Below are 55,487 nucleotides of genomic sequence, written 5' to 3' on the forward strand. Positions count from 1 at the left end.
GTAGTAGGCGCCGATGCCCGCGCGCGCCTCCTCGACCACGGCCTCCGTGCCGAGCGCGACATTGACCTGGGCCAGCAGGCGCGGGCCGCCCACCCGGCCGTGGGCCGCCCAGGCGCGCTCCACGTCCCGGAAGAGCCGGTCCATCGACCGCGGGGGCAGCCCGGCGCCGATGAAGCCGTCACCCCAGCGGGCGACGCGCTCGGTCACGGCGGCGGCGAAGCCGCCGAAGAGCACTTCGGGACCGCCGGGTGTGGCCGGCGCGGGGCCGATCGGCCCGATGCCCGTGCTGTGGTCCTCGCCCGCCCAGGTGCGGCGCAGCGCCGCCATCTGCGCGTCGAGCCGGCGTCCGCGGCGCCGCGGGTCGGCACCGGCGGCGAGGTAGTCGTCCTCGCGGCCGCCGACCCCGATGCCCAGGGTGAACCGGCCGCCGGAGAGCCGGTCCAGCGTGGCCGTCTGCTTGGCCAGGAGTGCGGTGGTGTGCAGCGGCGCGATGAGGACCTCGGTCTGGAGCCGGATCCGGGTCGTCGCGCCGGCCAGCAGGGCGAGAGTGACCAGCGGTTCGGGATTGCCGTACACCAGGCGGTCCAGCAGGCCGAGCGTGGTGAAAGGACCCGCGTCGGCGCGCCGCGCCCAGGACAGCAGTCGGGAGGGGTCGTCGACGGGGAGGCCGAGGCCGATCTTCATGGTGCGGTTCTCCTTCGGGAGGGCAGGCGTCATCGCTGCCGCCCCTCCGAGGCCCCGCACCCGTGGTGCGTTCGTGCTCCCGCTCTGCGGCGTCGTTCCAGGGAGCATGCTGTGTGAAGTGCCCTTACCGTATCCGGGCGTGCCCGGGCCGGCCAACGGGATTTCCCCCTGGCCGGCCGGCGTGGCACCGTCAGGAACGGGCCTCCTTCCAGGGGGCGCTGGTCTCGAAGTAGGTGTCGTAGAGCTCCTGGACGTCCAGCAGGGACTCCGGCGGCACCTTGCCGTAGGCGATGCGCTCCAAGTGGCGGAAGTACTCGAAGCGTTCGACACCCGGGGTGATCACGATGAGGATGTCGGCGCTGTGGCCGGGGGCGGCGGCGAAGGCGTGGGCGAGGCCGGGCGGGACGATCACGAGGTCGCCGCGCTCGGCGGTCACGACCTGTTCGCCGGACAGGAGTTGGGCGGTACCGTCGAGCAGGTAGAAGAGCTCGGCGGAGTTGGCGTGGTGGTGCGGATTGGCCCCGTTGGCGCCGTCGGTGAGCGTGACGCGCTGAGTGGACAGCGCCCCGCCGGTGGCACTGCTGTCGGCCAACAGCCGGATGGTCGTGGGGGCGTGGCCGATGACCTCGGCATCGGCGGTGCGGACGACCACGGACTCGGTGAAGCCGGGAACGATCAAAGACACGGCCGGATCCTTTCGGCGCAGGTCGGTGGGACGACGGTCAGACGGCGAAGAGCAGGGCGGCGCTGATCAGTACGACCACGGCGGTCGCGAAGTGGATCCCGAACGCGACGGCCTTGGTGCCGCCGTTGCGGAGCACTATCAAGGTGTCACCGAGCGGCAGCAGGGCGACGACCAGCATGTACCACGCCTCGGCCTCGGCGCCCACGAAGGCCAGAAGTGCCAGGCCGAGCAGGCCGTAGGCGCCGTCGCGCAGGCCCTTGACGGTCAGGTAGGCGCCGCCGGCTCCCTCGGCCGGGACGCCGTAGCCGGCGGCCGCCGCGCGCGGGGCGAAGAGGAAGCGGCCCCCGATGAAGAGGACGAACAGGTTGAGCACGACGGCGAGCGAGTAGGCGACGGTGCTGAGCATGTTTCCCCCTGCGTTGGCTAGCGTTGCTAGGAACAAGAATGACGCTAGCAGAGCGTCGACATGAAATCTAGCGCTGCTAGAATCGAGGCCATGACCATCCGGACGCGCCGGGAGCGCGAACGTGCCGAGCGGGAAGCGCTGATCATCACGGCGGCCCGCGAACTCGCCGAGGACGAGGGCTGGGACGCGGTGACGACCCGGCGGCTCGCCGAGCGCGTCGAGTACAGCCAGCCGGTTCTGTACAGCCACTTCAAGGGCAAGGACGCCATCATGGCGGCGGTCGCGGTGGAGGGATTCGCCGACCTGGCCGAGGAGTTGCGCGCGGCCCGCGTCGCGGCGCCCGGGGCCCGCGGCGCGCTCGCCGGTGTGAGCGCGGCCTACACCGGCTTCGCCGAGCGGCGCCCGGCCCTGTACGACGCGATGTTCGGCCGGGCCGTGGACCTGCCGTTCGCCACGCCGCAGGCTCCGGCGGCCCTCCATGCCTGCTTCGGCGAACTCGCCGAGGCCGTCCGCCCGCATGCCGGACAGGACGATCCGGGCCTGCTGACGGAGACGTTCTGGGCCGCGCTGCACGGCCTGGTGACCCTCACCCGGGGCGGGCGCCTCCCCCGCGAAGGGCACGCCGACCGCCTCGCGCTCCTGCTGGCCCGGTTCACGAACTGACCGCCCCCCGTGCGCAACCGGCCGCTCCCCCGAAGGCGTCCTGCGCGGTGGGGAGCCGTGTGGGGGGCCGCATGCAGTTCATCCCGAGCTGGCGGGGGTGCGTTCCGCGGTCGTCCGCTTCCGCAGGCGCGGCAGTGGGCTGTCCTTCGTGCTCTTCCCGATGGTGCACCTGGGGGAACGTTCCTTCTACGACCAGGTCACCGCCCGCCTGCGCACCCTGTGCGACCTGGTGATCGCCGAGGGCATCAGGGGCGAGTCGCCCACCACGGAGGCGCTCACGCAGTCCTACCGGCGGCTGGACGGCGTCGAACGGCTCGGCCTGGTCGTGCAGGACATCGACTACGACGCGCTGGGCGTGCCGGTGGTGTGCCCGGACATGACCGGCGAGGAGTTCGAGAGCAGGTGGCGGCACGTCCCGTTCAGGGAGCGGGCCGCGGTGGCCGCCCTGGTGCCCGTCTACGCGGCGGGGATGCGGCTGCTCGGCACGCGGCGGTTCATGGCCCGGCACCTGCGCACCGAGGACCTGCTCACCGACGCCGAGGAGGCCGCCGCCGACGTCATGACGGGGATGGAGGACGTGATCCTGCACCGGCGGGACCGCCTCCTGCTGGACGCGGTGAAGGAGTTCCACCGCGCCCATGGCGGCCGCAAGGAACCGTTCACGGTCGGCATCGTCTACGGCGCCGAGCACATGCGGGCGGTGGCCCCGGCACTGGCCGACCTCGGCTACCGCACGGCCGAGTCCGAGTGGCTGACGGTGTTCGCCCTCGACCCGCCGCGCCGCCGGCCGTGACCGCCGGTCCGCCGACGCCCCGCGGCTCACGCGTCGCGTTCCCGGGCGATCAGCTCGGCCGCGCGTTCCCCGATCATCACGGACGGGGCGTACGTGTTGGCGTGCGTGATGGCGGGCATGACGGACGCGTCGGCGACGCGCAGCCCCGTGGTGCCGTGCACGCGCAGATCGGGTCCGACGACCGACTGCTCGCCGTCGCCGGCACGGCAGGTGCTCGCGGGGTGGTTGATGGAGACCGTGGACTCCCGGGCGGACCGCAGCAGTGACGCGTCGTCCGTCCCGGTGGGGAACGACGCGGGACCGATGAGCGCCCGCATGATGGGGCTCGCGCACATCTCCAGGGTCCTGCGCAGCCCTTCCACGACCACCTCGCGCTCCGCCGCCGCGGCGTAGTAGCGCGGGTCGACGAGCGGGGCGGCCGCCGGGTCCGCGGAGGCGAGCCGCACCGTGCCCCGGCTCCGCGGCGCCACGAGCGTGACCAGGCAGGAGAAGCCCGGTGTGCTGATGCCCAGCAGGTCCATGAGCATCGGGGTCAGCTCGATGTCCGGGGCCTGCGCGCCGTCCGCGTGCCGCGCCGGCGCGATGCGGGCCGGACCGTCGACCTCCCCCCGCTGTCGTCGGCGCCGCCCTTCCGCGCGCCGGACGACGAGTCTCCTTCGCTGGCGCTCCGGACGAGCCCTGCGCGGGCAGTAGTGGATCGCCGGTTCGACGTCCGGCCCGGACCGGCTCCTGGGAGCGCGGCCGGGCCTGGACGAACGGCCGGAGGTCGTCCACGTCGCCCAGGACCGGCCGGCGAGACTGCACCTCGTGGCCAGTGGCTGCGGGCTGACCACCCTGCCCTCTGCGGCGGGCCCCAGGAGCGCCAGCGCCTGCTGCCGGAACGGCTCGGCTCCCGCGGCCGCCGGCCGAACCCGCGGCCCTGGACCCCGGAGCGCTGCCGGAACCGTGAAGCCGGCTACACGGGCTCCGGCGCGCTCTGCTTCTCGTCGAACGTCATCTCCGGCGGCGGGGTGCGGAACCCCCGGGTCAGCCACGCCAGGTACACCACCCCGAGGAACAGCCAGATCGCGCCGAGGGTCAGTGCCTTGCCGTCGAGGTGGAACAGCAGCCACAGGTCGATCAGCGCGCCGGCGGCGGGCACGACGGCCCAGGCGAAGGGGCTGGGGGCCTGCCCGGCGCGGCGCTTGCGCAGGTACGTCGCGATCACGCTGAGGTTGACGAAAGTGAAGGCGGTGAACGCCCCGAAGTTGATGAAGGACGTCGAGGTGGCCACGTCCAGGCGGAGCGCGACGAGCCCGACGGCACCCGTGAGCAGGACGTTGAACGCGGGCGTGAGGTAGCGGGGGTGGACGTAGCCGAAGAGCTTGCGCGGCAGGACGTTGTCGCGGCCCATCGCGAACAGCAGGCGGGAGGTGCTGGCCTGGGCGGCGACACCCGAGGCGAACTGGGCGACGACGAGTCCGGCGAGGAAGACCGAGGAGAAGAGGTCGCCGCCAATGGTCCTGGCGATCTCGAAGGCCGCCGAACTGGGGTCGTCGAAGTGGCTGCCGGGGTGGGCGAGTTGGGTGGTGTACGCCAGGGCGATGAAGATGCCGCCGCCGATGAGCGCGGTCAGCATGATGGCGCGCGGCATCGTCCTGCGGGGCTCGATCGTCTCCTCGGTGAGCGTGGTGACGGCGTCGAAACCGAGGAAGGAGTACGCCGCGACGGCCGCACCGCCGGAGATGCCGGCCAGGGTGGTGGCGCCGTTGTGGAAGGGGGTGGTGCTGAACAGGCCGCCCGCGCCGCCTGTGTGGAAGACGTGGCGCAGCGAGAGCAGCGCGAAGATGACGATGACGAGGATCTGAAAGGCCATCAGCAGGGAGTTCGCGCGGTCGGCCGCCTTGATGCCGAGCAGGTTGAGCAGGGTCGTGACGGCGATGAAGGCGATGATCCACACCCACATCGGCACCCCCGGCCACTGCGCCTGGAGGTAGGCGCCGCCGATCAGCCAGATGACCATGGGCAGGAAGAAGTAGTCCAGCAGGGTCGCCCAGCCGACGAGGAATCCGGCCCGCCCGTCGATGGAGCGCCGGACATAGGTGTAGGCGGAGCCGGCGACGGGGTGCTCCGCGGCCATCTTGCCGTAGCTGTAGGCGGTGAACAGCATGGCGACCAGCGCGAGCGCGTACGCGGTGGGCACCGCGCCGCCGGTCTTGTCGGCGACGACGCCGAAGGTGCCCAGCACGATCAGCGGCGTCATGTAGGCCAGGCCGAAGGAGACGACGGCTCTGAGCGTGAGGGTGCGGGCCAGCGCGGGCGCGGCTTGCTGGGTCATGGGTGGGCTCCGGGGGGTCAGCCGCGGCGGGCGGGAGGCCAGCTGCGCGGGTCTATGCGGCCGTCGTAGAGGGGGAGTTCGATGGGCCGGTCGGTGTCGGAGAACTGCGACCACATGCGGTTGAGCCCGGCGGTGCCGTAGGTGCGCACGCGCGTCACCTCGTCCAGGTCGAGCACATCGGTGAGGACGGCCGCGGCGCTGTCGGGCGTCCCGGTGCGGACCCGGCCCTCGGGGTCGACGACGAGGCTGCGGCCGGTGCCGACGGGGCCGGCGGTGTTGACGCTCGCGACGAAGACCTGGTTGGTGATCGCGGTGGCGCGGGCGAGGACGAGTTCCTGGTCGCGGTCGGACGTCGTGGTCATCACGGGATTGACGATCATCTCGGCGCCCATCCACGCCAGATGGCGGGCGACTTCGGGGAACCAGGCGTCGTAGCAGATGGAGAAGCCCACCCGGCCGGCCTCGGGGATGTCGAAGACCACGAACCGGTCGCCCGGGGTGTAGGGCTCGCGGGGCCTCCAGGGGAAGATCTTGCGGTACTGCGCCACGAGCCGCCCCTCCGGGGAGAAGGCGAGCGCAGTGTTGAACAGCTCGCCCTCCGGGCCGCGTTCGCAGATGCTGCCGGGCAGCAGCCACACGCCGAGGTCACCGGCGAGCTCGCCCAGCTCCCGCACCAGCCGGCCGTCCAGCGGCTCCGCGGCATCCCGCAACTGCCGCTCGCTCTCCGCCCCGCCGCCGTCCACCCCGAACAGGTGCAGTTCGGGGAAGACGAGCAACCGGGTCTGCGGGAAGCGCTCCAGCAGGGCGCCCGCCTCCGCCGCGAAGCCGGGGACGGGTGCCCCGGCGGGACGGGGCGGGGCCTGGGAAAGAGCCACGGGCAGTGGTCGGGACATGGGCTCACCTGCTTCTTCCGAGTGCAGTGGAAATTAGAGCATTCTGATCAGATAAACAAGAGTGCTCAAGGTGAGATGTTTTCCGGTACTACAGTCGGTCCCATGCCCGACACGGAGAACGACACGGCGAACGCCGCGGCGCGCGGCGCACAGGGCGACGGCGGCGCCGGACCGGCACTCAGCACGCCCGCCCTCAGCGGCATCCGCCGGCTGTCCGCCCTGGACACCGTGCGGGCCCGGATAGCGATGGCCGTCGACCTCGGCCTGCTCGCGCCCGGTGAACGGCTGCCGCCCACCGCGGAGATCGCCGCCGCCCTGGACGTGGGTGAGATCACGGTCCGCCGCGCCCTGGTGGCCCTGTGCGACGACGGACTGCTGGAGCGCCGCCGCGGCCGCAACGGCGGCACCCTGGTCGCCGAGCACCCCGCCAGGGACGCGGTCGGCGCGGTCGGCACCTACCGCTCCGACACCGCCGCCGTCCGCCGGCTGATCGACCACCGGCTCGTCCTGGAGTGCGGCATCGCCCACCTCGCCGCCGGCCGCGCCGGCGAACCCGCGCTCCGCGAACTCGACGCCCTGGTCGACCGGATGGACCGTGCCACCGGCTGGGCGGAGTTCCACAGCTGCGACGAGCGCTTCCACCTCGCGGTGGCCGCCGCGACGGGCGTTGCCGCCGCCGTCGACCCGTACGCGGCCGTCGTCCGCGACCTCTACCGCTACTACCTGCCGTACCCGATGGCCGCCCTGCGTGCCTCCAACGAGGAGCACCGCGCACTGGTCCGCGCACTGCGCAAGGGCGACGCCGCCGCGGCGGCCGAGGTCGCCCGGCACCATGTGGAGTCCCTCCACCGGACCATGTTCATCGGCCTCGCACAGGCCGGAGACCCGGTCGCCGGGCCCTGAACGGCCGGCGTCAGCCCGCGGTGCCGTGCACGAAGCACCACCGCCACGTCTCACCCGGCTGGAACGAGCGGATCACCGGGTGCCCGGAGGCCGCGTAGTGCGCGCTGGCGTGCTTGCCGGGCGAGCTGTCGCAGCAGCCCACCCGCCCGCAGGCCAGGCACAGCCGCAGATGCACCCAGTCATGCCGGCCGTGCGCCAGGCATTCGGCGCAGCCGTCCGCCGGCGGCAGGGGCGCGATGTCCGCCGGCGCCTCGTCGAGTTCGGCACAGTCCATGCTTGCCACCCGCGTCTCACCAGGTAGACGGCCCGCCCCGGGCCCGGGGCGGGTGGCTTTCCAGGCTACGCGCACCCGCCCTGGCCCGCGGGGCGGGCGGCGTCCCGGGCGACCTCGACCACCACCCGGCCCGGGACACCACCCGCGCCCCGGGCCCGGCGGCACGCGGCCCGCGGTGTCCATCACCGCGTCCGCTCCCCCGGACACCGGCGCCCTGACGCGAACGGCCCGTCCGGGGCCGCGGGATGATCGCTTTGACAAGCATGCATACCCTGAAGGTATGGATCGACTGGAGACCCGTGAGCTGGTCTACTTCGTCGCCGTCGCCGAGGAGCTGCATTTCGGCCGTGCCGCCGAGCGGCTGGGCATCGCACAGCCGCCGCTGTCGCGCGCCATCGGCAGGCTGGAGCGGCGGGTCGGGGTGCGGCTGCTGGAACGCAGCAGCCGCCGCGTCGAGCTGACGGAAGCGGGCGCGGTGTTCCTGGAGGAGAGCCGCAGGTCGCTGGACGGCCTCGACGCACTGGTGCGCCGCACGCGGCGGGCCGCCGCACCGGCCCGCCTGGTGCTCGCGGTGCGGCCCGGCACCGCGTCGGGGCTGCTCGGTGAACTGGTGCGCGGCGGCGAGGGGCCGGCGGTCGACCTGGTCTTCACCCACGACCAGCCCGCCGCGCTGCGGGACGGCAGCGCTGACGTCGCCGTGCTGTGCGCCGGCACCGACGACCTGACCGGGCTGCGGACCGCCGACCTCACCGAGGAGGAGCCGGTCGCCCTGCTCCCGGCCGGGCACGCCCTCGCGGCGCGCGCGTTCGTGACCACGGCCGATCTGCGGCACGAGGCGGCCTACCAGGGCGAGTGCCCGGCCGCCACGCTGGACGAGATCGTCGACCGCGTGGCGCTCGGCCGCCTCGTCGCCGTGGTGGGCTCGACCGCCGCCGGACGGATCGGGCCGTCGGCCGTGGCCGTCCCGGTGGCGGACCTGGCGCCGACGCGGGTCGTCCTGGCCTGGCCCGAGCGGGTCTCCCGCCCCGACGTCGCCGACTTCGTCCGCGGTGCCCGGGCCGCCGCCGCGGCTCAGGACGTGATGCGCCCGAGGAAACCGCGCATGTAGCCGGCGATCGTGTCGAGCTGGCTCTCCAGGGCGAAGTGCCCTGCGTCGAGCAGGTGGACCTCGGCGTCGGGGAGGTCGCGGAGGAACGCGCGGGCGCCGTCCGGGCCGAAGATCTCGTCGCCCGCGCCCCACACGGCCAGCAGCGGGACCTGGCTGCTGCGGAAGTACTCGTGGACGGCCGGGTACATCTCCGCGTTCCGGGGGTAGTCCCGGAACAGCCGCAGCTGGATCTCGTCGTTGCCGGGCCGGTTCAGCAGCGCCAGGTCGTGCAGCCAGGTGTCGGGGCTGACCAGGCTCGGCTCCGGGACGCCGTTGAGGTACTGCCAGCGGGTGCCCTCCTCGCTCAGCGCGAACCGCGCCCCCTTCTCGTTCTCGGGGTTCGGATCGGCGGCGAAGGCCCAGACCGTCTTCCAGAACTCCTCGACGAAGCCCTCGGTGTACGCGTTGCCGTTCTGGCTGACGATGCCGGTGATCCGGGCGGGGGCGCGCAGCGCGAGGCGCCAGCCGATCGGGGCGCCGTAGTCCTGGACGTACAGGGCGAAGCGCTCGACGCCGAGGTGTTCCAGGAGCCCCTGCGTGATGTCGGCGAGGGCGTCGAAGGTGTACGGGAACTCGTCCGGGGACGGCATGGCGGACTGGCCGAAGCCGATGTGGTCGGGCGCGATGACCCGGTACCGGTCGGCGAGCAGCGGGATCAGGTTGCGGAACATGTGCGAGCTGGTCGGGAAGCCGTGCAGCAGCACGATCACGGGGGCCTCGCGCGGTCCGGCCTCCCGGTAGAAGACCTCCTGCCCGGCGACGGTGACGGTGAGATGACGTACGGGAACCATGATCTGACCTCCGAAGACTCTCTGTGCGGTTAGCTCCAGCCAAGCCCATGCACACTAACCTGTCAATTCGATTGATGAGGTTAGGAGTGTTTGCGTCTGGCCCTGACCCGCCCGGTGCTTTCCAACCTGGACGACGCCTTAAGCTGGTGAGACCTCCCCGCACCGGGGGGGACGGAAGGGAGACCGGAATGGCCGACAGCGAGTTCCTGCTCGCCCTCCTCAACAGCCGGCCGGTCGTGCACGGCGAGCAGCAGGACGCCCTGGCCGGGGACGACGCCGGTACGGCCTGGCTCCGCGACCGCGGCGGCACGGGGACCCCGGCGGAGCTCACCGCGGTGCGACGGGCCCGGCACCTGCTCGACGAGGTCGTACGCGGCGAGAGCACCGCCCAGGTCCTCGCCGAGGTACTGCGCGGCGTGCACCAGGTGCCCGCGTTCGGCACCGGCGCCCTCGACTGGGAACTCGTCGTCCCCGACGACGCCCGCCTCGCGGTGCACAGCGTCCTGGCCTGGGACGAACTGCGCCGCACCGCCCCCGGGCGCCTGCGGGCGTGCGCCAACCCGGAGTGCCGGCTCTTCCTCGTCGACCGCAGCCGCGCGAACCAGGCCCGCTGGTGCTCCATGGCCACCTGCGGCAACCGCATGAAGGCCCGCCGCCACTACGCCCGCGGCCGCGCCACGTAGGCCGCGCCGCCCAACACCGGGCCCCCCGCGACCTGTTGACCCTGGGCCGCACGCCCCGTGGCATGATGCCGCGATGGACGCTCAGCGGCGGACCCCGCCCTCGACCACGGCAGGCGACCGCGCCTCCCTCGTCGGTTTCCTCGACCACCAGCGCGAGACCCTCGCGATGAAGTGCGCCGGACTGACCGGCGACCAGCTCCGCGAGAAGGCCGTCCCACCCTCCGGGCTCTCCCTTCTCGGACTGGTGAGGCACGCCGTCGAGGTGGAACGCACCTGGTTCCGGCTCGTGTGGGGCAAGGCGGAGATCGGGCCGTACTGGGGGCCGGCGAGGAACGGCGCGCACGCCGAGTTCGATGTCGAATCCGCCGACCCCGACGAGGCGTTGGCGGCCTGGCACCGGGAGTGCGCGCACTCCCGCGCCGTCGTGGACGCCGCCGCGTCCCTGGACGAGGCCGTTCGATGGCGCGACGAGACGTTCAGCCTGCGCTACATCGTGACGCACATGATCGAGGAGTACGCGCGCCACAACGGCCACGCCGACCTGCTGAGGGAGCGCCTCGACGGCAGCACGGGCGAGTGAGCCCGCGGCCCCGCTCGGGGCGCGGCGGCTCCCGGACGCCGGGGCGTCCGGGGTCACCCGGTGAGCGGGCCGTCCCACAGCTCGTAGGTCGAGGAGTGCGGCCACCACGGCTTCCGGTTGAGGTAGGTGATCGTCAGCGTCGTGTAGCGCCGCAGATGCGGATCGCCGGGCCAGGCCACGTTGCCGGAGAGCCGCACCGTGACCGCGAACGTGTGGAAGGTCCCGGCGGCGCAGTACGGATCGCAGTCGTTGACCTCCTCGTACCCCGAGCCGACGGCCGAGTCGCGGTCCCAGCTCGTCCAGTAAAGGCCGCCGAGGCGGTCGTTGCCGTCTCCGCAGGCGAGCAGGACGTCGCCCGGGATGACCCGTGGCTGGCCGAAGCAGTTGACGAGGACGGTGGCGTACGTCGCCGCGCCGGGGGTGTTCCGCGGGCCGGCGGCGGATGCCTGCGTGGGCGCGAGTGCCATCGCGGTGGTGAGACCGGTGGCGGCGGCCGTGAACGCGAGGGTGCGGAGGAGTGGCATGGCGTTCTGCCTTCCTGGCCGCTGCCTGGTGCGGTAGCAGTCGGGTGCGAAGGTCGGCGACGGGTCCCGCCGCCGGTGGTGCGTTCGCGAGGGGGCGTGACGGGTGTGACGGCCCCCTCGGGCGGCAGTCGTACCACTGCGAACTCACGGTCCTACAGGGGGCGGCGGCTCGCAACCCGGCTCCGCCACACCCCCGTCGGCACCCTGATGACCTGCCGTTTCCCGGGCTTTGGCCCTCCCTCAGATCCCGGCCGAACCCGGTCGCGCACCGCGCACCCGCGGTCACCCGCCGTCATCGGCGGGACGCGCCCCGCACCCCGTGCTCCGCGAGCGGACCCACCGTCAGACCCGCCGCACGGCACCCGGCAACGAGTTCCGGCAGGGCGGCGAGCGCGGCCCGCCAGCTGCCGGGGGCCGAGGCGCGGTCGGAGTCGTGGAGGAGCACGGTGCCTCCCGGACCGAGGCCGGCACGTACCGTCCTCAGCACCGGGTTCAGGCCCGCCCGCGCGGCGGCGGCGCGCACCGCGCACCCGCGGTCACCCGCCGTCATCGGCGGGACGCGCCCCGCACCCCGTGCTCCGCGAGCGGACCCACCGTCAGACCCGCCGCACGGCACCCGGCAACGAGTTCCGGCAGGGCGGCGAGCGCGGCCCGCCAGCTGCCGGGGGCCGAGGCGCGGTCGGAGTCGTGGAGGAGCACGGTGCCTCCCGGACCGAGGCCGGCACGTACCGTCCGCAGCACGGACTCCGCGGTGGCCTCGGCCGTCCAGTCGCGGCCCCACGCCGTCCACAGCACCGGGGTCAGGCCCGCCGGCGCGGCGGCGGCGAGCCGGCCTCCGGTGAGGATGCCGTACGGGGGCCGGTACCAGCGCGGCACGCTGCCGGTGGTGTCGCGGACCGCCGCCGCGGAGCGCAGCAGCGCGGCGCGGTCCCGTCCCGGGGCGGGCAGCCAGGGACGGGTGTGCGTCCAGCCGTGGACGGCGAGTTCGTGGCCTCGCCGCACGGTCTCGCGGGCGACCGCGGGATGCCGCAGCACGCTCGCGCCGAGGACGAAGAAGGTGGCCCGGACCGACAGTTCGTCGAGCGCGTCGAGGAAGCGCGGTGTGGAGCGCGGGTCGGGGCCGTCGTCGAAGGTGAGGGCGACATGGTCGGCGCGGCCGAGTCCGGCCAGCGCCGGGAAGGCCCGGCGGCGCAGCCCGGGCAGCCAGGTCGCGGCCGGGACGATGTGCGTGGCCGCGAGCAGCAGCGCGGCCGCGCCGGCCCGGCCGGCCGCCGCGCTAGTCACGGCGCGCCGTCCGCGCCGGGGCCGGCGTGCGTTCGCGCTCGGGCGTGTCCCAGCCGCCTGCGAGCGCGGGCGACCGGGAGAGCCCGACCACCCCGGCCGCCATGAGCGCGGCCCCCACGATCTCCGGGACGAGGTGGGCCCCCAGCGCTATCCGCTCCTCGAACAGCACCCACCCCAGGGCGACGCTCAGCAGCGCGTCCCCGAGGGTGAGGGCGGGCTGCGAGGCGGCGAGGGTGCCCGCCCGCAGGGTGGCCTGGAGCATGACCAGGCTGAGCAGGCCGACCGCTGCGGCGGCGTACAGCTGCCAGGCGGTGACCAGCGCGCCGAGGCCGTCCGGGATGCGTCCGGTGACGTCCTTGATCAAGGCCGCGGTGCAGGCGAAGCCGGTCGCCGTGGCGCAGCCGAGCACGACGGCCCGGGCCGCCGCCCCGCGCAGCGCGCGCCCGGCGAGCCACAGGACGGCAGCCAGCACGGCCAGCGGCGGGCCGGCGCGCAGCCAGGCGCCCGTGACGGCCGTGGGCTGCCCCTCGGAGGGCGCTGCGGCGGCCAGGAACACGGCGAGCCCGGCGGCCAGCGCGAGGAACCAGAGCCAGGTACGGCCGTCCGGGCGGTGGGAGAAGACGACGCTGCCCGCCATCAGGGTGAACAGCAGCTCGGTCGCCATCAGCGGCTGGACGACGGAGAGCCGGCCCACCGCGAGCGCGGTCGCCTGGAGCACACCGGACAGGGCGAGCGCGGCCATCCCGGCCGCCCACAGGGGGCGTCCGACCAGCCGCAGCACGGGCCGCACGATCCCGGGCCCGCCCCGCCTTCCGCCGCCGCGGCCGGGCGCGCCGTCCCGCCGCTGCTCGTCCTGCTGCAGGTTGGCCTTGCGCTGGAGCACCGAGGCCGCGCCGTTCGCGCAGGCCGCCAGCAGGGCCAGCACGATCGTCAGGACGTGCGCGTCCACGGTCTCATCCGTACTTGCCGGCCATCCGGCGGTAGACCCCGGGCAGCAGGCCGCGCACCATCACCGGCACGCGCAGCCAGCCGGGCACGTACACCTCGGCGCGGCCCCGGCGCACCGCGTCGCTCACCGCGGCCGCGACGCGCTCGGCGGGCACCGGCCGGGGCCGGGACCGCTTGTAGGCCACGCCCCGGTGGGCGAAGAAGGGCGTGTCCACCACGCCCGGGATCACGTGGGTGACCCGTACCCCGCTGCCCGCGAGTTCGTACCGCAGCGACTCCGCGAACGTGCCGAGGGCCGACTTGGCCGCCGAGTAGACCGCCTCCTCGCGCACGCCGACGGTCCCGGCGAAGGAGCCGATCATCACGATGTGCCCGCTGCGCCGCGCCAGCATGCCGGGCAGCGCGCGCCGGACGAGTTCCATAGCGGCCAGCACGTCCACGTGGAAGACCCGCTCGACCGCGTTCTGCGGCATCGACACGAACGGCCCGGCCCAGCCGATGCCGGCGCCGACCACGAGGAGGTCCATGTGGCCGGTGGCGAGCAGGGCGTCGCGCACCAGCCGCTCGGGGCTCCCGGGGTCCTCCAGGTCGGCCCGCAGGGCGGTGGCCGCGGTGCGCTCCGCGACGGCACCGAGCCGTTCCCGGTCGCGGCCGCTGACCAGCAGGCGCCATCCGTCGGCCGCGAGGCGGTCGGCGACGGCGGCGCCGATGCCCGACGACGCCCCGGTCACCAGCGCGACGGGGGCCGGCGCGCCGGGCGGCACCGGCCTGCCGGACAGAGCGCGTTCGGCGCTGATCGCTTTGGACGGGTGAGTGGTCATGGGCGTCGCTTTCTGTCGCTGCCGCGGACGCGGGGCAGATGGCGCTCCGTTTCCCCGGAACGTGTCCCTCCGGTCTCAGTAAAGCGCCCGAACGCCACCCCGGCTCTGCGAGCTTCACCGCCGGAGCGGTGTTTGCCGCGGCGGCACTTCGGATACTCCGATACATCGACGAAATCCGCAGTTCCGCGGAGGTGATCCGGTGACCGGTGCCGACATGCCGCACCGACCCCATGAGGAACCCGCGCGCCCCCGGGTCCTCGTGATCAGCGCGTCCATGGGCGCGGGCCACGACGCGGTCGCCCGCGAACTCGGCGCGCGGCTCGCGGACCGCGGCGCGCACACGGTCCGGACCGACGTCCTCGACCTGCTGCCGGCACACACGGGCGCGGCCCTGCGCTCCTTCTACCGCGCCTCGATCCTGCACCTGCCGCTGCTCTACGCGGGGATCCACACCGCCTTCCTGCGGTCCGGAACGGGGCAGCTGCCGGGCCCGGGCGGGCTGGCGGCGCTCGCGGAGGGGCGCCTGTCGGAGGTGGTCGGGCGCGAGCGGCCGGACCTCGTCGTCCCCGTCTTCCACCTCGCGGCGCAGCTCACGGGCGGGATGCGGGCGAAGGGCTCGCTGCGTGTGCCCAGCGCGGTGGTCGTGACGGACTTCGACGTCCACCGGCAGTGGCTGCACCCCGGCAACGACCTCTACTGCTGCCTGACCGAGGACGCCGCGCGCACCGCGCGGAAGGCCACCGGACGGCCCGCCGCGGCGACCGGCGCCCTGGTGGCGTCCCGTTTCCTGGCCCCGGCCCCCGGTGCGGAGCGGTGGCGGCGCACCTTCGCGTCCCGGGCGCCCGGGCGGCCGGTCGTGCTGCTGGCGGCGGGCGCCTGGGGCGCGGGCACCCAGCTGGCCGGCACCGCCCGGCTGCTGGCGGGGGCCGGCTACCTGCCGGTGGCGATGTGCGGGGGCAACGCGCGGCTGCGGGCCCGCCTCGCGCGGGTCGCGGGCACCGTCGCGCTCGGCTGGGAGGACGACGTCCCGGGCCTGATGGCCGCGGCAGACGCCCTGGTGGACAACGCGGCCGGGCAGACGGCGCTGGAGGCCCTGGCGATGGGGCTACCGGTGATCGGCCACCGGCCCATCCCGGGCCACGGCAAGGCGGGGGTGCGGCGGATGGCCGCACTCGGGCTGACCCGCTGGGCTCCCGACCCCTGGTCGCTCGTCGACGCCCTGGACCGGGTCGCCGATCCCGGCGGCCGCGGCGGCCCCCGTGTCCGCGGTGCCGCGGCGGCGGAGCTGTTCGCCAGGGACACCACCGACCTGCTGTTCTCCGTTTGTTCACGTGTTCCGGCGACACTCAGTGGGGCCGAGTAGCTGCGCCCGGAGCCTCGTCCTCCGTAGCATCAGCGCATGGCCACCCTCTGGGAACTCATGAACGACTGCATTCCCAACGATCACGCACGGCAAGTGACCTCGCGGTACTACCTCGACGAGGCCATGACCGCCAAGGACGCACCCGACCGGGTCGTGGATCTCGGCTGCGGTCGGGGCACCTCGGCCGGGGTGTTCCGCAAGCACGACCCGAAGGTGCGGTGGGTGGGCGTCGACATCAGCGGCTCGCCCGAGGCGCAGCAGCGCGCGGCGAGCCGGGACCCGATCGTCTACTACGACGGCATCCGGCTGCCCTTCCGCTCGGGCACGATCCCGCTGGTCTACTCGCACCAGGTCTTCGAGCACGTCTCGCACCCGCGCGAACTGCTCGCGGAGATCGGCCGGGTGATGGAGCCGGGCGGCGTGTTCATCGGCAGCACCTCGCAGTTCGAGCCCTACCACTCCTTCAGCCTGTGGAACTACACGCCGTACGGCTTCCGCGTCCTGGTCGAGGAGGCCGGGCTCGCCCTGGAGGAGATCCGGCCGTCGCTGGACGGGGTCGCGCTGATCATGCGGGCGTACCACGGCCGGCCGCCGGAGTACTCGCGGTACTTCCAGGAGGCGTCGCCGCTCAACTCGGAGATCGACGCCTGGGGGAAGACGACGAAGCGCCGCACCGCCCTGGTGAACCTGCGCAAGCTCACCTACTGCGGGCAGTTCGCCTTCCGCGTGCGCAAGCCCGAGGTCACGGCCGCCGGCTGAACCGCGACCACCACCGCGGTCGGGGCCCGGGCGCCGGGAGACGGAGTCCGAGCCCCACCGCGTACGCGACGAGGCTGTCCTCGGGACCGTTGACGAAGCGCTTCATCACCCGCTGGACCGGCCACACGACCGAGCCGTCCGGCAACCGGAGCGCGACGTTCACCTCGCCCCGCGGATCGTCGTCGTCGGCCTCCCACGTGCCTCCGGCGGCGCGGCGGACGGTCTCGCCGACGTAGGCCCCCAGGGCGAAGAGGACCGCTCCAAGGCGCTCCGCGAGCGGGCCGCCCGCGACGGCGCTGCCCCCGTCGCTGTTCGCGGTCATGAACCGCTCGACCTCGATCAGGCTCGCCGGCGTGAAGTCGGCGCGGTAGCCGTCACCGCGCAGGGCCCGCGCCACCCATGCGGCCTGCACCGGCAGGTCCACCAGGAGCGGGGTGTCCGGCCCGGTGCCGGAGTCGTCCGTGGTCTTCCCCATGAGGCCTCCCCCTCCGCGGTACTCAGGGTCCGCACCGTATCCGCCGCCACCGACAGCGCGGCCCTGCCGGTCGGCCGCCGCCGATGTCACATTCCGGCGCGGCTGTCCCGTCGTATCCGTGTGGGACCTTCCGCGGCCGGATGCCGCGGACCCCGATCAGGGGTGACACGGGAAGGGCGAGGACATGCGCATCGCGGTGGCAGGCGGGACCGGCTGGGTCGGCCGGAAGGTCGTGGAGGCCGTCCGGGCGGCGGGGGACGTGCCCGTGGTGCTGGCACGCTCGACAGGCGTCGACCTCACCACGGGGGCGGGGCTGGACGCGGCACTGGACGGCTGCGCGACGGTGATCGACGTCAGCAACGTGGTGACCACCGGCAGGCGGAAGTCGGTGGCCTTCTTCGACGCCGCCACGACCCGCCTGCTGACCGCGGGCGCCCGCGCCGGGGTCGCCCACCACATCGCGCTGTCGATCGTCGGCTGCGACCGGGTCGGGCTCGGCTACTACATGGGCAAGCGGCGCCAGGAGGAACTGGTCCTGTCCGCGGCCGTGCCACACACGGTCCTGCGGGCCACGCAGTTCCACGAGTTCGCCGCCCAGATGCTGGTGCGCCGGGGCCCGGTGGTGGCGGCGCCGCGGATGCGCAGTCAGCCGATCGCCGCACGCGAGGTCGCCGACGCGCTCGTGACGCTGGCCGGCGCCGCCCCCGCGGGCCTGGCGCCCGACCTCGCGGGACCGGAGGTGCTGGAGATGGACGACATGGTGCGCCGGCTGGCGAGGGCCCGCGGCGACCGCCGGCTCCTCGTCCCCGTCCGGCTGCCGGGGGCCGCGGGCCGGGCGCTCACCGGAGGGGCGCTGCTGCCCGCGGCGGACGGCCCCCGGGGACGGCAGACCTTCGCGGACTGGCTGACCACACCGGACGCCCGGGCGGAGGGCCGGTGAACAGCCGGGCGGCGGAGCTGTCGGTGGCGTACAACGCGGCCCGGCCGCGGCTGGTGCGGGTCGCGTACGCGGTGCTCGGCAGCCGGGCCGAGGCCGAGGACGCGGTCTCCGACTGCTGGCTGCGGCTGGTCGCGGCCGACGCCCGCACCCGCGTGGAGGACGTGGAGGCCTGGTCGACCGTGGCGGTGGCCCGCGTCGCGTTGGACGTGCTGCGTTCCGCGCGGGTCCGGCGCGAGCTGTACCTCGGGCCGTGGCTGCCCGAACCCCTGGTCGAGGCGGGGCCGTTCGAGGGGGACCCGGCCGACCGGGTCACCCTCGACGACACCATCAGCTACGCGCTGATGGTCGTGCTGGAGTCGCTGAGCCCGGCGGAACGGACGGCCTGGGTGCTGCACGACGTGTTCGGCATGCCGTTCACGGAGGTCGCGCGGACCGTGGGCCGGACCCCGGCAGCGGTGCGCCAACTGGCCGTCCGCGCCCGCCGGCACGTCGGCGAGCGGGCGCCGCGCGCGGAGGTGGGGGCCGCCGAGCACGCGGCCGTGGTGACGCGGTTCCTGGACGCGGCCGTCGGGGGCGACCTCGGCGGCCTGCTCCGGGCCCTCGACCCGGACGTCGTCCTGACCACCGACGGCGGCGGCCAGGTGTCGGCGGCGCTGCGCCCGGTGCACGGGGCGGACCGGGTGGCCCGGTTCCTGCAGGGTGTGGCGGCGAAGACGCAGCCGCACGAGCGGATCGGGGTCATCGCCGTCAACGGCGCGCTGGGGATCGGGGTGTTCGACGGTGAACAGCTCACCACGGTCGTGTCGTTCACGGTGGCCGAGGGGCGCGTCGTCCGCGTCGACGTCGTCCGCGCCCCGGACAAGCTGCCGCCCGTGTGCCCCTCCTGACCGGGGGCGGCCTGCGGCTTCGACGAACGGAGAGACCCCCATGACGCTCACGCTGCGCCGCGCCCTGCTGGCGCTGCTCGCCTTCGCCGGCGGGTACACCGGGATCTGGGCCTGTGCCGCCCCGCGGCACTGGTACGCGAACTTCCCCGGCTTCGGGCGCCATTGGCTGCCGCCCCTCGGACCGTACAACCAGCACTTGATCGTGGACGCGGGCGCCATGTTCGTCGCGCTGACCGCGATCGCCCTGCTCGCCCTCGCCCGCGCGCGCGACGACGGGACGGTCCGCACCACCGCCACCGCGTGGCTGGTGTTCAATGTGCTGCACACCGTCTTCCACATGACGCACCTGCACATGTACGGCACGCTCGACAAGGCCCTCAACGCCGCCGGCCTCACCGCCGTGCTGGTCGCGTCCCTGGCCCTGCTGCTGCCGGTGCCCCGCGGCGCCGTACCCGCCCGGCCGCGGACGGGAACAGGGCCCACAGCGGCCGACCGCACCGGCTGACCCCGCGACCGCGCGGATGCCGGGTCACCACGCGGGAACACGGCCCGGCACCGCACCTTCGGGCCCACGGTTCGCTCACCGTGCACGGCACGCTCGGCAGGCCCTCAACGCCGCCTGCTCGTCCGTGTCCCCCGCCTTGCCGCTGCCCGTACCCCGCACCCCTGCGCCCGCCCGGCCGGAAGCCGGGACGAGGCCCGCGGCGGCGGACCGCGCGGGTGCCGGGTCACGACGGGGGACCACGGCCCGGCACCCGCTTCTTCGAGCCTCACCGGCACGCCGCGATTCATGCGTCGCCCCGTGTCATTCCGGGCGCACGGCGCCTTCCGGGACCCCCGCTTGCCTCCTGGGCGCGGGTTCGACATAAGGTAAGGCTCGCCTAATGATTCACAGGCGCACCACAGCTACAGGAGCCTCCACATGTCTCTTCGGCACCGCGGTACCGCCGCAGTCGCCCTGGCCGTCGCCGCCGCACTGTCCCTCGCGGCGTGCGGCAGCGATTCCTCCTCGAACGGGAAGGAGGGCAGCGCCGCCGCGTCCGCGACGGCCGGTTCGGGGTCGAAGGACTCGAAGTCGGTCGCGCAGGGCGGTCAGGACTTCGCCGACGCCGCCGAGAAGACGGCCGCGCTCGGCACCGACGCCAAGCCCGGCCAGTGGCCGCGCACGATCAAGCACGCCATGGGCAGCACCGAGCTCACCGCGCAGCCCAAGCGCGTGGTCGTGCTCGACGTGGGCGAGCTCGATAACGTTGTCTCCCTCGGGATCAAGCCGGTCGGCCTGGCCCCCACGGAGGGTTCGCCGGAGCTGCCGTCGTACCTGAAGAAGGACGCGGGCACGCCGAAGAACATCGGCACCATCAACAGCCTCAACCTGGAGGCCATCGCCGCGCTCAAGCCGGACCTGATCCTGGGCAGCCAGCTGCGTGCCGCCGCCTCGTACGACGAGCTGTCGAAGATCGCGCCGACCGTCTTCTCGATCCGGCCGGGCTTCACCTGGAAGCAGAACTACCTCCTCAACGCCGCCGCGCTCGACAAGACCGCGCAGGCGCAGGCGAACCTCGCCGCGTACGAGAAGCGCGCCAAGGACTTCGGCGCCCGGCTCGGCGCGCACAAGCCGACCGTCTCGATGGTCCGCTACATGCCCGAGGGCAAGATCCGGCTGTACGCGAACGACTCCTTCATCGGCACGATCCTCAAGGACGTCGGCATCCCGCGCCCGAAGAACCAGGACATCGAGGACCTGGCGGCCGAGATCAGCGCCGAGAACATCGACCAGGCGGACGCCGACTGGATCTTCACCGGTGTCTACGGCGACCCGAAGGCCACCGACAAGTCCAAGGCCCAGGGCAACCCGCTGTGGAAGAACCTCAAGGCGGTCAAGGACGGCCACGCCTTCGACGTGGCCGACGAGACCTGGTACCTGGGGCTCGGCGTGACCGCCGCCAACGCGGTGCTGGACGACCTCCAGACGCACCTGACGGCCTGACGGTCTGCCGGTCTGCCGGTCCGACGAAGAGAGAGTGAGCGCGGCGCATGTCGCCACCCACCCGCCGCCGTGCCGCCTGGCTGCTGGCCGGCGTGCTGATGCTGTTGACCGCCGTCCTGCTGAGCCTCGCCGTGGGCAGCCGTCAGATCGCCCCGGGCGAGGTGGTCCAGGCCCTGGTGCACGGCGGTACGAGCAACGACGCCCAGGTGGTGCGGTCGTTGCGGCTGCCCCGCACGGTCATCGGGGTCCTGGCGGGCGCCGCGCTCGCCCTCGCGGGGACGGTCATGCAGGGCATCACCCGCAACCCGATCGCCGAGCCGGGCATCCTGGGCGTCAGCCAGGGCGCGTCGGTGGGTGTGGTGTGCGCGATCGCCTTCTGCGGCGTGCACACCCTGAACGGCTATGTGTGGTTCGCGTTCACGGGCGCCGCGCTGGCGGCGGTGGGGGTGTACGCCGTCGCCAGCGGGGGGCGCGGTGGCGCCTCACCGGTCAAACTCGCCCTCGCCGGTGCCGCGATGAACGCCTTCCTCGCCTCCCTGGTCTCCGGGATCGTCACGACGAACGCCCGGGCCCTGGACGAGTTCCGCTTCTGGCAGGTGGGCTCCATCAGCGGGCGCGGCAGCGAGATCATCGGCCAGATCTGGCCGTTCCTGCTGGCCGGCGTGGTGCTGGTGGCGGCCATGGCCCGCGGTCTCGACGCCCTCGCGCTCGGCGACGACACCGCCAAGGGCCTCGGCCACAACGTGGGCCTGCTGCGCGTGCTCGGCGCGCTGGGGGCGACGGTGCTGACGGGCGCCGCGGTGGCCGCGGTCGGCCCGATCGCCTTCACCGGTCTCGCCGTTCCGCACATCGCCCGTGCCCTGGTCGGCACCGCGCACCGCTGGGTCCTGCCGCTGGCCGCGCTGCTCGGACCGGTGATGATCCTCGGTTCCGACGTGATCGGCCGCATCGTCTTCCCGCCCTCGGAGGTGCCGGTGGCCGTCATGACCGCCCTGATCGGCGTGCCGTTCCTGATCGCGCTCGTGCGGCGCAGGGCGGTGGTGGCGGCATGAGCCTCGACGCCCCTCGGGCGACCGGCACTTCGGCCCGCTCCTCCGTCCGCCCGGCCGGCTACGCCGTCGTCCGCGGCGGACGCGCCAGCTTCCTCGTGCACCGCCGCGCGGTCGTGGTCGCGTCAGTGCTCGCCGTGCTGCTGTCCTGCGCGGTGGTGGCGTACCTGTGCGTGGGCGAGGCCTTCGTCTCCCCCGCGCAGGTCGTCCGCGTCCTGCTCGGGCGGCCCAGCCCCGACGAACTGGTGGTGGGCACCTTGCGCCTGCCGCGGCTGGTCGTCGGGCTGCTGGCGGGGGCCGCGTTCGGTGTGGCGGGGGCGCTGGTGCAGACCGTCGCACGCAACCCGCTGGCCAGCCCCGACGTCATCGGCGTCACGCACGGCGCGGGCGCGGCCACCGTCGCCGCCATGAGCTTCAACGCCGTCGCGTACGACGTGCTGCCGTATGTCTCCGTCGCGGGCGGCCTGTCGGCGGCGCTGATCGTCTACGTCTTCGCCTGGCGGCGCGGTCTGCACTCCTCGCGGTTCGTGCTGGTGGGCATCGGGGTGTCCGTCGCGCTCGGCTCGCTGACGCAGTTGTTCCTCACCAAGGGCGACTACTTGGTGGCCCAGCAGGCCAAGGTCTGGCTGACCGGCTCGCTCAACGGCCGCGGCTACGAGGAGGCCGGGCCGCTCGGGCTCGTCCTGCTGATCGGCGTCCCCGCGGCGCTGTGGGCGGCGCGGGTCCAGCGCGGCGTGTCCTTCGACGACGACACCGCGACCGCGCTCGGCGTGCGCCTGGACCGGGTCCGCCTCGGCCTGACCGCGCTCGGCGTGGTCCTGGCGTCGGTGGCGACGGGCGCGGCGGGACCGGTCGACTTCGTCGCGCTGCTCGCCCCGCAGATCGCCCGCCGGCTCACCCGCACGGCCCAGATCCCGCTGCTGTCCTCGGCGTTGAGCGGCGCCCTGGTCGTCGTGGTCGCGGACCTGCTGGCCCGCCGTCTGTTCTCCCCGATCGAGCTGCCGGTCGGCGTGCTCACCGCCGCGGTGGGCGCCCCGTACCTGATGTGGCTCATCGTCCGCACCCGCAGCCGTTCCGGAGGCACCTCGTCATGAGCCCTACGCCCACCAGTCGCCTCGCGGCGCAGGACCTCACCCTGGCGTACGAGGACCGCACCGTCGTCGAGGGCCTGGACCTGGAGATCCCGGACGGCCGGGTCACGGTCGTCGTCGGGCCCAACGCCTGCGGAAAGTCGACCCTGCTGCGGGCCCTGGGCCGGCTCCTCAAGCCGCGCCGCGGCACGGTGCTGCTGGACGGCACCGAACTCGCCCGCGTCCCCGGCCGGCAGATCGCCCGGACCATCGGTGTGCTGCCGCAGTCCCCCACCCCGCCGGACGGCATCACGGTCGCCGATCTCGTCGCCCGCGGCCGCCAGCCGCACCAGCGGTGGTGGCAGCAGTGGTCGGAGGCCGACGAGCGGGCCGTCGCCGACGCCTTGGAGCGCACGGACACCGCCGACCTCGCCGACCGCCCCGTGGACGAGCTCTCCGGCGGCCAGCGGCAGCGGGTGTGGATCGCCATGGCCCTGGCCCAGGACACCGACCTGCTGCTCCTCGACGAGCCCACGACCTATCTGGACATCGCCCACCAGGTCGAGGTGCTCGACCTGGTCCGCCGGCTCAACCACGAACGCGGCCGGACCGTCGTCGCCGTGCTCCACGACCTCAACCAGGCCGCCCGCTACGCCGACCACCTGGTCGCCATGAAGGCCGGCCGCATCGTCGCCCAGGGCCCTCCGGAGGACATCGTCACCGCCGAACTGGTCCAGGACGTCTTCGGCCTCGCCTCCGTCGTCGTCCCCGACCCCGTCACGGGAGGGCCGCTGGTCGTCCCCACCCGCGCCTGGCAGCCCGCGCCGCCGCAGGGGACCCGGGCCGGCTGATCGCGCCCCGGCCCGTCACGACCCGCCGCCGCCCAGCCGCAGTTCGCGGCCCGGCCAGCGGGAGCGCAGGCGGCGGTCGTGGGTGGCGACGACAACGGCGCCGGGGCCCGCGCCAAGTGCCTCCTCCAACTCGTCGCACAGCCGGGGCGAGAGGTGGTTGGTGGGCTCGTCCAGCAGGAGGAGTTCCGGCGGGTCGGCGACGAGCAGCGCCAGTGCCAGGCGGCGCCGCTGGCCCACGGAGAGGTGGGCGACCGGCTTGCCGAGTTCGGCCTCGGCGAGCAGGCCGAGCGAGAGCAGGGGCACGGCCTCGGCGCGCTCGGGGCCGAGAGCCGCGTCGTAGGTCTCCGCGGCCGTGCGGTCCGGCCGCGCGAAGGCCGTGTCCTGGGTGAGCAGCCCGACGCGCAGGGCGCCGCGCCGCCGGACGGTGCCGGAGCCGGCGACCGTCCGGCCCGCGAGTACGGCCAGCAGGGTCGACTTGCCCGCGCCGTTGGCACCGGTGACCAGCAGACGGTCGTGCGCCGCGACGTCGAGGAGCGCGAGGCGGAGGCGGCCGGGCACATGGAGGTCGCGCAGTACGACCAGCGGTCCTTCGGCGGAGGAGGGCGTGGCGAGGCCGCCGGTGCGCAGCCGCAGCGGCTCCGGCGGGGGGCCGGTCCGCTCGCGCTCCAGCCGGTCCAGACGACGGGCGGCGTCGCGGACGCGCCGGGAGACCTGGTTCTGCACGCGGCCCGCGCGGTGGCCGTACCCCATCTTCTCGTTGTCGCGTTTGACGTGGTCGTGGGCGACCTGGTGCGCGGTCACGGCGACCTGGCCGCGCAGGGCGGCGATCTCGGCCTGCTGCTCGGCGAACCGGCGCTGCCGGCGCTCCCGTTCGGCGTTCCGGTGGGCCAGGTAGGCGCTGTAGGTGCCGCCGAAACGGATGGGGCCGCCGGGCGCGGGGTCGAGGTCGATCAGGTCGGTGCAGACGGCGTCGAGGAAGGCCCGGTCGTGACTGGCCAGCACCACCGCCCCCGGCAGTGCGCGCAGTTGCTCCTCCAGGAAGGCGGCCCCGGCGTCGTCCAAGTGGTTGGTCGGCTCGTCGAGCAGCAGCGCCGGAGGCCTCCTGACCAGCAGTGCGGCCAGGGCCAGCCGGCCGCGGCCGCCGCCGGACAGATGGGCGAGGGGCAGGTCCCGCGGGACGTCGCCGAGGCCGAGTCCGGCGAGGACGATCCACGCACGCCGGTCGGCGTCCCAGCTCTCGCGGTCCTGGGCGGCCTCCAGCCGCCCGGCGTACGCGTCCAGCAGGGCGCCGTGGGCGGGGTCGTCCGCGGGGGTGCCGGCCAGCGCACGGGTGAGGCGGTCGAGTTCGGCCAGGTCCTCGCGGGCCTCGCGCAGCGCGTCGTCGAGCACGTCGGCGACGGTCGCCGTCGCCGCGAAGGGCAGTTCCTGCCGCAGGAAGCCGAGGCCGGGCGGGCGGACGACGGTGCCGGCGTCGGGTTCCTCCACCCCTGCGAGGAGCCTGAGCAGGGTCGACTTGCCGGAGCCGTTCTCGCCGATGAGGCCGATCCGGCGGCCCGGCGGGGCGGTCAGGGAGACACCGTCGAGGACGCGCCGCGTCCCGAGGACGCGGACGAGGTCGTGGGCGGACAGGGCGTGTTCGGGCATGCGGACCACCGGGAGGGAGGAGAAAGGGGGCGCCCGGCCCCGGCCGTGGCACGGCGGTGCCACGGCCGGGAAGGGCAGTGGGCAGGAGCAGGAAGCGGGGGGTGCGCGCGGGCTACGGCCGCACGGGCCCGGTCTCCGTGAGCCGCCCGTCCGCCAGGCGCAGCCAGCGGTCCGCGCCGATCGCGGTCAGGAACCGCACGTCGTGGCTGACCACGACGAAGGCACCTTCGTAGGCGTTCAGGGCGCTCTCCAACTGCCCCACGCTGACCAGGTCGAGGTTGTTGGTGGGCTCGTCCAGCAGCAGCAGATGAGGGGCGGGTTCCGCGCACAGGACGCAGGCCAGGGTGGCGCGCAGCCGTTCGCCCCCGGACAGCACCCGCACCGGCAGGTGGGCGCGCGTGCCGCGGAAGAGGAAGCGCGCCAGCAGGTTCATCCGGTCCGCCTCGGGCATCGCGGGCGCGGCGTCCGCCAGGCTCTCGGCCACCGTGCGGTCGGGGTCCAGCAGGTCGAGGCGTTGCGACAGGTACGCGACACGACCGTCGGCATGCCTGACGCGCGCGCCGTCCGCGGCACCGAGCTCGCCGCCGACCAGGCGCAGCAGCGTCGACTTCCCGGCGCCGTTGGGGCCGGTCAGCGCGATCCGTTCCGGGCCCCGGATCGTCAGGTCGGCCCCCTCGCCCGCGAAGATCTCCCGCCCGCCGTGGCGGACCCGCATCCGCTCACCGGTGAAGAGCGTGCGCCCGGCCGGTACACGGGTGTCGGGCAGTTCCAGCGCGATCCTCGTGTCGTCGCGCAGGGCGCGGCCCGCCTCGTCCAGCCGGGCCTTGGCCTCGCTGACCCGGGCGGTGTGGGTCTCGTTCGCCTTGCCCGCGGACTCCTGGGCGCGCCGCTTGAGCGTCCCGGCGAAGATCTTCGGCAGTCCCGCGCTGTCGAGGGAACGCGCGGCGGCACCGGCCCGGCGGGCGGCCCGCTCCCGGGACTGCTGCAACTCCCGCTTCTCCCGCTTGAGTTCCTGTTCCGCGCTGCGGATGTTCCGCTCGGCCGCCTGCTGCTCGGCGCGCACGGCCTCCTCGTACTGCGTGTAGTCGCCGCCGTGGAAGCGGATCTCCCCCCGGTCGAGTTCGGCCACCCGGTCGACCCGGTCCAGCAGTGCGCGGTCGTGGCTGACCAGCAGCAGGCAGCCCCGCCACTCGTCGAGGACGGTGTGCAGGGTGCGCCGGGCGTCCAGGTCGAGGTTGTTGGTGGGTTCGTCCAGCAGCAGGACGTCGGGGCGCCTCAGCAGTTGCGCCGCCAGGCCCAGCGTGACGGCCTGCCCGCCGCTGAGCGTGTGCAGGCGCCGGTCGAGGGCGACATCCCCGAGGCCGAGCCGGTCGAGTTCGGCGCGGCTGCGGTCCTCGATGTCCCAGTCGTCGCCGATGGTGGTGAAGTGCCGCTCGCCCGCGTCCCCGGACTCGATGGCGTCGATCGCGCGGATCACGTCGGCGACGCCGAGGACCTCGGCCACGGTCAGGTCGCTGGTCAGCGGCAGGGACTGCGGGAGGTAGCCGAGCGTCCCGTCCACGGTGACGGAGCCGCCGCGGGGCCGCAGTTCCCCCGCGATCAGTTTGAGGAGCGTGCTCTTGCCGGCGCCGTTCGGCGCGACCAGGCCCGTGCGCCCGGAGCCGACGGTGAAGGACAGGCCCTCGAAGACAGGGGTGTCGTCAGGCCAGGAGAAGGACAGGTGGGAACAGACGATGTACGCGTCGGACATGGGTGAGCCCTCGGGAGAACGCCGCGGGCACGCCGGAGCGGCCCTGCGGAAAAGGAAGCGGGAAGGAATGACGAAGGGGCCACGGCGGCTGCGCCTTCTGCGCGCCTGCCGATGGCCGAGGACACCCGGTATCACCCGGAGATGTCGTCGTCACCCGCCACGTACGGACTCCCTTGGTCTGCTGATCCGCTTCCGATCTGCTTCGCGGACGTTCGCGGGCCAGCGTAGCAGCCGGTCCGGAAACGGGCCCGCCGTTATCGTCGCGCCGACGGGCCGCCGTCGAACGCGGCCACGGCCTCGAACAGGCGCAGTCCCTGCTCCACGACGTCCTCGCGGGACAGCGGAAGCGTGCCGTCGGCCCAGTTCAGGAGGATCTGTTGGACGCCGCCCACGATCGCCAGGGCCATGACGCCTGTGTGCGTCCCGGGACCCGGCGGGTCCTCCAGGAGCAGCTCCTCCACCATGCGGGCCAGATTCCACATCCCCCGTCGCCGCTCGTTCGCGGCCAGCGGACCGGCCGCGAGGGACTCGACGAGCTTGACCCGTCCCTTGCGGGGGTCGTCGGCCACGCCCGCGGCCAGCACCCGCAGCATGCCGCGGGCCCGCTCCCGGCGTGTTCCGGGACCGGTGGCGGCGGCGCGGCACCCCGCGGCCTCCTCGTCCTGGATCTCGGCCAGGACGGCGGCCATCAAGGCGTCCAGGGAGGGGAAGCTCTCGCCGAAATAGCGGTCCTGCAGTCCGCTGCGGCGCAGCACGGCGCGGATGGACGTGCCGGGGTACCCCTGGGTGTGGAACAGCTCCAGTCCGGCGTCCATCAGCCGCCGGCGCCGGGCCGCGGCGCGTTCCCCGGCGGTCATTCCGTCGTACGTTCGCATACCACCAGATCCCTCCGGCCCATCCTAGCCAGGGGTCCCTTTTCGGGCTCAGCGGATCGGGGAGACCCTCAGTACCCGCCGAACGCCATGTGACGAGTGGGCCTCGTGGTCTGCGGGATACACGCTGACGGTGCCGTCGGGAAGGTGGCGGCCGACGATGTGGTAGTAGTCGGTCCGGTTCCGTTCGCCGAGGACCGGGTTCGGCTCCTCGTGGCTGCCCTGCGGGTAGTAGGGGAAGCACGTCGCCCACGGCACCGGGATCATGGTGCCGCGGTCACCGAGGAACGGCTTGGCGCCCTGCCGGTCCGCCGGGAGCCGCCCGGCACGCCGGCGCGTGCCCTGCCAGACCAGGTACTGGGGGACGGTGATGGAGCCGATGTGCCGTCCGTCCGGTCGATGCGTCTCGGCGTCCTCCTTCTGAAGGTCCTTCAGCTGCCATTCCGCGCCTATGCCGCGGTACTTCAGTCCTCTCCCCGCTGGTTCGGGCCCATCGGAATCGTCCAGGACGAAGCCGATCAGCCAGTCGGCGTCCTGGCCGTCGTCGTGCCTGGCGGCAAGGCGCGCCCGTTCGGCCTCGACGGCGACGGAGTGGACAGCGGGCCGGCCCGTCGCCCTGGAGGCCCAGTCGGCGATCCGCTGCTGGGGGGAGGGCTGAGGCGGCGGTGGATCGTACGGGTACCGGTAGGGGCCCAGGGGAACCTTGTCGGTGATCCGGGCCCACTCGACCGCGTCGATCAAGGCGAGAAACCGCCGCCATCCACCCAGACTGCGGACGCTCGGAGTCATGACCAGATCATCCCGGCATCCGGCTCCGGCCCGTCGGACGAGCCAGGCCCTGGCCTCGGGCTGCACAAGCGCGTCGAGGGCCGCGCGGTCCGGCATGCCGTGAACGGGGAATCCCATGCTGCGCAGGACTGCGGCGCAGGCCTCGTACTGCCGGTCGACGCGCTCGTCGTAGGCATGTCCGCGCTTCGCCACCGTTACCCCCCTGCTGACGGAACTCCCGCCCCGCCCCCCGACGCCGGATCTCAATCCTTCCCTGCGCGGCCGGGTATGTATGCCGGTCCGGCGGCAGCACCGAGCAGGCGGATCGGCATCGCCCGGGGGCCATCAGACGGCACGTGCCCCCACACGGGGCTCGCAGGGGCTGCCTGCGCTGTCGGGACTGTCGGGGCGGTCCAGATACACCCACCCCAGCGGGTTCCAGCGCAGACGGTGCACCTCGACGGCGTCGATCGCGGCATTCGCGCGCGCCGCGCACTCGTACGCCGCGGTGGCGCGGCACGCCGCGATGTCCACGGCGTCCTGCGCGTCGGCCGCCTCGCCGCCGACGACGTAGTAGTGGCAGCCCGCGGCACCGTGCGGTGTGCTGAAGCGGAAGCCCACCAGCCATCGGTCCCCGTGCGCGGCCGATCCGGCCCGGTCCTTCGGTGCGATGGTGGCGAACATGGGTGCTGCGCTCCTTGGTCACGTGGTCGCGGGGTGGCCGCTCCGGGCCGCTCGATGTCCAGTTCAACAGCACGAGGGGCCCGGAGCATCGCGTTCTTGCTGGTCTCGCTATGCCTGGGAACGGCAGTACCACCCTCGGCGGGCGGGGCCGCGGCCCCGCCCGCGCCGGGCGGTCAGTCCCCGGCCCGCACCGTCGTCCGCGGCACGTTGTACCCGTCCACCCGCAGGGCCGGCCGGCCCGAGGGCAGGGCGTGCTCCGGCCAGGACAGGGTGAGGGTGCGCGACTCGCCGGGCAGCAGCCACAGGTAGTTGTCGCCGTACAGGGTCGGCAGCACGCGTTCGCCGCTGCCGGCGTCCAGGAGCGACAACCGCACCATGGCCGCCACCGACCCGCCCCGGTTGGTGACCGTGGCGGTCGTCCCGCGGCGCTCACCGGACCGGGTGACCTTGCCGACGGTGGTGGTGACCCGAGTGCTGTGCGCGGAGTTGAGCGCCCGCATGGCGGACGGCTCGCGGTAGCGCCAGTAGGTGTTCTCCGACAGCACGGTGCCGCCGCGCTCCATCCGCAGCCGCAGCAGGTGGAAGTCCGGCAGGCCGTCCTCCCACCCGGCGGTGAACGCCTCGGTCGTGCCCGAGGAGGCGACGTCGAGGGTCGTGCGCAGGGTCTTCCCGAGCCGGCGGCCCTCGAGGTCGAAGAGCTGTGCCGTGACCGTGACCCCCTTCAGCGCGCGCGGGGTGTGGTTGACCGCGACGACCTGCCAGGAGCCGGGGACGGCCTGGACGTGGACCGCCTCGCAGGCGGAACGGGCGCCGTAGTAGGTGCCGTTGACGTCGAAGTCGTAGTCGTAGGTCTGCCACACCGTGCTGTGCCACGCCGGGTGCGACATCCACAGCAGCAGGCCGCTGGCGTTGTCCCAGAGGTTGGCGTTCCACGCCTCGAACATCGCGCGGGTGTTCTCGTAGTTGACGAACTGCGCCTTGCGCGTGAAGTCGTCGAGGTCGCGGGCCGTGTCGAGGCGGGCCTCGATGGCGGCCTGGTAGTTCTGCGGGGCCTGGTTCCCGCGGGTGCTCCAGTCGTGGTAGTACCAGGCGCCGCCGGCCGGCCACTCGGGCTCGGAGCCGACGAGGTTGCGCATGCTCTCGGCGGTGGACACCACGGGCATGCCGATCTCGGTGTGGAAGCCGAAGTCGCCGCTGCCGTAGGTGGAGGCGGAGAAGTAGCGGTTGGGGTCGACCCAGCCGTAGGGGCCGCCGCCGGTGACGATGCCGCCCGCGGAGTTGTTCTGGTAGAGGATGCCGGGCGCCTCGTCGTGGACGGCGTCGCGCATGCCGTCGTCGATCGCCGCGGGCGGGTTGCCCTCATTGGCGCCGCACCAGACGACGACACTGGGGTGGATGCGGTAGCGCAGCACCGTGTCACGGGCGAGGGAGTTGAACGCCTCGTGGTTCGGCGGGTCCATGGCCCACGCGTTGGGGAAGTCGTTCCAGACCAGCAGGCCGAACTCGTCGCAACCGGCGTAGAACTCCTCGCGGTTGCTGCTGGCGACCCAATTGCGGATCATCGTGAAGTTCATGTCGCGGTGCATGCGCAGCGCCGCGTCCATGCGCTCGGCCGGCATGCGGCGCAGCAGTTCGTCCCAGCCCCAGTTGCCGCCGCGGCAGAAGACGCGGACGCCGTTCACGCTGATCTTCAGCGGGTCCGGGGTGTTGTCCACGGACGTCACGTCGGTCCAGGAGTCGCCGTCGTCGGAGACCTGGACGGTGAACGTCTTCGGGTAGGCCGACTCCCAGACCACGGCGACCCGGTCGAAGGGGACCGAGGAGCCCAGATCGACCTGGATCCACTGGTTGTCCTCGTAACTCGAGGACCAGCGGCTGCCGGGGTCGCCGTCGGTGGCGTTGGAGGCGGGGTTCGAGGAGTCCTCGGTGGAGGCGGTGGTCCTCTTGCGCAGGGCCAGGTCGGTGCCGGGCGCCGCGCTGTCGACCACGGACAGCGTCCACAGCGAGTTGCCCCAGCTGGTGGCCCGCGCACCGCACTGGAGGCGCACGTAACGCGCGGTGCGGGCGTCGAACTCGACGTTCTGGAGGCTGGCCGAGCCGCTCTGGAACGGCAGCGGGACCGCGCCGTTGTCGACGGACTCCGCGTCGGTCCAGGAGTCGCCGTCGTCGGAGAGCTGGACCACGAAGGTCTTGGCGTAGGCCCGCTCCCAGGTCAGGTCGACCCGGTCGAAGGAGACCGAGGAGCCCAGGTCCACCTGGATCCAGTGGTCGTCCTCGAACGCCGAGGACCAGCGGGTGCCGGCGTCCCCGTCGGTGACGTTCCCCGGCGCGTTGCCCGGGTCGTCGACGGAGGAGGCGGAGGCGTCCTTGTGCAGTGCGAGGTCCACGTCGGGGACGGAGCTGTCGACCACCGACAGGGTCCACAGCGAGGAGCCCCAGCCGGTCGCCCGGGTCAGGCAGCGCACCCGCACGTAGCGGGCCTTGCGGCGGCCGAGGTCGACGGACTGCGTGTAGGAGTCGCTGCCGGAGGTGAAGCGCAGCGGGATGTCGTAGTCGTAGCCGAACTGGCGTATGCCGAAGCGGGTGCCGCGGCGGTCGCTCTCCGCGCCGCCGACCGTCGCCACCAGCGTCAGGTCGTGCAGCGCGGGGCTGCCGTAGCCGTTCGGCCACCACAGCTCCGGGTCGCGCAGCCGCAGCCGCGGGTCGGTGGCGGGGGTGAACACGACGTCGGTGCTCTTGCCTGCGGGCACGGTGACGGTCCGGGACACCCGCACCCCGCAGAGCGAGGCGCTGACGGTGACGCTCCGGTCGGTGGTGTCGGCGTTGCGCACCGGGACGGTGATCGTCAGCTCGGCGGTCCGGGTGTCCGGCAGGTCGGGCAGGACGGTGTCGACCCGGGGGTCGCCGAGGACGGCGTGGCCGGTGGAGCGCAGCCGTACGTGGTTCCAGATGCCCGCGGCCCGGTCGCGCACGGCCGGCATCCAGTCCCAGCCCGAGGAGGCCAGGTACGTCGGCGAGTTGCGGTTCATCATCGTGGCGCCGGCGTCCACGAAGGCCAGGCCCGCCTCGCCCTTGTCACCGGGGCTGCCGGGGAGGGGCATCGGGGTGATGCGCACGGCGAGCGCCTGCTCGCCGCCGGCCGCCAGGTGGGCGGTGATGTCGGTGGCGGACCGGGCGAAGGGGAACTCCATGCTCGCCACCGAGGCGCCGTTGAGCCAGATGTCCGCCTTGTGGTTGATGCCGTCGAACTCCAGCCAGATGTGCCGGCCGGCGCCCGTGCGCAGCGACCGCGGCAGGCGGAACTCGCGCCGGTACCACCAGGCGTGCCGGGACAGCGCCTCGGGGACGTGCAGGTTGTTGAAGCCGGTGACCGGGTCGGGCAGCTTGCCCTGCTCGACCAGCGAGCCCAGGACCGTGCCGGGCACGGTGGCGGGCAGCCAGCGGCTGGTGTCGACGTCGGCGCGGGAGAGGTCGGCGCCCTCGGCTCCGGCCCAGTCGTCCATGGTGAGCGTCCAGCCGGACTCCAGCGGCACGGTCCCGTCGGCGGCGGCCTGCAGCTCGGGCGCCTTGTGGTCGTGCACGCCCCAGTCGGTCCAGCCGGTGGCCTCCGGGCGGTGGCCGCGGGCCCGGCCGTGCACCTCGAAGCCGTTGAGGCCCAGCGGGTTGGCGTTGGAGCGCTTGTGCACGGTCAGCCGGACCCAGCGGGCGGTGACGGCCCGGGCGAGGGCGATGTCGACGACGCCGCCGGTGCCGGAGTCCGTCCGGTGGACCGCCGTCCAGGTGCGGTGGTCGCGGGAGGTCTCGACGACGAAGTCCACGGCGCAACTGGACAGGATCTCCTGGCCGGTGGTGCTGTCGCGGGGGTTGCCGCTGTTGGACGGGACGAAGGGCGGGTCGCCGGCCGTGGCCTCGAAGGTGAGGCGGATGGCGGTGACCTCGCAGTCGCCCTCCAGGTCGACCGAGATCCACTGGGGGTCGCCGGCCGCCGCGCGCCAGCCGCTGCCGCGTACGCCGACGGCGTTCAGGCGGTCCACCGCGAACTCGCCCGGCGTCGGCGCGTAGTCGGTGGACGACACCGCGACCGGGCGGTGGGCCGCCAGGTCTCCGGCGGCGCTGCCGCCGCCCGTCACGGCCTGCTCGGCGGCACGGGCGGTGCCGGGGAGCGCAACGCCGATACCCAGGCTCGCGAGCAGTGTGGTGCCGGTGGTGACGACCGACCGGCGGGAGGGGTGGGACGCGTGAGTCGACATACGCAAATGGTCCAATCCGGGCACCCGGTGACGGGTTGGTAGACGACCCGGTCCGCTCGGGCCGCCTGACAACGTTGCCATCTGACAACGTTGCCATAGGCTGTAATCCCCCGGGGCCGCTGTCAAGGGGTACGGCACGAACGCTGCCCGCGGGCGACCCGGCGGGAGCGTCCGGCCAAGCGGCGCGGGGCCGTTGAGCCGCCTCGTCTCTATGGCCGAAAAGCGACGCCCCGCCGGGACGACCCACGTACCCGCCGACGTCCGGACGCCACCGCGCACGCCTCCCCCGCGCACTCCGCCGACACCGCCCGACTCGCGGCCATGGCAGTGCGTTCACCGATCCCACCTGCTGCTCTTGCCGCCAATGAGGGCTCCCGGGGGCCGGCTTCACCCGCCCCGGCGCCCGGCTCCCCCGCCGCAGCGGCTCGCGCGGAGCACGGCACGTCGGCGACACGCTCCTCGCACCGACGATTTTCGGCCACACGTGATCACGATCAGGGACCGCGTCCGGGCCGGAAACGTGGGCGTTCGGCGCGTCGCGGTGTCCGGAGAAGGGAGCCCGCGGAAACCAAGGCACCGGCGCCGGAGCCGACCGATTCCGAAGGTTCGGGAAAACCCCTTGCCCAATGGTCAAGAAACGTTGACCATTGGGCACATGCCAACGGACGATCTTCCCGAGACCTTCCACGTCACCTCCGACGAACAGCTACGCGCTGTCTCCAGCCTCACGCGCCACCGGATCATGGCCGTGCTCCGCTTCGAGCCCGCGACGATCACGCAGATCGCCGAGCGAGTGGGCCTCGCCAAGGGGAGTTCGAGTTACCACGTACGGCTGCTGGAGCGGGCCGGCCTCGTGAAGGTGGTACGAACGCGCAAGGTCCGGGGGGTCACCGAGCGGTACTACGCGATGGCCGCGCGATCGATCGTGCTGCCGGATCCGGGCGAGGGAGGGCCGGATGTGCTGATGCGGCACGCGGTGGCGGACCTGGAGGCGGCTCCGGTGGACGGCGAGCGGCACGTACGGATGGCGCATCTACGGCTCACGGAGGAGCAGTTCACGGAGCTGGGGGCGCGGTTGCAGGCACTGGCGGACGAGTACCGGGAGCTGTCCGATCCGTCGCTGCCGGACGCGTCACTCGCCTTCGCGCTCTTCCGTCCGGCGCCGCTCGGGCAGGTCGAAGGAGGCGCCGAGTGAGGGCGGGAACCAAGGAGTTGCCGACCGGCTTCGGGCGGCTGTGGACGGCGCAGACGGTGTCCGCATTTGGTGACGGGATATCACATGCGGCGCTGCCACTGCTCGCTCTGACGCTGACGCGGGATCCCATGGCGCTGGCCGTCGTCACGGCCTCCGGAACGCTCCCGTGGCTGCTCTTCGGGGTGCTCGGCGGTGCGCTGGTGGACCGCTGGGACCGTCGGCGCACGATGTGGGTCATGGACGCGGCGCGTGCGGTGCTGCTCGCCGTACCGGCCGCAGCGGCCGCGCTCGACATGCTGGGCATTCCGCTGCTCGCGGCCGTCGCCTTCCTGCTGGGCATCGGCGGGCTCTTCTTCGACACGGCCGCCACGGCGTATCTGCCGGATCTGCTCGGCCGCGACCCCGCGGTCCTGGAGCGGGCCAACTCCCGTCTGCGCGGGGCCCAGACCGCCATGTCCGGCTTCGCCGGGCCGCCCGCGGGCAGTGCGCTGCTCGTGCTCGGGCGGGCCGTTCCCCTGCTGGCCGACGCGGTGTCGTTCGCGCTCTCCGCACTGCTCGTACGGTCGCTTCCCGCCCTGCCCCGGCCCGTGCCGGAGGTTCACGCATCCCTGCTGCGGCAGGCCCGGGCCGGGGCCTCGTACGTGTTCCGGGACCGGCTGCTGCTCGGGCTCGCGCTGCGTCCGGCGGTCGGGAACATCGCCTTCCTCGCCGTGGAGACCGTACTCGCCCTCTTCGCGCACGAACGGCTCGGCATCGGCGCCCTGGGTTTCGGCCTGCTCCTCACGGCCGAGGCAACCGGCGGTCTGCTCGGCGCCGGCATCGCCTCCTTCCTCGGCCGGCGACTGGGCACCGGCGCCGCGCTCACCTGCACGGCCGCAGTCGAAGGACTCGCCATCGCGGCCCTTGCCGCCGCCCCGGACCCGTACGTCGCCGGCCTCGCGCTCGCCGTCTGCGGAGCGGGCATGGGCGCCACGATGGTGCTCGGCCCGTCCCTCCGGCAGGCGATCGTGCCCGCCGACCTGATGGGGCGAGTCGCCTCCACCTCCCGCATGCTCGCCATGTGCGCCGCCCCCTTCGGCGCGTGCCTCGGCGGCTGGCTGGCCACCGCCTACGACGTACGCACCCCGCTCTACGCCGCCGCCGGCCTCCTCCTCACCATGACCGCCGTCACGTCGACCATGACCGGCAACCGCAGGGTCGAGGCGGCGCTGCGTGCGGCCGCCCCGGCCCACGATCCGGACGACCGGGCGTCCCGGGACACCGTGCGGGAGGGGGCCGTCTGAGGGCTCCGCGAGATCGTGGAGCCAGTGCCGGGCCCCGGCGGGGCTCGGTGCGGCGCCGTCCGTCCCGCGGTACTCGGCAGCCCGCTACGGCGGATCGCACGCGCGAGCCGGCGACGGGACCGTGAGCCGCCGGTCGAACCGACGACAGCAGGTGCCGTCGACCGGACGATGGGGAGCACGCCGGTGCGACAGCACACCGCCGCGCACCGTGCCCCGAGCCCCCTGGCGCTCGCTGGACGCCGCGGCCTCGGCACCGCCCCCGGCCGTCAGCCCGACGAGCGCGAGACTCCCGCCGAGGTCGTGTCCGGCAGTTCCTCGACCGCCATCGACCCGCCCGCTTCGACCCCGGGGGACGGCACGCGGCGGAACACGGTCCGCAGCGCGCTGACGGCGGGCTCCGTCCAACGGGCGGCCAGGGGGCCGGCGATGACCAGGATCAGGACGTACGCGGTGGCCAGCGGGCCGATCCGGGGCTGACTGGCGACAGCCAGGCCCGCGATGACGATCGAGAACTCGCCGCGGGCCACGAGAGTGCCGCCGGCCCGCAACCGGCCCCGGGTGTGGATGCCGGCCCGGCGCGCCGCGTACCAGCCCGTCATGATCTTGGTGACCGTGGTCACGGCGGCCAGCGCGAGCGCCGGCAGCAGCACCGGCGGGATGGCGGACGGGTCGGTGGACAGGCCGAAGAACACGAAGAAGACGGCGGCGAACAGGTCGCGCAGCGGCATCAGCAGCCGGCTGGCGCCCTCGGCCGCCTCCCCGGACAGCGCGATGCCCACGAGGAACGCGCCGACGGCGGCGGAGACCTGGAGCTTCTGCGCGAACCCCGCGACGACCAGGGCCAGTCCGAAGACGACGAGCAGCAGCATCTCCGGGTTCTCCGAGGAGACCGCCTTGCTCAGCAGGCGTCCGTGGCGCAGTGCCAGGAAGAGTACGGCGCCCACGGTGCCCATGGCGATGGCGAGGGCGAGTCCGCCGGCGGCCAGGCCGATGCCGGCGAGCAGGGTGGTGAGCAGCGGGAGGTAGACCGCCATGGCCAGGTCCTCGATGACGAGGACGCCGAGGATCACGGGGGTCTCGCGGTTGCCGAGCCGTCCGAGGTCGGTCAGCACCTTGGCGATGACGCCCGAGGAGGAGATCCAGGTGACGCCGGCGAGCGCGACGGCCGCCACCGGGCCCCAGCCCAGCAGCAGCGCCGCGGCGGCGCCGGGCACGGCGTTGAGGGCGAAGTCGACCAGGCCCGAGGGGTACTGCGTGCGCAGGCTGGTGACCAGTTCGGAGGCGCTGTACTCCAGGCCGAGCAGCAGCAGGAGCAGGATCACCCCGATCTCCGCGCCCACGGCGGTGAAGTCCTCGCTGGCGTCCAGCGGCAGCAGGCCGCCGTGCCCGAACGCGAGTCCCGCCAGCAGGTACAGGGGTATGGGCGAGAGCCCGAGGCGTCCGGCGAAGCGCCCGATGAGCCCCAGTCCGAGGATGACGGCGCCGAGTTCGATGAGGAGTTCGGTGGTGTCGTGCATCCTCACTCCCCCGCCACGATCGCGGCGAGCGCGTCCACGCCCTCGCGGGTGCCGACGACGACCAGTGTGTCGCCGATCGCCAGCCGGAAGTCCGGCCCCGGGGAGGGGTGGGCGCTCGTCCTGCGCATGACGGCGACGATGGAGGCGCCGGTGCGGGTCCGCGCGCGAGTGTCGCCGAGCAGCCGCCCGGCGTACGGGGAGCGGGAGTTGACCGGGATCTGCTCGGTGACGAGGCCGATTCCCTCGGTGTGCACGGCCTCCAGCGGGGTGGGGTCGAGGAGCCGGGCCAGCACGGCGGCCTCGTCGCCCTCCAGCGGTATCGACAACTGGCACGAATCGGGGTCCTCGGCGCCGTAGAAGCCCAGGAAGCGCCGGCCGTCCTGGTGGACCACCACCGAGAGGTGCCGTCCCGCACGGGTGGTGACGTCGTACTGCGTTCCGACGCCGGGAAGGGTCGTCCGCCGAGTTCCCACTCTTGCCTCCCAGGGGGTGTCCCATGGTGTCGATGCATGGCCGAACGGGTGGCGCAGCCCTCGAGGTCCCGGCCCCTCGACACGGGTACCACTGCCGCAGGCCTGGCCACCAGCGCGTTTTACCCTATCATTACGCTTCAGCGGGGCGGATCCATTCCCGCCGGCACCCCGCGCCACGGGACGGCGCGGGGCACCGGCGGGGCCGCACGGATCAGGCCACCGGCCGGACGGGGACGTCGACTCGGGAGGCGTCCCCGCCGCGCAGGCTGTCGCGGGCACCGAGGACCGCCTCGTGCGGCACACCGAGCGGGACGGCGCTGACCTCGGTCAGCCGCGTGTACTGCTCCGGGCTCAGCCGGACCGCCAGGGCGCCGAGGTAGTCGTCCAGCTGGGCGGTGTTGCGCGGGCCGATGATGGGCAGGAACGGCGTCGCCGCCCGCGCCGAGCGCTCGCGCACCCAGGCCACGGCCACCTGGGCGGGCGTCGCACCGGTCTCCCGCGCGATGTCCAGCACCGTGTCGACGACGGCGGTCTTCTGGTCGGAACTCTCGGTGTGCACCAGCACCTTGAGGTCGCTCAGCCGGCCCTGCGTACCGCGGCGGTACTTACCCGTCAGCAGCCCGCCGCCGAGCGGCGACCACAAGGCAGCGCCCAGACCCAGGCTTTCGGCCATCGGCAGCAGTTCGCGGTCGGCGCTGCGCTCGACGAGGCTGTATTCGATCTGGACGCCCGCGACGGGGGCCCAGTTCCGCGCGTCCGCGAGAGCGGCGGCGTGGGATATCCGCCACGCCGGGAAGTTGGAGAGCCCCGCGTGCAGGATCTTGCCGGACCGCACCAGGTCGTCGATGCCGCGCAGGATCTCCTCGATCGGCGTCAGGTCGTCCGGGAAGTGGACCCAGTACAGGTCGATGTAGTCGGTGCCGAGGCGCTTCAGACTGGCCTCCACCGAATGGATCATGTTCTTGCGGCTGTTGCCGGTCTTGGAGATGTCCTTCCGGGCCGTGTACCCGTTGCTGAACTTGCTGGCCAGCACGAAGTGGTCGCGGTCCGCGGTGAGGAAGCTCCCCAGGATCTCCTCGGACTCGCCGAACTGGTAGGAGTCGGCGGTGTCCAGGAAGGTGCCGCCGGCCTCGGCGAACCGGTCGAACATGCGGCGGGACTCCTCGATGTCGGCCCCGGCGCCCCAGCTGGTGCCGAAGTTGCCGGTGCCGAGGGCGTACTCCGAGACGCGCAGTCCGGTGCGGTGTCCGAAGGTCGTGTAACGCAAGGGGATCTCCTTGGATGTGGGGGGGTGGGACGAGCTGTCTGCGGTGGGGGTGGGAGGCTCAGCCGGCCGCGGCGCCTGCCCGGCGGCGCGGTGTGATGCCGAGCGCGGCGAGCGCGCTCAGGGCGACGAGCGCGGCCGAGGTCCACCACGCGTGGGCGAAGGTGTGCGCGGCCTGGCCGGAGGCCCCCGCCGCGAGGAGGACAACGAGGACGCTGACGCCGATCACGTTCCCGACCTGGCCGGCCATGGTGACGACGGCGCTGCCGGTGGCGGCCTTGTCCTTGGGCAGTTCGGCGGTGGCCGAGGAGATCAGGGTCGGCAGGGCCAGGCCGACACCGACGCCCGCGACGAGCCAGCCGGGCAGGATGTCGGTGGCGTAGTGGAGTTGCCCGCCCGTGGCCAGGGCGAGCAGCCCGGCCCCGACGGCGACGAGTGCGGCGCCCAGTGCCGCCACCGCACCGACCGGCAGGCGCCGTGCGAACCGCCGACCGGCGGCGGAGGCACCGAACACCATCGCGGGGCCGGGGGCGACACCGAGGCCGGTCTCGATGGCCGACCAGTGCCATTCCTGCTGCAACCACAGGGTGAGGCCGAGCAGTTGGACGGCGAAGGCGGTGTAGAACAGCAGCGTCGCGACGCCGGCCCAGGCGAACACCGGGTTCCGCAGCAGCCGCAGGTCGACGGCGGGGACGGGATGTCGCGCGGAGCGCAGCAGGCACAGCGCGAGTGCCACCGCGGCCACCACGAAGCTGCCGACCGTCGGCGCCGCGCCCCAGCCCCACGCCGGCGCCTGGACCAGCCCGAGGGCCAGGGAGCCGATCGCGACGGCCAGCAGGGCGCCGCCGAGCAGGTCGGGCATCCGGGCGTCGCGGGTCTGCCGCCCGCGGGGCAGCAGGCGAGCGGCGAGGACCAGCGCGGCGACGCCGATCGGCAGATTGAGCAGGAAGATCCACTGCCAGGCGGCCTGGACCAGCAGTCCGCCGACCATGGGCCCCGCCGCGGCCGCCAGTGAGCCGCTGGCGGCCCAGATCTGGATGTACCGGGTGAGCTTGGCGGGCGGGGCCGTGGTGAGAACGAGGCCCAGGCTTGCCGGGGTGAGCACGGCGGCACCGGCCGCCTGGAGGAAGCGGAAGGCGACGAGGACCCACAGGTCGCCGCTCGCCGCGGCGCCCAGGCTGGCCGCGGTGAACACGCCCAGGCCGAGCAGGAATCCGGTCCTGCCGCCAAAGCGGTCGGTCAGGCGGCCGGCGGGGACCAGGAGGGCGGCGTACACGATCGCGTAGCCGTTGAGGATCCAGCTCAGCTTCGACAGCGAGGTCTCGCCGACGCCCTGGCCGATGGGCGCGAGCGCCACGTTGACGACGAAGGCGTCGAGTCCGGACAGGAACACCGAGGTGGCCAGGACGGCGAGGACGAGGCCCGGGTGCACCGGACGGCGCGCGGGCGTGCGGGGGCCGGAGGGCGATGCCTGTGCCGGGCCGGTGCGACCGGCGGGTGTCGCGTTCGGGGGTGAGGCGGTCATGGACGAGGTCTCCAACGGAGTGACGAAGTGCGGGGACGTCCCGATCGGGCGCGCCGCCGGCGGGACGCCTCCTGCGGGGAGAGGGGTCCCGCGGGAGGGTCCGGCCCGCGGCCGATTAAAGAACACCGATCGGTGTACTTAAGAGCGACCGTAACAGGGATTTCCGCTTAAGTAAAACGATCGGTACCCTGGGGGCATGAGCATCACCGACCCTTCGCCCGTACGCCGGCGCCGCGGCCGAGGCGCCCGGGAGCGGATCCTCAAGGCGGCCGCCGAGCTGTTCACCGCCCAGGGCATCAACGCCACCGGCATGGAACAGCTCACGACGGCCGCCGAGGTGTCCAAACGCACGCTCTACCAGCACTTCAGCGGCAAGGACGAGCTCGTCCACGCCTGCCTGCGGGAGATGGAGGACGGACTGCTGCCCCCGCAGGTCCCCCCGGAGATGACCCCGGAGGAAGCCCGCGACCGGCTGCTCGCCGTCCTCTCCTGGCCTCCCCCGGACCCCTCGGCGCCGCTGCGCGGCTGCCCGTTCCTCAACGCCGCGGTCGAGGTCCCCGACCCCGATCACCCGGTGCACCGGCTCGCCGCGTCCTTCAAGACCGAGTTCGCCCGGCGCCTGGCCGGCCTCGCCCGGCGCGCCGGCGCCCGTGATCCGGAACTGCTCGGCGAGCAGTTCGCCCTGCTGTACGACGGCGCCGTCTCCCGCAGCACGGCGCTCAACGCCCCCGGCAGCGGCGCGGTGGCCCGCTCGATCGCCACGGCCCTGCTGGACGCCGCGCTCGTCCCGGACGCCCGGCCGGCGGGCTGACCCCCGCTAGTCCGCGCGGCGGTGGTCCGCCAGCAGTTCGCGCGCGGCGCGCGCGCCCGAGGCCAGGGCGCCCTGGAGCGAGCCCGTTGCGCGGTGGTCGCCGCACACGTAGCGGCCCGGGGTCACGCGGCTGCCGCGGCTGAGCGGGTGCGGCGGCGGCATCGCGGGGAGGGCGCCGGGCACCGTGCAGGCGCGCAGCGGCTCCCAGGCGCCCGTGTCGGTCCCGTACACCTCGGCCAGCGCCTCCCGCACCGCGGCCTCCTCCTCCGGGCGCGGGACGCCGAGGACGGAGGTCGACACCAGCGCGCGGCCGTCCGCGGACAGCCCGGGCTGGACCTCGGTGAGGACCACCGTGTTCAGGAACCGCCGCCGCGCGTCGACCAGGAGCGTGGGCTCCGCCAGCGGTGAACGGTCGGCCGCGTGGTACAGCGTCGTCACGGTGCGTGTGCCGGGCACCGTGAGCCCCGGAAGCAGGCGTGCGGCGGTCTCCGGCCCGGTCGCCACGACGACGGACGGCGCCGCCGTCTCCGTCCCGTCGTCCAGCAGGACGCCGTACGCCGTCAGTTCACGCACCGGCGCGTTCGTGCGGACGACGCCCTCGGGCAGCAGCCCGGCGAGCTGCGCGGGCACCGCGCCGATGCCCTCGGCCGGGAGGCAGAGGGTGCCGCGCAGCATGCTGCGCCACACCAGGTGGAAGAAGCGGCTGGAGGTCTCCAGCTCGTCCTCCAGGAAGACGCCCGACAGGAACGGCCGGAAGAAGGACTCGACGATGTCCCCGGAGAGCCCGGCCGCGGCGAGCGCGGTGAGCGTCGTGGTGTCCGCGCCGCGGCGCAGGACCCGGGCGGGCAGCAGCATGTCGCGGGCGCTCAGCACGCCGAGCGCGGCCAGGTCGCGCGCCGGGGCCAGACGGCCCGGCAGCAGGCCGGCGGCCTCCCGCGGGCGGCGGGTCGGGTCGGTGAACAGCAGCCGCCCGCGGTCGGTGTGCACCGCCACCCCGGGCGTGAACGCGCGCAGCCGCAGGTCGCGCAGCCGCAGCCGGCGCCGCACCTGCGGGTAGGAGGTGTTGAAGACCTGGAAGCCGCGGTCCAGCAGGAAGCCGAGGTGGCGGTCGGTCCGCATCCGGCCGCCGACGCGGTCGGAGGCCTCCAGGACGCGCACCGACAGGCCCGCCGCGCTCAGGTCGGCCGCACACGCCAGTCCGGCGGCCCCGGCACCGACCACGATCACGTCACACCGGCCGCCGTGCTCGCGAGCCATCGATCGCCGCCCTCTCCACGACCGCCGCCGCAGGACGGACCCCGCGTCGCACGGTGCCGATCACCCTACGTGCGCTCCCACCGGCGTCCGGGCGCGGCGCGCCGCGCCCGTCACAGCCGCAGGGTGACCAGGGCGACGTCGTCGTCGGTGTCCGCACCGTCCTCCGCGCGCAGGTCGCGCAGCAGGGCGTCGGCCAGGTCCTCCGGGCCGAGGTCGCGGTGCCGGACGATGCTGTCGGTGAGACGCCGCAGCCCGACGTCGATGTCCTCGCCGCGGCGCTCGATCAGGCCGTCGGTGTACAGGACGAGGATGGCCCCGGGCGAGTAGCCCACGGTGGCCTGGGCCCGGTTCGCCTCGTACGTCCAGGCGCCGAGCGGGGGGTCGGCGTTCTCGTCCAGGAAGACCGCGGTCTCGCTGCCCGCGTCGAGCAGGGCGGGCGGCGGATGGCCGGCCCTGCTGTACGTGATGGTGCCACGGGCGCGGTCGATGACGGTCTGGACGGCGGTGGTGGCGAGCGCCCCCTCGACGGTGATGGCGTACCGGGCCAGGGTCTTCAGGGCCGGCCCCGGCTGGCCGAAGGCGCGGACGGCGGCGCTGAGCGCGCTGCGCAGCTGGCCCATGACGCCCGCGGCCTCCAGGCCGTGCCCGACGACGTCCCCGACGGCGACCGCGAGCCGGTTGCGTTCCAGCCCGATCAGGTCGTACCAGTCGCCGCACACGTTCAGCGAGCCGGTGGCGGGCCGGTAGCGGACGGCGGCGAAGTCGTACTGGTCGTGGACCACGGTGGGCAGCATCGAGCGCTGCAGCGTGACCGCGATGGCGCGCTCGCGGGCGTGCGCCTCGCGCAGCCGCTCGTTGAGCTCCTCCAGTTCCTGCGCCCTGACCAGCAGCCCGGCGGTCGCCAGCACGTCGCTGCTGAGCCCGCCGCCCTCGGAGTCCAGGCCGTGGCCGGAGCGGACCAGGGCGGTCACGTCGTCCAGGCGGGCGATGACCATGCCGACCTCGCCGTCGGGACCGACGACGGGGATGTGGACGGGGCTCCAGTAGCGCACGCCGTCGTCTCCGGGGTGGCTGCGGACGGCGTCGTACCGGATCGGGCCGATGACGTCCTGCTCACCGGTGGCCACGGCGCGCTGCGCCGAGGCGCTCATGCGCTGCACGTCGTTGTCCGCCTCGATGGGGAACGCCTCGACGGCCGGCGTTCCGCGCACCTGTTCCCGTTCGAGACCGAAGGTCCGCAGGAACGAGTCGTTGGCGTCCGCGATCACGAGGTCCGGGGTGAGCAGCAGCACAGGAACGGGAAAGGCCAGGAACACCGACTCGTAGTCGATCTTCCCGCCCGGTCCCCCTCCGGATCCGGATCCGCGGCTCACCCTTTGATGTCTACCTCGCCCGGACGGCCTCCGCCCGTTGGCGGCGGTCCGGCACCGCCGGGTGGCGGCGGTGCGGACCGCCTGTCCGGGGTGCGGGGCCCGGCGCGCGCCGGGCCCCGCGGGGGTCACAGGCGCTTCGGGACGTCGATCCGGTCGATGTCGGGGGCGTAGCCGGAGCCGCTGTCGAAGGTGATGGTGTTGGCGCCGGCCCTGAGGCTCAGGGGGATGCTCACGGTCTCGGCCGTCCCCCAGTCGCCGGTGGACGCGAACGCGTACGGGGTGGCGCCGCCGCCGTTGACGGAGACCTGCGCGGAGCGCGGGTCTCCGCTGACGTAGGCGACCTTCACCGAGTAGATGCCGGCCTTCGGGACGACCACGTCGTTGAAGCGCAGCGCGCCGCCGAGGTAGAGGTTGCCGACCTTGCGGGAGCCGGAGCAGGCGCCGCAGTCGGCGACCGAGGCACCGCCGCCGAGGGTGTTGCCCGCGGCCTCGGCCTCGTACCCGGTCGTCGCCTGCGCCGGCCCGTGCGGGGTGACGGTGAACAGACGGGAGCCGTGCGCGGGCAGGGTCGCGGTGATCTTGTCCGCACGGCTGCCGAGGTCCTGGTGGCTCCACAGGTCGCGCACCGAGCCGCGGCCGGAGAAGCCGAGGGCGGCCCAGTCGGCGGTGACGTCGGCGGGGGTGTCGCCGAGGTTGAACAGGGCGACGGTCCGGCTGCCGTCGGCGTTCCTGGCGGCCCACACCTGCTGGTCGCCGGCCGGGGTGACCGGGCGGGCGGGCGGGGTACTGGACTGGTCGACGGCGATGACCTCGCGGTTGGTCAGCAGCGAGGTGCCGTAGGCGTCGAGGCGAGTGAGGTCGTCACCCGTGAACAGCGGCGACTTGGCGATGGCCCACAGCGTCATGTAGGTCTGCCGCTCGGCCTTGGTGAGGCCGTCCATCCCGCCGTTGCCGACGTCCAGGGAGTCCAGGTCGTTCCAGCCGCCGGGGCCGCCGTGCCGGCTCCAGGCCGCGGCGTCGGCGAAGCGGTCGTCGACGGAGTTCTCCCAGCTGACCAGGGTGTCGCAGTAGCACTCGACGTCGGTGTCGATCCGCCAGCCGTTGGAGTACTTCTTCCAGTCGGCGATGTGGCCGATGTCGAGCGACCAGGAGAGTTCCAGGTGGATGGGGCGGCCGGTGGCGGCGATGGCCTTCTGCCAGGCGGCGATGTCGGCGACATTGTCGTAGTTGTCGCCGCTCTTGAAGGAACCGGGGCCGACGCCGTCGATCTTGAGGAAGTCGTACCCCCAGTCGGCGATCAGCCGGGCCTGCGAGTCGATGTACTTCTGGGCGCAGGGCCGGGAGAAGTCGATCTTGTACGAGCTGTCCCAGCCGTTGGTGGTGCGCAGGTCGCCGTAGACGATGTCGCCGGTGGTGCAGCCGGGGGCGTTCCAGACCGGGACCTTGCCGTCGCCGTAGCCCTCCTTCTCCAGCCCGACCGGCAGGTAGATGCCGGCCTTCAGGCCCTTGGCGTGGATGTGGTCGGCGACCGGCTTCATGCCGCGGGGGAAGCGCACCGGGTCCGCGGTCTGCCGGCCGTTGGCGTCGAACTCGGGCTTCCAGTCCTTGTCGCGCCACCAGCCGGCGTCGATGTTGATGTAGCTGTAGCCGTACTTCTTCAGCTTGGCGGCCATGGCGTCGGTCTGCTGGAGCACCTTCTGCTCGGTGAGCCAGCTGTAGTCGCCGTCCGGGTTGAGCCCGGGGTACTTGGAGGACTGCATGCTCCAGCTCGACCAGCCCATGTAGGGCTTGGCCGCGACCGGTGCCTTCGTGACGGCCGGCGTCTCCGGCGCGGCGGCGCGGGCCGCGGGCACGGTGGCGGACACAGCGGCGGTGAGCGCCAGGACGAGCAGCGTGCGGGCGGTGCCCGAGGGCAGGACGGAGTGCGAGGGTGACCGCATGGGTCGGCCTCCTGGGGTTGGGGGAACGGCGGGGCGGATGCCGCGGTGGCGTCAGCCCTTGCCGGAGCCGATGGTCAGGCCGCTGATGAACTGCCGCTGGAGGGCGAAGTACACCAGCAGGGTGGGGACGGCCGTCATCAGGGCGCCGGCGGCGATGAGGTTGGGGTTGGTGAAGTACTGGCCCTGGAGATTGGCCAGGGCCGAGGTGATGGGCCGCTTGTCGCCGGTCTCGATGAGCGCGAGCGGCCAGAAGAAGTCGTTGTAGATCCAGATCGACTCCAGCGTGGCCAGCGCGGCGAAGGCCGGCCGGCACAGCGGCAGAATGATCTGGAAGAACTGCCGCCACACCGGGGCGCCGTCGACGAGGGCCGCCTCGGAGATCTCGTGCGGGATCGTCTTCATGTAGTTGCTGAGCACGAAGGTGCAGAACCCGCACTGGTACGCGATGTGGATGGCGATGATGCCCCACACGGAGTTGTAGAGCAGCAGCGAGTCGCTCATCCAGGGCGGCAGCGGGATCAGCAGGTAGAGCCGGTAGAGCGGGGTGATCAGCACCTGGGCGGGCAGCAGGTTGCCCGCGGTGAAGAGCATGAGCAGGACGATGTTCCACCGGAAGTCGAAGCGCGAGACGAAGAACGCGACGGCCGCGGAGAACAGCAGGGTCCCCAGCACCGAGGGCACGGTGATGAGCACCGAGTTCCAGAAGAAGTGCGGCATGCCCGACTGGGTCCAGGCGTCGGTGTAGTTGCCCAGGCTGATCCCGTGCGGCCAGGACAGATAGCCGTGCCGGGCCGTGTCCTCGTACGGGCGCAGCGAGGTGTAGACCGCCCACAGCAGCGGCAGCAGCCACAGCAGGGCGATGCCGCCCAGCAGCAGGTGACGGCCCGTCTGACGCGGCGGGCGCGAGACGGCCGCGCGCGGCACCGGCCCGCGCTCGACGCGTTGCCCGGCCGGGGCCTGCGCGGTGGCGGTGCTGGTCACTGGGCCTCCTTGCGGAAGTTCTGTACGAGGAAGGTCCCGATGGCGGCCAGGGAGACGATGAGCAGCACGACGGCCAGCGCGGAGCCGTAACCGATGTGGCTGGACTCGCCGATGATGTTGTCGGTGATCAGGAGGGACAGCAGTTCCATCCCGGGCTTGCTGCCGACGCCGCCGCCGAGCACGTACACCACGTCGAAGGCGCGCAGCGACTCCATGACGGTGACGACCAGGATGATGACGTTGACCGGCCGCAGCGCCGGGAAGACCACCTTGAGGAAGGTCTGCCGGCCGTTGGCGCCGTCGAGGGCGGCGGCCTCCTTCAGCGCCGGGTCGAAGCCCTTCAGGCCGGCCAGGTAGAGGATCATGATGTAGCCGGTGTGCCGCCAGGCCGAGGCGACCAGCACGGACCACAGGTTGAGGTCCGGGTCCCCGAGCCAGTCGATGTGGTGGCCGGGGGCCGCGGCGTTGATGATCCCGTCGAGCAGCCCGGTGTCGGGGTTGTAGATGATCTCCCAGATCAGGCCGACCACGGCCAGGGAGAGCACCATCGGCAGGAAGATCGCGGTCTGGTAGACCCGGGTGAAGCGCAGTTTCCGGTCCAGCTGGTAGGCGAGGAAGATGCCGAACGGGGTCGGCAGCAGCGCCGTGAACAGCAGCCAGGTCACGTTGTGCCGCACCGCGGGCCAGAACGGCGGGTAGTTGGTGAAGATCTGCCGGTAGTTCTCCAGCCCGGTCCAGTGGATGTCGGACAGCGCGATGCCGTCCCAGCTGGTGAACGACAGGCCCATGGAGGCCAGCGCGGGCAGCCAGACGAAGAACAGCAGCGCGACCAGCGGGATGCCCACGGCGACGGTCAGGAAGAGGCGGTCGCCGGGGCCCAGCCGGCGGGCACGGGACCTTGCGCGCGCGGGGGGACGCGAGGAGGGCTGCGCAGAGGGGGGAGCGGACGGCACGGTGTTCCTTCCGGTCCGGGTCAGGCGGTGAAGAAGCGGGACCGCTGCGACTCGATCTGCTTCAGCAGGGACGAGGCGTCGTCGGGGTGGCCCAGCCACTGCGTGAGCCCGGGCAGCACGACCGTGGAGACGAAGCCGGGGTCGCTGTCGCGGTCCGCGAACTGCGTGATGTGCTTGGCGGAGGCGATGAGTTCGGCGGACTTCTTCTGCAGCGGGTTGTACGAGCCGGTGTCCGCCTTCGCGTGCACGGCGACGTTGCTCGGGTCCACGCCCATGTAGAGGTTCTCGGCGCCGGCGCTGCCCAGGAACTCCAGCAGCTTCTTCGCGCCGGCCTCGTTCTTCGGCTTGCGGCTGAGCATGAAGCCGTCGGTGGGCGCCTCGACGGCGTCCTGGCCCTGCGCCGGGTCGATCTCGGGGAAGGGGAAGAAGTCGATGTCGTCGCGGAGCTTCTCGTCGGAGATCTGCTGCCCGACGAAGAGCCCGATGATCGCCATGCCGGACTTCTTGTCCAGCAGCGACTGGGCGGCGTCCTGCCAGGAGCGGCCCGCCGCACCCTGCTGGTAGTACGGGGCGATCTCGCGCCACAGGTCGAAGACGGCGACGGTGCGGCGGTCGGTCCAGGCGACCTCGCCGCGCATCAGCTGCATGTGGAAGTCGTAGCCGTTGGCCCGCAGGTCGAGGTAGTCGAAGGCGCCCAGGATGCTCCAGGCGTCGCCGCCGCCGTAGCCGGAGGCGATGGGCGACAGGCCGTCCTTCTTCATCCGCTTGGCCAGCGCGGTGAACTCCGACCAGGTGCGGGGGGCGGTGTAACCGCGCTCCTGGAACAGGCTCTTGCGGTAGAAGACGGCCCACGGGTAGTTGTACAGCGGTACGAAGTAGTACTTGCCGTCCTCGCCGCGCGACAGCTGCTTGGTCGCGTCGCTGAAGCCGTCGCCTATCTTCTCCCACACGTCGTCCAGCGGCGTGCACAGGCCCTTCTTGGCGAAGTACTGCATCCGGTACCCGGCGAACCAGGTGAAGACGTCGTCCGGCGTGCCCTGGAGGTAGGTGGAGATGCTCTTCTGGAAGCTGTCGTGGTCCACGGTGTTGGTCTTCACCGTCAGACCGCTGTCCTTGGTGAAGGCCTTGGTCACCGCCGCGTAGGCGGACTTGGGCGTGGCGTCGGCGCCGTTGGACCCGAAGGTCACCGTCTTGGGGTCGGCGCCCGCTCCCCCGCCGCAGGCGGTGAGCAGCGGCGCGGCCAGGGCGGCCGCCCCGAGGCCGAGCATCCCGCCGACCACGCGGCGGCGGCCGGGCTGGGAAGCGGTGGGGGAAGTGCGGCTCTGCAGCGTCATCGCTACTCCTTTGGCGTGTCTGATCTGATGAAGGACTGGATCGCGGTGGCCGCGGCCCCGCGCGCCCACTCGTCGAAGGGCAGCGGTCGGGTCTGCAGGTCGCACTGCGCGGCCGTACCGAAGGCGGAGGCGGTGAAGGCGTCGCGGATCTGGTCGGCGAACAGGTCGTAGGCCGCCAGGCCCTCGCCGGAGATGATCACGCGTTCCGGGCCCAGCAGGTTGGCCACGGCGCCGATGGCCCGGCCGATCGCCTCACCCGCCCGCGCGTACACCGCGCGGGCCCCGGGGTCGCCCCGGTGGGCGAGTTCGAGGGCTTCGGCGGCGTCGGCCACCTCGACCCCGGTCGCCGCGCGCACGTCCCGGACGATCGCGGGATCGGCGGCGATGGCCTCCACGCAGCCGCGGTTGCCGCAGTGGCACAGCGGTCCCGCGGGGTCGATGGCCAGGTGGCCGATCTCGCCGGCCACACCGTAGGCGCCGGAGACCACGGTGCCGTTGACGACCAGGCCGCAGCCGATGCCGGCGCCCACGGTGACGACGGCGAAACCGGTGAGCCCGACGCCCGCCCCGAACCACTGCTCGGCGACGGTGAGGGCCCGTACGTCGTTCTCGACGGTGACCGGCAGGCCGGTCACCGTCGCCACGATCTCGGCCAGGGGGATATCCCGCCACTCCAGGAACGGCGACCAGCGCACGACCCCGGCCACCCGGTCGACGTCGCCCGAGACGGCCACGCCCAAGCCGCGGACCTGAACGCCGAAACCGTCCGCCTCGGTGCGCAGTTCCTGCACCAGGCCTGCGAGTTCGGCCAGCACAGAGCCGGGATCACGGCTGGTGAGCGGCACGTGCCGGGCGACCCGGATGCGGCAGCACAGGTCGGTGAGGACGCCGATGATCTCGTCACCGGTCACCTTGAGGCCGATGAACAGCGCCCGTCCGGCGTCCACACGGACCTGGTTGGCGGGCCGCCCGAGTGCGGTACGGGCTGCCCCGTCCGCCTCGTCCACCAGGTAGCCGGCCTCGATGAGGGGCCGGACCGCCTTGGTGACCGCGGCGGCGGACAGCCCGGCGCGCCGGGCGATGTCGGCCCGGGTCAGGGGCCCGTGCGACAGCACGATGGTGAAGATCTGCGAGGCGGCCGGGGTTTGCGCCGGTATCGCCTCGCCGGGTGGGGTCGAGCGCATGGCCGGGAACCTAGGTCTGTTCTTTTCTGCTGTCAATGAAAGAAACGAGGTTGGTCGGAAGCTGCGGTTTTGAACCTGCCCCGGCTTGCAAAGGACAGCACCTGGTGGGTGTTGACATCTGATCAAAGGTCACGATTGGCTTTCGCCATTCGCCTCGTGGCGTCGACCGAACGTGAGGACCCATGGCCCTGATCTCCTTCGCCCCGCACACCGGGGTCTGGCTGCTCTCCACCGCGCGCACGTCGTACGCGCTGCGGACCGACGAGACCGGGGCACCGTGTCACGTCGCCTGGGGACCGCGGCTGACTCTCGCGGAGGCGGCGGAACTGGCCGTTCCCCTCGCTCCGCCGGCCAGCAGCTTCGAAGGGCGCCCCGCGGTGGGCGAGGAGCTTCCCGTCGACGGCGGCGCACGCTACGGGGTGCCGTCCCTCCAGGTCCGCCTCGCCGACGGCTCGCGCGCCTTCGAGTGGGAGCCGGCCGGCCACCGGCTCGACGAATCGACGCCCGGCACGGCCGAGTTGGCGCTCGCCTACCGCGACCGCGGGTACCCGCTGGAGGTGACGCTCCACTACCGGGTCCACGAGGACACCGATGTCGTCGAGCGCTGGACCGTCCTGCGCAACGCCGGCGACCAGGAACTCGCCCTGCCGCGCGCCGACTCCGCCGCCTGGACGCTGCCCGCGCTGCCCGGCCACCGGCTCAGCCACGTCACCGGCCAGTGGTCCGCGGAGAACGGGCTGCACCGCGAGCCGCTCCCGGCCGGCGAGACCGTCCTCACCAGCCGGCGCGGCGTCACCAGCCACCACGCGAACCCGTGGGTCATGCTCGACGCGGGCGACGCGACGGAGGATCAGGGCCGGGTGTGGAGCGCCGCCCTGGCGTGGAGCGGCAGTTGGCGCATCACCGCGCAGCGCACCCCCGACGGCCGGGCGGGCTTCACCGGCGGCGCGGGCCACGACGGCGCGAGCCTGCGGCTGGCACCCGGCGAGGAGTTCACCACCCCCGTCATGGCCGGGCTCTTCAGCGAGGGCGGTTTCGGCGCGGCGAGCCGCGCCTGGCACGCGTACACCCTCGCGCACGTCCTGCCCCGGCCGCGCGAGACGGCGCCCGTGCTCTACAACTCCTGGGAGGCGACGGGCTTCGACGTCGAACCGGCCGCGCAGGCCGCGCTCGCCGCGCGCGCCGCGGCGCTCGGCGTCGAGCTGTACGTGGTCGACGACGGCTGGTTCGGCGGACGCCGCCACGACCGCGCGGGACTGGGCGACTGGACGCCCTCACCGGACCGCTTCCCGGACGGGCTCGGCCCGCTGGTCAGCGAAGTGCACCGGCTCGGCATGAAGTTCGGGCTCTGGGTGGAACCGGAGATGGTCAATGCCGACAGCGACCTGTACCGCGAGCACCCGGACTGGGTGCTGCACGTCCCCGGCCGTACGCGGACCGAGCTGCGCAATCAGCTGGTGCTCAACTTCGCCCGCCGCGACGTCGCCGACTGGGCGTACGCCTGGCTGACCCGCCTGGTCGCCGAGCACGGCATCGACTTCCTCAAGTGGGACATGAACCGCGCCTTCAGCGAGGCGGGCTGGCCGGAACGCGACGGCGGCGCCGACCGCCTGTGGACCGGTTACGTGCACCACCTCTACGGAGTCCTCGACCGGCTCCGGGCCGACCACCCGAATCTGCGCATCGAGGCGTGCAGCGGCGGCGGCGGCCGCGTCGACCTCGGCATCCTGGCCCGCACCGACCAGGCGTGGACCTCGGACAACACCGACGCCGCCGACCGCACCCGCATCCAGCACGGCCACACCCAGGTCTACCCCGCCCGCACCATGGCCGCCTGGGTCACCGACGTCCCGAACCAGCTCACCGGCCGTACGGTCCCGCTGCGCTTCCGCTTCCACGTGGCGATGGCCGGCCTGCTGGGCATCGGCGGCGACCTGAGCCGCTGGCCGGAGGACGACCTCGCCGAGGCGGCGGAGCTGGTCGCGGAGTACAAGACGGTCCGTCACATCGTCCAGCACGGGATCCTGCACCGCCCGGCCGGACCGGACGGCAACGGACCGACCGTCGTCCAGTACGCCTCCCCGGACGGCGAGGAGGCGCTGCTGCTGGCCTGGCGCCCGCCGCTCCCCCACGGCACGCCCCAGCGCCCCGTGCGACTCGCCGGCCTCACCCCCGGCGCCCGCTACCGCGACGCCCGCACCGGCGCCGTCCACCACGCCGCGGTCCTGACGGGGTACGGGCTTTCGCTGGGCCTTCCCGCGCGGGACTGGTCGAGCACCGCGGTGCACCTGGTACGCGTACCGGAGGGCGGGACCGCCTGACCGGCCCCGCCCTCCGGTACGCCCGTGAGCCCGCCCCGGACCCGGTCCCCGGGGCGCGGCACACGGTCAGTTCTTGACCGCGAGCACCCATTCGTCGACGGAGACGACGGCCGCCTGCCGCGGGAAGACCTTCTCCGTCAGCACGCGGTGCACCTCCGGGTCCGCGTCGAGGCAGCCGTCGGACAGCACGGTGAGGCCGAAGTCCAGGTCGGCGGCCTGGCGGAGGGTGGACAGCACGACCCCGCTGGTGGCGATGCCGCTCAGGACGAGGCTGTCGATACCGCGGGCGCGCAGGACCATGTCGAGGTCGCTCCCGGCGAAGGCGCTGACGCGCTTCTTGGTGACGACCAGGTCGCCGGGCTCGGGGGCGACGGCGGGGTGGATCTGCGCCGCGGGGTCGCTCTCGGCGAACGCGCCGGTCCCGGCGAGCGCGCTGAAGGTCTTGTTGCGGGGGCTGACCTCGGGGTGCCCGTCGCGGAAGCCGATGACGACGTACAGGACCGGGATACCGGAGGCGTGGGCCGCGTCGACGGCGCCGCGCAGGCGCGGCAGGTAGTCGCTGTCCGTGGCGAAGCGGTCGACGATGCCCCGCTGGACGTCCATCACGAGGAGTGCGCTGTGCGCCATGCTTCTGTTTCCTGTCCTTCGTCGGTGCCGGCCGGTGTGCCCGGTGCGGCCTTGTGGTGCTTGCCGCGGAGCGCCGAGGCGGCGGCGGCGATCAGGGACATCGCCGTGGCGGCGGTGAAGACCGTGACGAGCCCGTGGTGGAAGGGCCCGGAGACCAGTTCGGGGAAGAACCCGGTGCCGGTCAGGGCGTCGACGTTGGGCCGGGGCAGGGAGTGCAGCACGCCGCTGGGCCCGAGCAGGTGGCTGATGGGGTTGTTGCCGAGGAAGGTGGCGAACAGCGTGCTGACCGGGGGCAGTCCGGCCACCTGGCTCGCGGTGCCCGCGGGCACGCCCTGGCTCCGCAGACCGCTCTCCAGCGCACCGGGCAGCGAGCCGGCCAGGCCGGAGATCATGAGGGAGAAGGACAGCCCGATGGACAGGGCGGTGCCCGAGTTCTGGAACGTCGAGCGCATGCCGGAGGCGACTCCGCGCTGGTCCGGCGCCACACTGCCCATGATCGCGGAGGTGTTGGGCGCCGAGAACATGCCCTGCCCGATGCCGCTGAGCAGCAGCAGGCCCGCGAAGGCCGGATAGGGGAAGTTCACGGGCAGCATGAGCAGCCCGACGAATCCGGCGGCGACCAGCAGCAGTCCGGTCGTGGAGAACAGCCGCGCGCCGAAGCGGTCCGACAGGTAGCCGGAGGCGGGGCCGGCGATGAGGAACCCGACGGTGAGCGGCAGCATGAAGATGCCCGCCCACAGCGGGGTGTCCTCGAAGGCGTAGCCGTGCAGCGGCAGCCAGATGCCCTGCAACCAGATGATCAGCATGAACTGCAGCCCGCCGCGGGCCACGGAGATGAGCAGCGCCGCCAGGTTGCCGGCCGCGAAGGCCCGGATACGGAAGAGGCCGAGACGGAACATGGGTTCGGCGATGCGGGTCTCGACCACGCAGAACACCAGCAGCAGCGCGACCCCGGCCGCCAGGCCGCCGAACACCCAGGGGTTGGTCCAGCCGGTGGGGTGACCCCCGTAGGGCTGGATGCCGTAGGTGATCGCGGCGAGCAGCCCGCCCGCCCCGGCGGTGAAGGTGATGTTGCCGATCCAGTCGATGCGGCCGGGTCTGCGGACGCCGGTCTCGCGGAGGCTGCGGTACGACCAGACGGTGCCCACGATGCCGATGGGGACGCTGATCCAGAACACCGCGCGCCAGTGGATCGTGGCCAGCAGCCCGCCCGCGAGCAGTCCGAGGAACTGCCCTGCCAGGGCGGTGATCTGGTTGATGCCGAGCGCCATCCCGCGCTGTCTGGAGGGGAAGGCGTCGGTGAGGATGGCCGCGGAGTTGGCCGTGAGCATCGCACCGCCGACGGCCTGCACGACGCGGAAGCCGATCAGCCACAGCGCACCCGAGCCGCCCTTGAACGGGTCGAGCGACAGCGCGAGCGAGGCGCAGGCGAAGATCGCGAAGCCCATGTTGTACATGCGGACGCGGCCGAACATGTCGCCGAGCCGGCCGAGCGCGACCACCAGGACCGCGGACACCAGCAGGTAGCCCAGGATCATCCAGAGCAGGTAGCCGATGTTGCCGGGCGCCAGCGGGTCCAGGCCGATGCCGCGGAAGATCGCCGGGAGCGAGATGATCACGATCGAGCCGTCGATGGTCGCGATCAGGACGCCCAGCGTGGTGTTGGAGAGCGCGACCCACTTGTAGCGGCCGTCGTCCTCCGAC

The 55,487-nt window shown here is 73.3% G+C and carries 51 protein-coding genes and 1 pseudogene (2 of these 52 running past the window's edge); 19 read left to right on the forward strand and 33 right to left on the reverse strand.

Annotation, left to right across the window (positions count from 1 at the left end):
• From ACIP64_RS15005 to ACIP64_RS15015, 3 genes are all read right to left on the reverse strand, one after another.
• On the reverse strand, positions 1–684 hold the 5' portion of the coding sequence (locus tag ACIP64_RS15005; protein ID WP_401586505.1) for an LLM class flavin-dependent oxidoreductase. It extends 168 nt beyond the left edge of the window; only the first 684 of its 852 coding nucleotides appear in the window; the start codon lies at positions 682–684; its stop codon lies off the left edge, out of view.
• A gap of 190 nt (positions 685–874) precedes the next feature.
• Positions 875–1,369, reverse strand: a complete 495-nt coding sequence (locus ACIP64_RS15010) for a cupin domain-containing protein (protein WP_401585897.1) — start codon at positions 1,367–1,369, stop codon at positions 875–877.
• Between the two features lie 37 nt (positions 1,370–1,406).
• Positions 1,407–1,775 carry a DUF4267 domain-containing protein gene (locus tag ACIP64_RS15015; protein WP_401585898.1) on the reverse strand — a complete coding sequence of 123 codons (369 nt, stop codon included), beginning with the start codon at positions 1,773–1,775 and terminating at the stop codon, positions 1,407–1,409.
• A 90-nt stretch (positions 1,776–1,865) separates the two neighbouring features.
• On the opposite strand from ACIP64_RS15015, the gene ACIP64_RS15020 reads away from it, so the two are divergent.
• Positions 1,866–2,438 carry a TetR/AcrR family transcriptional regulator gene (locus ACIP64_RS15020; RefSeq protein ID WP_401585899.1) on the forward strand — a complete coding sequence of 191 codons (573 nt, stop codon included), beginning with the start codon at positions 1,866–1,868 and terminating at the stop codon, positions 2,436–2,438.
• Positions 2,439–2,535: 97 nt separating this feature from the next.
• The gene (locus ACIP64_RS15025) at positions 2,536–3,231 is read left to right on the forward strand and encodes a hypothetical protein (RefSeq protein WP_401585902.1); all 696 of its coding nucleotides are present in this window, start codon (positions 2,536–2,538) and stop codon (positions 3,229–3,231) included.
• A 26-nt stretch (positions 3,232–3,257) separates the two neighbouring features.
• On the opposite strand, the gene ACIP64_RS15030 is transcribed toward ACIP64_RS15025, so the two are convergent.
• The 3 genes from ACIP64_RS15030 to ACIP64_RS15040 form a co-directional block, all read right to left on the reverse strand.
• The gene (locus tag ACIP64_RS15030; RefSeq protein ID WP_401585904.1) at positions 3,258–4,064 is read right to left on the reverse strand and encodes a GMC oxidoreductase; all 807 of its coding nucleotides are present in this window, start codon (positions 4,062–4,064) and stop codon (positions 3,258–3,260) included.
• A gap of 122 nt (positions 4,065–4,186) precedes the next feature.
• Positions 4,187–5,548 carry an APC family permease gene (locus tag ACIP64_RS15035; protein ID WP_401585907.1) on the reverse strand — a complete coding sequence of 454 codons (1,362 nt, stop codon included), beginning with the start codon at positions 5,546–5,548 and terminating at the stop codon, positions 4,187–4,189.
• A gap of 17 nt (positions 5,549–5,565) precedes the next feature.
• Positions 5,566–6,441 carry a carbon-nitrogen hydrolase family protein gene (locus ACIP64_RS15040; RefSeq protein WP_401585910.1) on the reverse strand — a complete coding sequence of 292 codons (876 nt, stop codon included), beginning with the start codon at positions 6,439–6,441 and terminating at the stop codon, positions 5,566–5,568.
• Positions 6,442–6,543: 102 nt separating this feature from the next.
• On the opposite strand from ACIP64_RS15040, the gene ACIP64_RS15045 reads away from it, so the two are divergent.
• Positions 6,544–7,344, forward strand: coding sequence for a FadR/GntR family transcriptional regulator (locus ACIP64_RS15045; protein ID WP_401585913.1), 801 nt, complete (start codon positions 6,544–6,546; stop codon positions 7,342–7,344).
• A 10-nt stretch (positions 7,345–7,354) separates the two neighbouring features.
• Here ACIP64_RS15045 and ACIP64_RS15050 read toward each other — a convergent pair whose 3' ends face one another.
• Entirely contained in the window at positions 7,355–7,618 is a 264-nt protein-coding gene (locus ACIP64_RS15050) for a UBP-type zinc finger domain-containing protein (RefSeq protein ID WP_401585916.1), read from the reverse strand.
• A gap of 280 nt (positions 7,619–7,898) precedes the next feature.
• On the opposite strand from ACIP64_RS15050, the gene ACIP64_RS15055 reads away from it, so the two are divergent.
• On the forward strand, positions 7,899–8,726 hold the full coding sequence (locus ACIP64_RS15055) for a LysR family transcriptional regulator (RefSeq protein WP_401585919.1): 828 nt from the start codon (positions 7,899–7,901) through the stop codon (positions 8,724–8,726).
• Here ACIP64_RS15055 and ACIP64_RS15060 read toward each other — a convergent pair.
• A complete protein-coding gene (locus tag ACIP64_RS15060) occupies positions 8,690–9,556 on the reverse strand; it encodes an alpha/beta fold hydrolase (RefSeq protein ID WP_401585922.1) in 867 nt (288 codons plus the stop codon). The two genes, ACIP64_RS15055 and ACIP64_RS15060, sit on opposite strands and share 37 nt — an antisense overlap.
• Before the next feature lie 188 nt (positions 9,557–9,744).
• Between ACIP64_RS15060 and ACIP64_RS15065 the strand changes: the two genes are divergently transcribed.
• Both ACIP64_RS15065 and ACIP64_RS15070 read left to right on the forward strand, forming a co-directional pair.
• Positions 9,745–10,239 carry a CGNR zinc finger domain-containing protein gene (locus ACIP64_RS15065; RefSeq protein ID WP_401585925.1) on the forward strand — a complete coding sequence of 165 codons (495 nt, stop codon included), beginning with the start codon at positions 9,745–9,747 and terminating at the stop codon, positions 10,237–10,239.
• A 73-nt stretch (positions 10,240–10,312) separates the two neighbouring features.
• A complete protein-coding gene (locus ACIP64_RS15070) occupies positions 10,313–10,819 on the forward strand; it encodes a DinB family protein (RefSeq protein ID WP_401585928.1) in 507 nt (168 codons plus the stop codon).
• Between the two features lie 53 nt (positions 10,820–10,872).
• Here the strand turns inward: ACIP64_RS15070 and ACIP64_RS15075 are convergent, their stop codons facing one another.
• The 5 genes and pseudogenes from ACIP64_RS15075 to ACIP64_RS15095 all read right to left on the reverse strand — a co-directional run bounded on the left by ACIP64_RS15075 (position 10,873) and on the right by ACIP64_RS15095 (position 14,396).
• Positions 10,873–11,343 (reverse strand): hypothetical protein, encoded by a 471-nt coding sequence (locus ACIP64_RS15075; protein ID WP_401585930.1) that lies wholly within the window; start codon positions 11,341–11,343, stop codon positions 10,873–10,875.
• 292 nt (positions 11,344–11,635) lie between these two features.
• Positions 11,636–11,797: pseudogene (locus ACIP64_RS15080) on the reverse strand (polysaccharide deacetylase family protein); the annotation flags it as partial.
• 92 nt (positions 11,798–11,889) lie between these two features.
• Complete coding sequence (locus tag ACIP64_RS15085) at positions 11,890–12,627, reverse strand: polysaccharide deacetylase family protein (RefSeq protein WP_401585932.1); 738 nt, start codon at positions 12,625–12,627, stop codon at positions 11,890–11,892.
• Positions 12,620–13,576 (reverse strand): DMT family transporter, encoded by a 957-nt coding sequence (locus ACIP64_RS15090; RefSeq protein WP_401585935.1) that lies wholly within the window; start codon positions 13,574–13,576, stop codon positions 12,620–12,622. The genes ACIP64_RS15085 and ACIP64_RS15090 overlap by 8 nt, the downstream gene beginning before the upstream one ends.
• A 4-nt stretch (positions 13,577–13,580) precedes the next feature.
• The gene (locus tag ACIP64_RS15095) at positions 13,581–14,396 is read right to left on the reverse strand and encodes an SDR family NAD(P)-dependent oxidoreductase (RefSeq protein WP_401585938.1); all 816 of its coding nucleotides are present in this window, start codon (positions 14,394–14,396) and stop codon (positions 13,581–13,583) included.
• 199 nt (positions 14,397–14,595) lie between these two features.
• On the opposite strand from ACIP64_RS15095, the gene ACIP64_RS15100 reads away from it, so the two are divergent.
• Together ACIP64_RS15100 and ACIP64_RS15105 are read left to right on the forward strand one after the other, a co-directional pair.
• The gene (locus ACIP64_RS15100; protein ID WP_401585941.1) at positions 14,596–15,759 is read left to right on the forward strand and encodes a galactosyldiacylglycerol synthase; all 1,164 of its coding nucleotides are present in this window, start codon (positions 14,596–14,598) and stop codon (positions 15,757–15,759) included.
• A 36-nt stretch (positions 15,760–15,795) separates the two neighbouring features.
• Positions 15,796–16,518, forward strand: coding sequence for a class I SAM-dependent methyltransferase (locus ACIP64_RS15105; RefSeq protein ID WP_401585943.1), 723 nt, complete (start codon positions 15,796–15,798; stop codon positions 16,516–16,518).
• Here ACIP64_RS15105 and ACIP64_RS15110 read toward each other — a convergent pair.
• Positions 16,502–16,993, reverse strand: coding sequence for a hypothetical protein (locus ACIP64_RS15110; protein ID WP_401585946.1), 492 nt, complete (start codon positions 16,991–16,993; stop codon positions 16,502–16,504). The genes ACIP64_RS15105 and ACIP64_RS15110 overlap by 17 nt on opposite strands.
• Positions 16,994–17,177: 184 nt before the next feature.
• Here ACIP64_RS15110 and ACIP64_RS15115 point away from each other — a divergent pair, with 184 nt between their 5' ends.
• The 7 genes from ACIP64_RS15115 to ACIP64_RS15145 all read left to right on the forward strand — a co-directional run bounded on the left by ACIP64_RS15115 (position 17,178) and on the right by ACIP64_RS15145 (position 23,777).
• Entirely contained in the window at positions 17,178–17,933 is a 756-nt protein-coding gene (locus ACIP64_RS15115) for an SDR family oxidoreductase (RefSeq protein ID WP_401585948.1), read from the forward strand.
• Positions 17,930–18,820 carry an RNA polymerase sigma factor SigJ gene (gene sigJ / locus ACIP64_RS15120; protein ID WP_401585951.1) on the forward strand — a complete coding sequence of 297 codons (891 nt, stop codon included), beginning with the start codon at positions 17,930–17,932 and terminating at the stop codon, positions 18,818–18,820. Before ACIP64_RS15115 ends, sigJ begins: the two co-directional genes overlap by 4 nt.
• Positions 18,821–18,860: 40 nt before the next feature.
• Positions 18,861–19,325: a hypothetical protein gene (locus ACIP64_RS15125; RefSeq protein ID WP_401585953.1), complete on the forward strand. Its 465-nt coding sequence runs from the start codon at positions 18,861–18,863 to the stop codon at positions 19,323–19,325.
• Positions 19,326–19,742: 417 nt separating this feature from the next.
• On the forward strand, positions 19,743–20,807 hold the full coding sequence (locus ACIP64_RS15130) for an ABC transporter substrate-binding protein (protein WP_401585955.1): 1,065 nt from the start codon (positions 19,743–19,745) through the stop codon (positions 20,805–20,807).
• A 47-nt stretch (positions 20,808–20,854) separates the two neighbouring features.
• Entirely contained in the window at positions 20,855–21,859 is a 1,005-nt protein-coding gene (locus ACIP64_RS15135) for a FecCD family ABC transporter permease (RefSeq protein ID WP_401585958.1), read from the forward strand.
• On the forward strand, positions 21,856–22,950 hold the full coding sequence (locus tag ACIP64_RS15140; RefSeq protein WP_401585960.1) for a FecCD family ABC transporter permease: 1,095 nt from the start codon (positions 21,856–21,858) through the stop codon (positions 22,948–22,950). The genes ACIP64_RS15135 and ACIP64_RS15140 overlap by 4 nt, the downstream gene beginning before the upstream one ends.
• Positions 22,947–23,777, forward strand: coding sequence for an ABC transporter ATP-binding protein (locus ACIP64_RS15145; RefSeq protein WP_401585963.1), 831 nt, complete (start codon positions 22,947–22,949; stop codon positions 23,775–23,777). Before ACIP64_RS15140 ends, ACIP64_RS15145 begins: the two co-directional genes overlap by 4 nt.
• Before the next feature lie 15 nt (positions 23,778–23,792).
• Here ACIP64_RS15145 and ACIP64_RS15150 read toward each other — a convergent pair whose 3' ends face one another.
• The 6 genes from ACIP64_RS15150 to ACIP64_RS15175 all read right to left on the reverse strand — a co-directional run bounded on the left by ACIP64_RS15150 (position 23,793) and on the right by ACIP64_RS15175 (position 33,745).
• The gene (locus tag ACIP64_RS15150) at positions 23,793–25,421 is read right to left on the reverse strand and encodes an ABC-F family ATP-binding cassette domain-containing protein (RefSeq protein WP_401585965.1); all 1,629 of its coding nucleotides are present in this window, start codon (positions 25,419–25,421) and stop codon (positions 23,793–23,795) included.
• A gap of 112 nt (positions 25,422–25,533) precedes the next feature.
• Positions 25,534–27,171 (reverse strand): ribosomal protection-like ABC-F family protein, encoded by a 1,638-nt coding sequence (abc-f, locus tag ACIP64_RS15155; RefSeq protein WP_401585967.1) that lies wholly within the window; start codon positions 27,169–27,171, stop codon positions 25,534–25,536.
• Between the two features lie 254 nt (positions 27,172–27,425).
• The gene (locus ACIP64_RS15160; RefSeq protein ID WP_401585970.1) at positions 27,426–28,046 is read right to left on the reverse strand and encodes a TetR/AcrR family transcriptional regulator; all 621 of its coding nucleotides are present in this window, start codon (positions 28,044–28,046) and stop codon (positions 27,426–27,428) included.
• A 48-nt stretch (positions 28,047–28,094) separates the two neighbouring features.
• Complete coding sequence (locus tag ACIP64_RS15165) at positions 28,095–29,024, reverse strand: hypothetical protein (RefSeq protein WP_401585973.1); 930 nt, start codon at positions 29,022–29,024, stop codon at positions 28,095–28,097.
• A 132-nt stretch (positions 29,025–29,156) separates the two neighbouring features.
• Positions 29,157–29,495 carry a hypothetical protein gene (locus tag ACIP64_RS15170; RefSeq protein ID WP_401585975.1) on the reverse strand — a complete coding sequence of 113 codons (339 nt, stop codon included), beginning with the start codon at positions 29,493–29,495 and terminating at the stop codon, positions 29,157–29,159.
• Positions 29,496–29,668: 173 nt separating this feature from the next.
• Positions 29,669–33,745, reverse strand: a complete 4,077-nt coding sequence (locus ACIP64_RS15175; RefSeq protein WP_401585977.1) for a discoidin domain-containing protein — start codon at positions 33,743–33,745, stop codon at positions 29,669–29,671.
• Positions 33,746–34,400: 655 nt separating this feature from the next.
• On the opposite strand from ACIP64_RS15175, the gene ACIP64_RS15180 reads away from it, so the two are divergent.
• Together ACIP64_RS15180 and ACIP64_RS15185 are read left to right on the forward strand one after the other, a co-directional pair.
• Entirely contained in the window at positions 34,401–34,940 is a 540-nt protein-coding gene (locus ACIP64_RS15180) for an ArsR/SmtB family transcription factor (RefSeq protein WP_401585980.1), read from the forward strand.
• A 17-nt stretch (positions 34,941–34,957) separates the two neighbouring features.
• Positions 34,958–36,223, forward strand: a complete 1,266-nt coding sequence (locus tag ACIP64_RS15185) for an MFS transporter (RefSeq protein WP_401586508.1) — start codon at positions 34,958–34,960, stop codon at positions 36,221–36,223.
• 266 nt (positions 36,224–36,489) lie between these two features.
• Here ACIP64_RS15185 and ACIP64_RS15190 read toward each other — a convergent pair whose 3' ends face one another.
• The 4 genes from ACIP64_RS15190 to ACIP64_RS15205 all read right to left on the reverse strand — a co-directional run bounded on the left by ACIP64_RS15190 (position 36,490) and on the right by ACIP64_RS15205 (position 41,002).
• On the reverse strand, positions 36,490–37,740 hold the full coding sequence (locus tag ACIP64_RS15190; RefSeq protein ID WP_401585983.1) for a cation:proton antiporter: 1,251 nt from the start codon (positions 37,738–37,740) through the stop codon (positions 36,490–36,492).
• Positions 37,741–37,742: 2 nt separating this feature from the next.
• The gene (locus tag ACIP64_RS15195; RefSeq protein WP_319659598.1) at positions 37,743–38,213 is read right to left on the reverse strand and encodes a TrkA C-terminal domain-containing protein; all 471 of its coding nucleotides are present in this window, start codon (positions 38,211–38,213) and stop codon (positions 37,743–37,745) included.
• A 211-nt stretch (positions 38,214–38,424) separates the two neighbouring features.
• The gene (locus ACIP64_RS15200) at positions 38,425–39,480 is read right to left on the reverse strand and encodes an aldo/keto reductase (RefSeq protein WP_401585985.1); all 1,056 of its coding nucleotides are present in this window, start codon (positions 39,478–39,480) and stop codon (positions 38,425–38,427) included.
• A 58-nt stretch (positions 39,481–39,538) separates the two neighbouring features.
• Positions 39,539–41,002 (reverse strand): MFS transporter, encoded by a 1,464-nt coding sequence (locus ACIP64_RS15205; RefSeq protein ID WP_401585988.1) that lies wholly within the window; start codon positions 41,000–41,002, stop codon positions 39,539–39,541.
• Positions 41,003–41,198: 196 nt separating this feature from the next.
• On the opposite strand from ACIP64_RS15205, the gene ACIP64_RS15210 reads away from it, so the two are divergent.
• The gene (locus ACIP64_RS15210) at positions 41,199–41,813 is read left to right on the forward strand and encodes a TetR/AcrR family transcriptional regulator (protein WP_401585990.1); all 615 of its coding nucleotides are present in this window, start codon (positions 41,199–41,201) and stop codon (positions 41,811–41,813) included.
• A gap of 6 nt (positions 41,814–41,819) precedes the next feature.
• On the opposite strand, the gene ACIP64_RS15215 is transcribed toward ACIP64_RS15210, so the two are convergent.
• From ACIP64_RS15215 to ACIP64_RS15245, 7 genes are all read right to left on the reverse strand, one after another.
• The gene (locus tag ACIP64_RS15215; protein WP_401585992.1) at positions 41,820–43,070 is read right to left on the reverse strand and encodes an NAD(P)/FAD-dependent oxidoreductase; all 1,251 of its coding nucleotides are present in this window, start codon (positions 43,068–43,070) and stop codon (positions 41,820–41,822) included.
• Positions 43,071–43,180: 110 nt separating this feature from the next.
• On the reverse strand, positions 43,181–44,443 hold the full coding sequence (locus tag ACIP64_RS15220) for a PP2C family protein-serine/threonine phosphatase (protein ID WP_401585995.1): 1,263 nt from the start codon (positions 44,441–44,443) through the stop codon (positions 43,181–43,183).
• A 125-nt stretch (positions 44,444–44,568) separates the two neighbouring features.
• Positions 44,569–46,383 (reverse strand): alpha-galactosidase D, encoded by a 1,815-nt coding sequence (locus ACIP64_RS15225; RefSeq protein WP_401585998.1) that lies wholly within the window; start codon positions 46,381–46,383, stop codon positions 44,569–44,571.
• Positions 46,384–46,434: 51 nt separating this feature from the next.
• Positions 46,435–47,364, reverse strand: a complete 930-nt coding sequence (locus ACIP64_RS15230; protein ID WP_401586000.1) for a carbohydrate ABC transporter permease — start codon at positions 47,362–47,364, stop codon at positions 46,435–46,437.
• Positions 47,361–48,317 carry a carbohydrate ABC transporter permease gene (locus ACIP64_RS15235; protein WP_401586003.1) on the reverse strand — a complete coding sequence of 319 codons (957 nt, stop codon included), beginning with the start codon at positions 48,315–48,317 and terminating at the stop codon, positions 47,361–47,363. The genes ACIP64_RS15230 and ACIP64_RS15235 overlap by 4 nt, the downstream gene beginning before the upstream one ends.
• A 20-nt stretch (positions 48,318–48,337) precedes the next feature.
• On the reverse strand, positions 48,338–49,651 hold the full coding sequence (locus ACIP64_RS15240; protein WP_401586006.1) for an ABC transporter substrate-binding protein: 1,314 nt from the start codon (positions 49,649–49,651) through the stop codon (positions 48,338–48,340).
• A 2-nt stretch (positions 49,652–49,653) separates the two neighbouring features.
• Positions 49,654–50,835: an ROK family protein gene (locus ACIP64_RS15245; protein ID WP_401586008.1), complete on the reverse strand. Its 1,182-nt coding sequence runs from the start codon at positions 50,833–50,835 to the stop codon at positions 49,654–49,656.
• 182 nt (positions 50,836–51,017) lie between these two features.
• Here ACIP64_RS15245 and ACIP64_RS15250 point away from each other — a divergent pair, with 182 nt between their 5' ends.
• Positions 51,018–53,156, forward strand: a complete 2,139-nt coding sequence (locus tag ACIP64_RS15250; RefSeq protein ID WP_401586011.1) for an alpha-galactosidase — start codon at positions 51,018–51,020, stop codon at positions 53,154–53,156.
• A 66-nt stretch (positions 53,157–53,222) separates the two neighbouring features.
• Here the strand turns inward: ACIP64_RS15250 and ACIP64_RS15255 are convergent, their stop codons facing one another.
• Together ACIP64_RS15255 and ACIP64_RS15260 are read right to left on the reverse strand one after the other, a co-directional pair.
• Complete coding sequence (locus ACIP64_RS15255) at positions 53,223–53,783, reverse strand: cysteine hydrolase family protein (protein WP_401586014.1); 561 nt, start codon at positions 53,781–53,783, stop codon at positions 53,223–53,225.
• Positions 53,759–55,487, reverse strand: the 3' portion of a protein-coding gene (locus ACIP64_RS15260; protein WP_401586017.1) for an MFS transporter. The gene runs 50 nt beyond the window's last position; only the last 1,729 of its 1,779 coding nucleotides appear in the window; the start codon falls outside the window, past its right edge; its stop codon occupies positions 53,759–53,761. Before ACIP64_RS15260 ends, ACIP64_RS15255 begins: the two co-directional genes overlap by 25 nt.

The sequence above is a fragment of the Streptomyces sp. NPDC088733 genome (genome assembly GCF_044751185.1).
Classification (GTDB): domain Bacteria; phylum Actinomycetota; class Actinomycetes; order Streptomycetales; family Streptomycetaceae; genus Actinacidiphila.

Bases quoted from the DNA above. Each gene is read 5' to 3' on its own strand.
- ACIP64_RS15160 (WP_401585970.1), bottom strand. From the start codon at position 28,046: ATGCGAACGTACGACGGAATGACCGCCGGGGAACGCGCCGCGGCCCGG.
- ACIP64_RS15190 (WP_401585983.1), bottom strand. From the start codon at position 37,740: ATGCACGACACCACCGAACTCCTCATCGAACTCGGCGCCGTCATCCTC.
- ACIP64_RS15015 (WP_401585898.1), bottom strand. From the start codon at position 1,775: ATGCTCAGCACCGTCGCCTACTCGCTCGCCGTCGTGCTCAACCTGTTC.
- ACIP64_RS15065 (WP_401585925.1), top strand. From the start codon at position 9,745: ATGGCCGACAGCGAGTTCCTGCTCGCCCTCCTCAACAGCCGGCCGGTC.
- ACIP64_RS15150 (WP_401585965.1), bottom strand. From the start codon at position 25,421: ATGCCCGAACACGCCCTGTCCGCCCACGACCTCGTCCGCGTCCTCGGG.
- ACIP64_RS15145 (WP_401585963.1), top strand. From the start codon at position 22,947: ATGAGCCCTACGCCCACCAGTCGCCTCGCGGCGCAGGACCTCACCCTG.
- ACIP64_RS15095 (WP_401585938.1), bottom strand. From the start codon at position 14,396: ATGACCACTCACCCGTCCAAAGCGATCAGCGCCGAACGCGCTCTGTCC.
- ACIP64_RS15140 (WP_401585960.1), top strand. From the start codon at position 21,856: ATGAGCCTCGACGCCCCTCGGGCGACCGGCACTTCGGCCCGCTCCTCC.
- ACIP64_RS15050 (WP_401585916.1), bottom strand. From the start codon at position 7,618: ATGGACTGTGCCGAACTCGACGAGGCGCCGGCGGACATCGCGCCCCTG.
- ACIP64_RS15245 (WP_401586008.1), bottom strand. From the start codon at position 50,835: ATGCGCTCGACCCCACCCGGCGAGGCGATACCGGCGCAAACCCCGGCC.
- abc-f (WP_401585967.1), bottom strand. From the start codon at position 27,171: ATGTCCGACGCGTACATCGTCTGTTCCCACCTGTCCTTCTCCTGGCCT.
- ACIP64_RS15020 (WP_401585899.1), top strand. From the start codon at position 1,866: ATGACCATCCGGACGCGCCGGGAGCGCGAACGTGCCGAGCGGGAAGCG.
- ACIP64_RS15240 (WP_401586006.1), bottom strand. From the start codon at position 49,651: ATGACGCTGCAGAGCCGCACTTCCCCCACCGCTTCCCAGCCCGGCCGC.
- ACIP64_RS15250 (WP_401586011.1), top strand. From the start codon at position 51,018: ATGGCCCTGATCTCCTTCGCCCCGCACACCGGGGTCTGGCTGCTCTCC.
- ACIP64_RS15205 (WP_401585988.1), bottom strand. From the start codon at position 41,002: ATGACCGCCTCACCCCCGAACGCGACACCCGCCGGTCGCACCGGCCCG.
- ACIP64_RS15045 (WP_401585913.1), top strand. From the start codon at position 6,544: ATGCCCGACACGGAGAACGACACGGCGAACGCCGCGGCGCGCGGCGCA.
- ACIP64_RS15035 (WP_401585907.1), bottom strand. From the start codon at position 5,548: ATGACCCAGCAAGCCGCGCCCGCGCTGGCCCGCACCCTCACGCTCAGA.
- ACIP64_RS15125 (WP_401585953.1), top strand. From the start codon at position 18,861: ATGACGCTCACGCTGCGCCGCGCCCTGCTGGCGCTGCTCGCCTTCGCC.
- ACIP64_RS15135 (WP_401585958.1), top strand. From the start codon at position 20,855: ATGTCGCCACCCACCCGCCGCCGTGCCGCCTGGCTGCTGGCCGGCGTG.
- ACIP64_RS15105 (WP_401585943.1), top strand. From the start codon at position 15,796: ATGGCCACCCTCTGGGAACTCATGAACGACTGCATTCCCAACGATCAC.
- ACIP64_RS15055 (WP_401585919.1), top strand. From the start codon at position 7,899: ATGGATCGACTGGAGACCCGTGAGCTGGTCTACTTCGTCGCCGTCGCC.
- ACIP64_RS15130 (WP_401585955.1), top strand. From the start codon at position 19,743: ATGTCTCTTCGGCACCGCGGTACCGCCGCAGTCGCCCTGGCCGTCGCC.
- ACIP64_RS15060 (WP_401585922.1), bottom strand. From the start codon at position 9,556: ATGGTTCCCGTACGTCATCTCACCGTCACCGTCGCCGGGCAGGAGGTC.
- ACIP64_RS15070 (WP_401585928.1), top strand. From the start codon at position 10,313: ATGGACGCTCAGCGGCGGACCCCGCCCTCGACCACGGCAGGCGACCGC.
- ACIP64_RS15075 (WP_401585930.1), bottom strand. From the start codon at position 11,343: ATGCCACTCCTCCGCACCCTCGCGTTCACGGCCGCCGCCACCGGTCTC.
- ACIP64_RS15215 (WP_401585992.1), bottom strand. From the start codon at position 43,070: ATGGCTCGCGAGCACGGCGGCCGGTGTGACGTGATCGTGGTCGGTGCC.
- ACIP64_RS15175 (WP_401585977.1), bottom strand. From the start codon at position 33,745: ATGTCGACTCACGCGTCCCACCCCTCCCGCCGGTCGGTCGTCACCACC.
- ACIP64_RS15040 (WP_401585910.1), bottom strand. From the start codon at position 6,441: ATGTCCCGACCACTGCCCGTGGCTCTTTCCCAGGCCCCGCCCCGTCCC.
- ACIP64_RS15115 (WP_401585948.1), top strand. From the start codon at position 17,178: ATGCGCATCGCGGTGGCAGGCGGGACCGGCTGGGTCGGCCGGAAGGTC.
- ACIP64_RS15210 (WP_401585990.1), top strand. From the start codon at position 41,199: ATGAGCATCACCGACCCTTCGCCCGTACGCCGGCGCCGCGGCCGAGGC.
- ACIP64_RS15255 (WP_401586014.1), bottom strand. From the start codon at position 53,783: ATGGCGCACAGCGCACTCCTCGTGATGGACGTCCAGCGGGGCATCGTC.
- ACIP64_RS15170 (WP_401585975.1), bottom strand. From the start codon at position 29,495: ATGTTCGCCACCATCGCACCGAAGGACCGGGCCGGATCGGCCGCGCAC.
- ACIP64_RS15180 (WP_401585980.1), top strand. From the start codon at position 34,401: ATGCCAACGGACGATCTTCCCGAGACCTTCCACGTCACCTCCGACGAA.
- ACIP64_RS15225 (WP_401585998.1), bottom strand. From the start codon at position 46,383: ATGCGGTCACCCTCGCACTCCGTCCTGCCCTCGGGCACCGCCCGCACG.
- ACIP64_RS15110 (WP_401585946.1), bottom strand. From the start codon at position 16,993: ATGGGGAAGACCACGGACGACTCCGGCACCGGGCCGGACACCCCGCTC.